Origin of the sequence: Reyranella sp. CPCC 100927 (assembly GCF_007859315.1) — a bacterium.
In the GTDB taxonomy this organism is placed as follows: Bacteria; Pseudomonadota; Alphaproteobacteria; order Reyranellales; family Reyranellaceae; genus Vineibacter.
The window spans coordinates 1-56020 of sequence record NZ_VOHA01000025.1 but is presented as its reverse complement, the minus strand read 5'-3'; the positions used below and the strand labels follow the sequence as shown (position 1 = coordinate 56020).

Sequence of the window (56020 nt, the reverse complement as noted above, 5' to 3'; positions counted from 1 at the left end):
GCGCGTTTCCTCGCCCTGCTGCGTCAGGCCGGCGTGGCGCCGGCGCTGCCGCGCGGACCGGGTGATCCCGCGTCACTCGCCATCGCACTGGGCGGAGTCGGGCTGTCGCCGCTCGATCTCGCAACGCTGTATACCGGCCTGGCGCGCGACGGCACCGTGCGGCCACTGCGCCTGCGGGCCGAGCAGCCGCTGGCCGACGGCTTCCGGCTGATGGGACCGGGTGCGGCCTGGCAAGTGCGCGACGTGCTGGCCAACAGCCCGCTGCCCGACGGCTGGACGGCGCCGATGCGTGCCATCGATGGCCGGCGCGGTGGCGATCGCGTCATCGCCTTCAAGACCGGCACCTCCTACGGCTTCCGTGATGCCTGGGCCGCCGGTGTCTCGGGTGCCTATACGGTCGTGATCTGGACCGGTCGCGCCGACGGCGCGCCCCTGCCCGGCCGTATCGGCCGCGATACGGCGCTGCCCATCCTGTTGAAGCTGTTCGAGCGCCTGCCCGGCGAAGACGCCGTCCATACACCGCCGCCACCCGACGCACTGATCGTCGCGCGCAACAGCGACCTGCCGCCGGCGATGCGGGTGCTGATCCCGCAGGCGGCACGCCTGCACGCGGCGACAGCGACACTGGACCGCCGGCCAGCATCCTCCGCTGCGACCGCGCTGCCACCAAAGCCGCCGCGCATTCTCTACCCGGTGGCGAACAGCACCCTGGAAGTCGCGAGCGGCGACAACGTCGTGCCACTGAAGGCCGAGGGCGGCACTGGCGCCCTGCGCTGGCTGATCGACGGCAAGCCCCTGGCCGACGATCGCTTCCGGGCCGACCCGCTGTGGCGCCCGGATGGCAACGGCCGCGCCCGCCTCACGGTCATCGATACCACTGGCCGCAGCGCCACGATCGAGGTGCAGATCAGGCTGGCCTCGCGGTAGTTGGGCGCGGGCGCTGCCTCTTCACGCCACCAGACTGGCCACAAATCGCGCCGCGATCAGCAACAGGAACAAGCCGAAGGCGATTTCGAGGCGGCGCTTGGGAAGGCGGTGCGTCAACCGCGCGCCCCAGGAGGCGACCAAGCTCGACACCGGCGCCATGATCACAAAGCCGATCAGCGAGACGAAACCGATCGAGAATGGCGGCAGCACGCTCTGGTGCGGCAAGCCGGCGAGCGCGTAACCCACGGCTCCGGCAATGGTGATCGGCACGCCGACTCCCGACGACGTGGCGACCGCGTTGTGGATCGGCTTGCCGTACAGGGTCAGGATCGCGGTCGAGATCGAGCCACCGGCGACGCCCATCAGCGAAGAGCACAGCCCGACGATAAAGCCGTAGCTGGCCATCGCCGCGCCGCCCGGCAGGTCCGGTGCCAGCCGCCAGCTGTCACGGCCGAAGAGCAACTTGGCGGCAATGAAGGCCGCGATGACCACGAAGGCGATCTTGAAGACGGCAGCCGGCGCGAACGCCGCCGCGACAGCACCGACGGCGACACCAGCGATGGCCGGTATCGCCCATTGTCGCACGACACCGCCGATCACCGCTCCCTTGGCACGATGGGCGCGATAAGATCGCACGCTTGTGGGCACGATGATGGCCAGTGACGTGCCGATGCACAGCTGCATGCGGATGTCTTCCGGTACGCCCAGCACGCGAAAAAATTCGTAAAGCACCGGTACGATCACGGCGCCGCCGCCGATGCCGAACAATCCAGCCAGGATGCCGGTAACGATCCCGGCAGCCAGAATGCCGGCCACGAGCCACGCGAGCTCCGCGGCCGGAACGCCCATGATCATGATCACTCCGAACGCACCGACGGCACGTCAACAGACGCGCGCCAAACGGGTGCATCCAATCACGTTCGCAGCAGAAACACACCTGCGCCGGCCGGAATTGACGCGTTTGTGGCTATCTCTCAGCACGTCCTGCCAACGGTCATCGTCGTTCGAAATGCGTCGTCACTGTCGATGAACGTTGCCTCGGGGCCGGCGCCCACGGCATCGAAGAACCGGCTGACGAAGCAGCGGAAGGCGGCGCACAACGCAATGTCACAGATCTGCCGGTCCGTGAACCCGACGACGCGTAGCTGGTCGATGTCCGCCGGCGACACCTGCGATGCGTCCCGGGTCACCTTCTCGGCATAGGCCAGCATCGCGACGTCCTTGTCGGGCAGCCCCGCGGCGCGAAAGTCCCGCTGAACGGCGATCACGGCCTCTTTCGATCCCAGGTCGGCAATCAGTTGCTTGCCATAGACGTATGAGCAATAGGTGGAGGGTACATGCTTGGCGGCGATCAAGGTGATCAGGCGCCATTCCCGCACGCCCAGTGAAAAGCCGGCGCGGATCTTCTCGGAGAACTCCGTGTAGATCGGCAGCAGGTCGGGACGCGCGGTGAAACACTGCGCCGCCGCCATGATGAAACCGAGTTGCGATTTCTGCGCCTGGTATATTTCCGCTACCCGGCCTGTCGCGTCCTGCTCCGCAATCGTTTCCAAGAACATGTCGCCCCCGCCGTGCATTGAACAGATCAGCCATATCAGACCCTGGCATCACCCGATATCCTCCAGGTGTCTGTTGCGCCGAGGAGTCCGAGTCACATGTCACTAGTATCCCCTGAGGCACCACGGCGGGCTTTGTCCCGTCGTTGCATCCTGGCAGCGGCAACAGCGGCGCCCTGCCTGCTCGCTGTCAGCCGGACATGGGCTCAGACCGTGCAGATGCCGGCGCCCGAGGATCGCGACTACCCCCTCATCGTCGAGGCCGCGCAGGCGGCCGCGACGATGGATGTCGGCAAACCCGTGAAGCTGACCGTCAGCAACCTGCAAACCGCCGGCAACTGGGCGTTCATCCGGTCACAGATGAAATCGCCAAGCGGGACACAATTCGACTATGGCGGCACGCGCTATGCCGAGGCGGCAGCCAATGGCGGCAAGTCGTACAGCCACGTTGCCCTTCTGCGGCGACGCGATCAGGGGTGGCAGATCGTCGTCCAAGCCGTCGGTCCCACCGACGTGGCGTGGGCGCCATGGGCGGCCACTTATGGCGCCCCGCCTGCCCTGTTCAACCTGCCGTGACTCTTAGGCGTCGCCGCCGATTCGGCCCAGGCTCGCCGTGATATCCAGAACCTGCACACCGGCCGGCAGCTCGATCAGGAACTCGGCATCGCGCTCCAGGTGATGGATGCGCCGCGGGTCCTTGCCGGCGAAGCGCGACATGGCTTCGACGCTCTCCCAGTAGGAGATGGTGACGAACTCCGTCTCGTCGGCGCGATCTTCGCGCAGCAACTGAACCCCCAGCGCCTTTTCCGCCAGTGGCGCGATGCCGTGATCATAGAGGTAGCGCGCGTAGGTGTCGGCGTTGGCCGGCGTCGTGCGACCACGCCAGATGCGCGCAATGGTGGGACGCAATGCCTTGCGGGACTGTTCCATGGCTCATGCTTCCTTGTGTTGATCCGTGCCTGCCGACGCTTGCCCGGCAGGCTCATAACCACTATTTAGTATTTTGATGGTTATTCTTCAATAACCGTCTATCATGTTTTTGGAGGTTTCCATGGAGTCACGCGCAGGCAGCCTCTCCCTGAGAGGCGGGGTTCTGGCGCTCGACTTCGCCAACACAGCGGGCGCGCGCGACACCACCGCGCCCATCGAGCATCTGCTGGCGGCAACCGATGTGGTGGCATGGGGAACCCATGCCGGCAGCCTGGACACCGAAGGCGCGAAGCGGGCATCCGCAGCCATCGGCACCGATCGTGAAGCGGCGCGGCGGGTGTTGCGGCACGCCGTCCAGTTGCGCGATGCGATTTACGCTGCCGGTGCCGCCATCGCGCACGGAAACCCACCGCCGGCGGTCGACCTGAAAACGCTCAAGGACGTCGCACAACGGGCCATGGGCACGGCTGAATTGGTGCCTCGGGCAGCCGGCGGCTACGGTCTCGACTTTTCACAGGCGCCCATCGAGGCCGCCCTGCTCGGCCCCATCGCCTGGTCGGCGATCGAACTGCTGGCGACAACGCCGTTCGAGCGCATCAAGCAGTGTCCCGCGCACGACTGCGGCTGGCTTTTCCTCGATACCAGCAAGAACAACACGCGCCGATGGTGCGATATGGCGACCTGCGGCAATCGCTCGAAGGCCACGCGGTTCAGGGATCGGCATTGAGGCACGATGATCGTGACCGTCGTGTCTAGAGGCCAGGCTGTGCCAGGCTTTCGATCATCGGCTCCAGCCAGGACTCGCGTTTGACGATGCCAAGGTGCGTCGTACCCGGTAGCACCACAAGGCGGGCATTGGGAATCAGGCGCGTGACGTCGGCCGCATGGTCGATCCTCACATAGTCGTTGTCGCCGATCGCCACGAGCGTGGGCGCCTGGATGGACCGCAGTTCGCCATCGGTCCAACCGCGCCAGGTGGCCAGCATGGTGTTCAGCCGCTCGAGGATGGCATCGAACGCCCCCGGATCCGGCGCAACGCGTTGGAAGCTGGCGCGCCACGCGGCGAAATCCGCTTCCGTGGGCAGGAGCTTGGCCAGCGCCGGCGATGGCGTGGCGTCGATGCCGCGTTGCAGGCGCACGAGATCTGGCCGAAAGCCCTCCAGCTGGTAAGGAGCGCCGAGCGTCGTGACCGTGCGGACGAGATCGGGGTAACGGATCGACATGCCGGTTGCGATCATGCCCCCCAGACTGTGGCCGAGAAGATCGGCTTTCCTGACCCTGAGATGCATCAGGACGGCGGCCGTATCCTTGACCATCTGATCGATCGTGAAGGGCATTGCGGGCCGGTCGGCGGTGTGGCCATGACCTTGCTGCTCGATCGCGATCACTGGCCGGCGGCGCGCAAAGCGCATGATCAGTTCCGGGCTGAAACCGGTTTCGATCGTCAATGCACCGCCATGCAGCAGCACGAGCGGTAACGCTGTGCCATCGAGCGCACTGCCGTGCACTTCATAGTAGACATCGACGCCGTCCACCTGAACCGCACCGCTGCGCTCGCTATCTTGCCTGCTCCACGCGGCGTCGCCCGCAAGCAGGGCTGCAGTCAGGAGTCCGGCACCGCCGAGGACCTGACGACGATGGCAACCGGCGCCGATGCTCATCGCCCAGCTCCTGTCACCGCGCGTGCTTCGACGAGCGCTGCCAGTTGCGCGGCGACCGTGCCCCAGCCATCGTGAAAGCCCATTTCCTCGTGCTTCTGCCGATCAGCGCCACTCTTGTGCATGGCGAGGGCTGTGTATTCGGTTCCCTGAGGGTGATCGGCGAAGGTGATCACGGCCGTCATGAATCCGTGTTCCGCCGGCCTCCAGCCGCCGGTCAGCGCATTGGTGAAAACGATTCGCTCGGCCTCGGCAACGTCGAGAAAGCAAGCCGTGACGTGGGGCACGAACGGGCCACCGGCTTCGCTCATCTGCGTCACGAAGGATCCGCCGGGGCACAGATCCATGGCGACGACCTTGCATTTCGTTGGCGCCGGGATCCACCACTGCGCGAAGCTCACCGGGTCGCTCCAGGCGCTCCAGACGAGCGCGCGGGGCGCCTTGATAATGCGCGATGTGGTCAGATCGAGCGTAGGGTTCGGCGTATTGGTCACTTGGACTTCCCTTTCGTCTGAATGGCCGTGACGAACTGTTCGAGGCGATCGGCACGGCCTTCCCACAAGGCGCGCTGTTCCGAGAGCCAGGCTTCGGCCGCCGCGAACTGTTTTCTCTTGATCTCACACGTCCTCACGCGCCCCTCCTTGTGTGTTCGGATGAGACCGCTGCCTTCAAGGAAACGGATGTGTTTCATGAAGGACGGCAAAGCCATCTCGAACGGCTTTGCCAGATCACTGACGGTTGCAGGTCCCTCGCCGAGCCGCCTGATGACGGCGCGTCGCGTGGGATCGGCGAGCGCTTGGAAGATACCGCTCAAGCTGTCTTGATACTGTTCCATAAGGCTAAGTATCACCGCGCAATACTTAGCGCAACAGCTAACTTTCTAACCCACTGAACGCTGCCCTAACGCCCGATCGATTGCCACCACCGTGCCGCCTGCCAGCAGGCAATCGCCCAGGCAGCGCCCAGGCTCCAGCCCGCGAGCACGTCGGTGGGCCAGTGCACACCGAGATAGACGCGGCTCGCGCCGACCAGCAGCGTGAGCACCACGCCTACCGCCAGCACATAGGCCTTGAGGCGCCGGTTCGGCTGCACGCGCGCGATCAGTGCCCCGAGCGTGAGGTATGTGATGGCCGAGAGCATGGCATGGCCGCTGGGGAAGCTCAGCGTGTGCACATCCACGAGATGGGCAACGAGATCCGGGCGCGGCCGGTCAAACCAGTATTTCAGCGCGTTGTTGAGGGCCGCGCCGCCGGCGAGCGACACCACGATCAGGGCAACCGATGACCATTGGCGGACGATGGCAAGATATCCAACGGCAGCCGCGGACATGATGAGGATGACCGTATAACCACCCAATGCCGTGACATCCCGCATGGCGCGTTCGACCCACGCCGGGCCGACCGGGTCCGCCGGATCGGCCTGGCGCAGCCACAGCAGCAATGTCTCGTCAAAAGCGTGACGCTTGTCCTCCAGAATGTGCTCGGCAAGCTCCATGAATGCCCACAGCCCGCCGGCGCACAGTGCCAGCGCGAACAGGGCGGAAAGCTCGCTCGCTACCAGCGGGCGCAGTCGTTGCAGGATCCGCCGGAGCGATTGCGCGGTCGACGTCGCCCAGCGTCCTTCCAACCCTCGTCTCCCGTTGCGTACGCTCATGTCCAGCCGGTCAGCCTAATCTTGATCTGGCCACCATCATGGCCCAGATCTGCGGCCAAGCGCCGCGCGAAACCATAACTCGCGTCCGGCGTAAAAATAACGGGTGACGAAAACGAATGATGCGCGTTCACGCTCTCATCAATCCCGGTGCCGGAACCGCCGAGCGGTCGAACGATCTGCAGCAGCGCCTGGAGGCGCTGTTCGCGGCTCATGATCTGAAGGCCGAGTTGAAATTCGTTGCCGGTCCGGCGTTGGCAGCGGCGGCATTGGCGGCACGTCAGTGCGCCGAGCGCGGCGAGATCGATGCCGTGATCGGCGGCGGCGGCGACGGCAGTCTCAATGCCGTGGCAGCCGCCCTTGCCGGCACCGACATCCCCATGGGCGTGTTGCCGCTGGGCACGCGCAACCATTTTGCCAAAGATCTCGGCCTGCCGCTGGAGCTTGAGCGTGCAGTGGCTGTCATCGCACAGGCGAACGCCACGGCTGTCGACGTGGCCGAGGTCAACGGCCAGGTGTTCATCAACAACTCGTCGATCGGCGCCTATCCGTTCATGGTTCTCGACCGCGACAGGCGTCGCAATGCCCATGGCCTTGCCAAGTGGAGCGCGATGGTGCTGGCGGCCATCCGCACGCTATGGAAATTTCCGCGGCGGCGGCTCCTGACCGTCGTGGAGGGGCGCAGCGATTCGCACCGGACCCCGTGCGTCTTCATCGGCAACAACGAATACAGCCTCAGTTTGCCGGCCCTGGGCGGGCGGCCCCGGCTGGACTGCGGTGAACTGTGGATCTCCGTGGTGAAGCCGAAGAGCCGGCTGGCGCTGGTGTGGCTCGGCTTCTGTGCGGTGATCGGCCGGACCGACCTGGCCGATGATCTGGTGACGGAGCGCGCCGCGGCCGTGGAAATCCGCTCCCGCGCCAGCCGGCTTCCGGTGGCGCTCGATGGCGAAGTCACGGTCATGCGCCCACCGCTGCAGTACCACTCGCGGCCCAAAGCGCTGCTGGTGTTCCGCGACGCCGCGCAACTCGCGGCAGCGGCGGAGCAAGGCCCGGTCCCGCCAGACGCCGGACGCTAGATCTATTGACGGCGCAGGACCTGCCCTGCCCGTGCCGGCGTCCGCACGCCGTCGCGCACGGCGGCTTCGCCGTTGACGAAGACGTGCAGCAGGCCCGCCGGGGTAACGTTCATGTCCTGCAATGTCGAGCGATCGGCGATCGTACCGGCATCGAACACGACCAGATCGGCGTGGTATCCGGTCTTGATCTGGCCGCGGCGCTTCAACCCCATGCGCTCGGCCGGCAATGTCGTGAGCCGGCGGATGCCCTCGGCGAGCGACAGCAACTTTTCATCGCGGGCATAGTGGCCGAGGAAGCGCGCGGTCCAGCCGAAGCCGGTGGGCGTGAACCGCAGGTCGCCGAGCGGGCCGGTGGTGTTGAGGGTCATGGCGTCGGAGATAACGCCGCAGTTCGGCTCGCGCAGCATCGCCTTGATGTCGCTGTCACGCGAGATCCGACCGACCCACATGAGATTGGCCATGTTCTCGCCCTCCTCCAGCAGCAGGTCGAGGGTCGCATCGTGCGGATCCTTGCCGCGGATACGGCCGATCTCGGCGAAGTCCAGGCCGACGAGCGACGGGTTCGCCGCCGACTGCGTCAGCACCATGTCGTGCCAGCGCTTCTCGGCCACCATCTTCCACTGCGGGAACGGGTTGTGCTTGAGCCGGGGACGCAGCGCAGGATCACGCAGTCGCTTGATGATCTGTGACACGCCGCCTTCGTAAGCCCACTTCGGCAGCACGCTATAGACAAAGGTCGGGCCCCACTCGTGAGGGATGATGTCGAAGCCGACGTCGGCATCCGAGCGCCGGGTCCAGTCCACCATTTCCATGATGTGCTCGGCCGCATGGACGGGTGCGCCATATTTCGGCACCAGGTGCGACAGCTGCAGGCGAGCGCCGGCGAGACGGGCCGTGGCCAAGGCTTCGCCGACGCCCATCTCGTAATTCCAGTCACGATTGCGTACGTGGCTGGCGTAGACCGCATTGAATTCGCCGGCGACCTTCGCCACGGCCACCAGTTCATTAAGATCGGAATGGAAGCCGGGATTGTATTCCAACCCCGAGCTCACGCCGATCGCACCCTGCTCCAGCGACTCGCGCAGCAGGGTGATCATGTCGTGCAATTCCTGCTCCTGCGCGCCACGCGGCTCGGTGCCGATGACGTTCAGCCGCACATTGTTGTGGCCGACATAGGCCGCGACGTTCAGCCCCGGACGCCGCGCCTGAAGCACATCCAGGTAGTCGGCGAAGCTGCGCCAGGTGAACGCGACGTCCGGCTGGCGGCCGACCATGAACCCCTCGATCAGGCCGCGATTGCAGCAGGGGGCGCAGGAGAAGCCGCAGTTGCCGATCACCTCGGTCGTCACGCCCTGCATCAAGAGACTGAAGCCGTCCGGATCGCTGAGCAGCGTCGCATCGGAATGCGTGTGGATGTCGATGAACCCCGGCGCCACGACCAGACCGCGACAATCGATGTCCGCGCCGGTGCTGCCATCGAGCGTGCCCACCGCCTGGATCAAACCATCCTTGATGCCGATATCGACCTGCTGCGGTTCGGCGCCGGTGCCATCGTAAACCAGGCCTCGGCGCAGGATGGTATCGAACATCTGTGCAGTCTCCTCGATTATGCCGAGCCGCGCTTGATCAGCTCGCCCTTCAGCAGGCGCAGGGACGGCGACGCCATGTCGCCGTTCAGCAGCACGTCGAGCGCGTTCTCGATCATCTCGTCGACGGGCTGGCGGATCGTGGTCAACTGATAGGCGGCATTCGACGCCACGGGATGGTCGTCGAAGCCGATCACCTTCACCTCGCCGGGGATCGACTTGTTCAGCCGATAGCGCAGCGCATCGACGGCGCCTGATCCGATCTCGTCATCGGCGCAGAACAAGCCGTCGATCTGCGGGTGCTTCTCGAACAGCTTCAGCGTTGCCTCGAAGCCCCAGTCATAGGTGAATTCCTTATCGATCGCGGCGACCAGGTCGATGCCCCACTCCGCCAGCTGCGAGACGAAACCGCGCTGCCGGTCGGCGCTGGTCGAGGCTTCCTGCAGGCCGCCGATGTAGCCCAGCTTGCGGGCGCCGGCCCGCACCAGCGTGTCCGCCGCCATCCGGCCGCCGTCGGCATTGTCGCACGACACCGAGTGAACCCCACCGGCCCGCGTGCTGCGGTTGAACAGCACCACCGGCACGCCCTGCTCGGCACACATCAGGGCCGCCTTGGAGGACAGCGACGCCGTGGTGATCAGGACGCCCTTGACGCGATAGCGCAGCACGCTGGGCAGAACATCATCGACCGATTGCGGCGGCGCGGCGTTGAACAGCAGCACCTGCAGCCGCATGGCCTGCAACACATGGGTGATGCGGTTCAAGACGATCGGATACCAGGGATTGGTGATGCTCGACAGTACGATGGCGATGATGTCGGACTGGCCGCTGCTGAGCCCGCGCGCCAGGGGATGCGGTTCGTAGTTCAGCTCGGCGACGGCTTTCAGTATCCGCTCGCGGACGTCGCTCGCGACATAGCCGCGCCCCGATATCCAGCGCGAGACCGCCGCCTGTGAGACACCGGCGACACGCGCCACATCCCGCTGCGTCGGCGCCTTGTGCTTGTTGGTCATCGATCGCCCGGCTTGCAGCGTTGCGCCATCAGTGGACGACCAGATGCTTCTCGACACGCCCCGGATCGGCCAGCGCCGCCGCCTGCGTCAACGAATCGACGGCAACGCCGTCTTCCAGGATAACGACCCGGTCGGCAACGTCGAGGGCCATGCGCAAGTTCTGCTCGACCAGGATCACCGTCAGGCGCTCCCGCTTCAGGGCCGAGAGCACGTCGGCGACGGCATTCACCATGATGGGCGCCAGGCCCTGTGACGGTTCGTCCAGCAGCAGCAGCCTGGGTCCCATCGCCAGGCCACGTGCCATGACCATGAGCTGCTGCTGACCACCCGACAGCTCGCCGCCTTTCTTGCTGCGGAACTCGCGGATGATCGGGAACATCTCGAGCAGCCGCTCCAGCGTGTAGGGTGAACCCTTGCGGTAGCCGAGCTGGATGTTCTCCTCGACGCTCAACAGCGAGAACGCATCGCGGGTTTCGGGCACCAGCGTTACCCCGATTCGCGCCACCTTGTGCGCCGGCAGCCCGGAGATCACGCGGCCGTCAAACCGCACGGCGCCGCGCGCCACGCGGTTCAGCCCCATGATGGCGCGCAGAGTCGTGGTCTTGCCGGCACCGTTGCGGCCCAGCAAAGCCAGGATCTCGCCCTGCGCCACGTCGAAAGAGACGCCGTGCAGCGCCTGGCTCTGGCCGTAGAAGGTGTCGATGGCGTCGATGCTGAGCATGGTCACAGCCCGAAGTAGGCGCTGCGCACGGCCGCGTCGGCGGCGACGTGCTGCGGCGAGCCCGAAGCGATGACCTTGCCGCGGTTCATCACCGTGACGTCATCGGAGATGTCCATCACCACGTTCATCTTGTGCTCGATCATAACGATCGTGAACTTGCCCTTGATCGACAGGATGAATTGCTTGACCCGCTCGCTCTCGCGCTGCGAGAGGCCCGATGTCGGCTCGTCGAGCAAAAGGACCTGGGGTGCCGTCGCCAGGGTGACGGCGATCTCCAGCAGCCGTTGATCGCCGTACGATACGTCGGCTGCCTTGCGGTCGCTGAACGGCTGCAACCCGAATTCCGCCAGTACCTGCCGGGACTTTTCCGCCGTCGTCCGGTACGCGCGAATATCGCGCCACAGGCCGACCGTGCCGCCCCGCTCCGCCCGGTAGGCCGCCAGCCAGACGTTCTCGAAGAACGTTCGCTCCCGCAGCACGCTGGTGATCTGATATGAGCGTCCCACGCCGCGGCGGGAAATCTGGTCCGGACGCAGCCGTGTCACGCGCTCGCCACGCAGCAGGATCTCGCCGCCATCGACCGGATAGTCCTTGGTCAGCAGATTGAACAGCGTCGTCTTGCCGGCGCCGTTGGGTCCCAGGATAGTGTGGAGCCTGCCCTCCGCAAATTTCAGCGACACGCCGTCAACGACGGTGTTCTTGCCGAAGCGCTTGGTCAGGTCGACGGCTTCGAGCAGCACGGCCGGCTCAGCCATGGCTTGCCTCCCGGACCCGGCGCAGGCGTGCGAGCCGTTCGAACAGTTCGATCAGGCCACCGCGCAGCGTGAAGACGACAAAGATGATGAACAGGCCGAACAGCAGCGCCCATTGCGCCCACAGCAAGCTGAAGAGCCCTTGCAGCCACACGAAGACCGCAGCCCCCATGATCGGGCCGAACATCGACGACGTGCCGCCGATGACCACCATGAAGACGACGTTGCCCGACATCACCCAGCTGATCGCATCGATGGGTACGAAGCGATAGAGCAGCACGTAAAGCGCGCCAGCCAGCCCGGCGAAAGCGCCAGCAATCATGAAGGCGGTCAACTGGGCCGCCGGCACCGAATATCCCAGCGAAGTGGTGCGGCGGGGATTCTCCTTCGCCGCTTCCAGGACCAGCCCCAGCGGGCTGTTCTTGATCTGCCGCAGCACGATGTAGCTGGCGACGAACAGCACGGCGCAGACGGCGTAGAACGTGCCCCGGTCATCGAGGTTGAAACCCGCGATCGCCGGGCGTTTGATGCCGGCCATGCCGTCCTCGCCGCCGGTAACGCCACTCCATACCAGCACGACGTAGAACGCCATCTGGTTGAACGCGAACGTCAGCATCATGAAGTAGAAGCCGGTGCGCCGGATGATCAGGGCACCGATGATGCCGGCCAGCGCCGCGCCGCCGGCGATCGCGATCAGCATGCTGGGAACCAGGCCCAGCCCGCCGGCCGTCAGGCTGTAGCCGGCCAGGTAGGCGCCGGCACCGAAGAACATCGCCTGTCCAAACGAGTACAGGCCCGCGACACCGATCACCAGGTTGGTCGCCATCGCGAAGATCGCAATCACGATGATCTCGTTGGCGATGCTGATTGGCATCACCAGCGGCGCCGCGACGGCGACCAGGACGACCGCAGCCAGCGCCAGGAGGTTCTTGTTGATCGATGCCACTAGCGTTCCCCGAACAGGCCCTTGGAACCGACCAGCAGGACGGCCGTCATGATGACGTAGATCAGCAGCGTGCTCGCCGCCGGCGCCACCAGCGTCGCCAGGCTCTGGGCGACGCCGATCAGGATCCCGGCGACGACGGCGCCATAGAGCGAGCCCAGTCCGCCCAGCACCAGCACGACGAAGGCGATCGCCATCATGTCGTTGCCGGAGGTGGCGTTGGCGCCCAGCAGCGGCAGGGCGATGCCGCCGGCCAGCCCGGCCATGCCAGCGCCCAGCGCGAAGCCCAGCGTGAGCAACATGCCGATGTCGATGCCCAGGCACTGCACCATCTCGCGCCGCTCGATGCCGGCCCGGATCCTGGAGCCGATCTTGGTCTTTTCGATCAGCAGCCAAACGGCGACGATCGCCAGCGCCCCGACCAGCGCGCAGAACATGAGATAGCGCGGCAGGAACATGAAGCCGAGGTTGGCAGCGCCGCTCAGCAGCGCCGGCGGCACCAGGCTGACGCCCGTGGTGCCGTAGATCAGCACCAGCGACTGCTCGATCACCAGCGCCGTGCCGAACAGGAACAGCACCTGCAGCAGGTAGGAGCTGCCGGCCAGGTTGGCGATACCCAACCGTTCGATGAGCAGGCCCACGATCGCCGACGCAGCGAACGCACCCAGCAGCGCAACGGCAAACGGCGCGCCGATGGTGCTCAACGTATAGCAGACGTAGGCACCCACCGCGAACAATGCGCCATGCGCGAAGTTGGGAACGTTGAGCAGCCCCTTGATGATGGAAAGGCCCAACGCCATCACGGCGTACAGCATGCCGATGGCCAGGCCATTGACGATCTGGGCGGCGACCAGGGTCATGCCGATGACCTTACGCGCGCGTGCACTGGTTGAGCGCGGCGGGTTGCAGCTTGCTGCCCTGGAACACCAGGTCGGCAATGTCGGCACCCTCCTTCAGCGCTGCCGGCTGCTTGCAGACGCACACGTAATACGGCCGGTTGGTCTGGTGCGTCTTGGCATCGATCGAGGTCGGACCGTGCACGCTGTCGAACTGCATGCCTTCCATCGTTTTGGCGACGGCAGTTGGATCGACGCTGTTGGCTTTCTCCATCGCCATGAAGATCGTGCGGAACGCGTCGTAGGCGTAGGCCATGGCGTAGGTGGGCAGCGACTGGTAGCGCTTGGTCACCGCCGCCACGAAGGCCTTGTTCACCGGATTGTCGATCGAGGAGTGATAGTTGAGACCCAGGATCAGGCCGGCGCGCATCTCCGGCGTCAATTCCTTCAGCTCATCCAGCTCGGCAGCCCACGGTGCAGCGATCACCGCATCCTTCAGGCCGTAGCTGCTGAGCTGGCGCACGGCGGCCAGGAAGTCGCTGCCCGCCGTCAGCAGCAGGATCACATCCGGCTTCACGGCCAGTGCCTTGTTGAAATACTGAGTGTATTGGCGCTCGCCCAGCGGATGCATGTCGTTGCCGACCAGCTCGAAACCCAGCTCCGGCGCCGCCGCCTTGGTGTACTTCAGCAGCGAATGGCCGAAGGCATAGTCGACCGTCAGCGTGTAGACCCGCTTGGCGTTGGGGAAGGCCTTGCGGACATACTCCAGCGTGGCACTGCAGCCCGTGTACGGTGACGCCGACCACTGGAACGTATAGGGATTGCAGCGCGCGCCGGTGAACTCGTCCGAACCGCCACCGGCGTACTGCACGATCTTCTCGCGCGCCGCGATCTCCGACTCGGCAAGGCCGACAGCGCTCGAGGCATTGCCGGTGAAGAACTTGACCTGGCTGGTCTCGACCAGTTCCGTAAGACGGCGGACGCCGATCGCCGGCTTGCCCTCATCATCGCGACGCAGCAGGTTGATCTTGCGACCGAGGATCTTGTGGCCGCGTTCCTCCAGCGCCAGGGTCGCACCCTTGAACACAACCTCGCCGTACATCGCGAAGTTGCCGCTGTTCTGCGACAGCAGCGCGATGTTGAGATCGCCGCCGGCGCCCTGTGCCCAACTCAACGCCGGTGTGGCACAGCCCGTCGCCACCAGCGTTTGCAGGAACATGCGGCGTGAGAATCCGTGAGATGTCATGGTCATGCCTTTCAGTGAGCGATGGATGGTGCAGCACTGGCGATGCGCGCCGTGAACCGGCGAAGGCCGGCCGCCAGGCGCCGCAGGAGGTCATCCAGGTCCGCCTCGGTGATCGTGAGCGGCGGCGCGAGGATGGCGGCGCAGTCACGCGGCGCCACCCCGCCCGGATAGACGATGAGGCCTTCGGTAAAACAGTCGGCCACAAACGGCACATTGGCACCGGCGATTGCCGTGCCGTCGGGTTGGCCGAGGTCGAAGCCCCACAACAGGCCGCGGCCGCGGATCCTGTGCAGTACGGCGTGGACCTTCTGCAGGTCGTGCAAGCCCGCCTCGAGCTGCAGTGCCCGCCGCTGGACATTGGCCAAGACGTTGTTGTCGCGGATGTAGCGCAGCACCGCCAGCGACGTCGCGGCGCTCAGCGGATTGCCGCTGAACGTATGGCCGAACGGCGCCATGCCGGAGCCCTGGCGCATCGCCGTCACGATCCGGTCGTGAAACAGCACGGCGCCCATCGGCGTGTAGCCCGAGGTCATGCCCTTGCCGACCGCGATCATGTCGGGCACGGCAGCGTCATGCTCACTGGCGAACCAGGTTCCGGTACGCCCGATGCCGGTGATCACTTCGTCGGTGATCAGCAGAATGTCGTGTCGATCACAGAGGTCGCGCAGCAGGCGCAGGTGGCCGATCGGCGGCACCAGCACGCCACCCGACGCGCCGATGATGGGCTCGACGATCAGCGCCGCGATCGTGTCGGCGCCGGCCTGCGCGATCACCGCCTCCCAGGCATCGTCGCTCTCGACGCTGTTGGGACGCGCCAGCGTGGTCCACGCCTCCGACACAGGGCCCACCGCCAGCGGATGCAGCAGGTCGCCATAGTCCTTGCGCCGTGCCGGATGTCCCGACATCGACAGCGCGCCCATGGTCATGCCGTGATAGCTGATCTGGCGGCCGAGGATCCGCGTCTTGCCGGGCCTGCCGACCTCGCGCCAGTACTGGATCGCGGCGCGCATCGCGAGCTCAGTGGCCTCCGAGCCGCTGCTGACAAAGAACGCGTGGCCGATGCCCGCCGGCGCCAGGGACGTCAGCTCCGTCGCCAGCTGTTCAGCCGCGTCGGTCGTGAACTGCGTGCGATAGGTGAAGCAGACGTCATCCGCCTGGCGCCGCATGGCGTCCAGCACATCGGGAACCCCATGCCCGATCGAGACCGTCATGGCACCGCCGGCGCCATCGATGTAGTCACGGCCGTCGGCCCCGAAGATGCGGACCCCGGCGGCCCGCGTTGCTGTCGCTGGCCCCGAATCGAAGCGCTGCTTCAAAAGAGCTGACATATCAATCGACTAGCGTCGGGGACTAACGGCGATAAGGATCTTTGCCGCACCTGACTTCGTTTCCATCTTATTTTGATCCTGATATGAATGCGCATTCCTATTTATTTCAAAAAATAGACACTAAAACAACAAAATTCAGCATCAAGACGAATATATGTTCGTTATTAATGACTTATCTGCCGCTCATATATGAGTTCGCATTCTTATCCACGCCGACGTCATGCCGAAGCGACCATCTCAGATAGGCCTTCAGAACATTGGTTCGGGCATGCGCTTCCTGCGTTTGGGGCGCTCCCAGACCACGCCCGGAAAGCCCTTGAGCGGCACCAGCGGCTGGCCGGTATAGGTCCAGTCACGCAACTCCTGGATGCCGATATGATAGAGCGGCTCGCGGCCCGTGCGGTTCTGAAACAGGGCCCGCGGGACGTTCACCATGTGCGGCGAGCGCGCCCGCTCGTAGAACAGCGGTGTGCCGCACTGGCTGCAGAAACCGCGCGTCGCGCCGCTCGCTCTGTCCTCGTAGCGCGTGACCTCTTCTTCCCCGGCCGTGATCCGGAAGCGTTTGCGCCAGCTGCCGACGTAGGTGGCGTAGGCAGCCCCGTGCGCCAGCCGGCTGGCCTGCGTGTGATCATGCCACGCCCAGCGCGCGGGAAAATCGATCTCGATCGTCACGGCCCCGCACCCGCATTGCCCCGCGACGGGCTCCGGCGTGGCCAGCGTCTTCTTTTTCATCGACAGCAGCGTCCCGGCGAACAAGAAACGGAATTGACGAGCAATCGTCCCGCCCGCAGCTCCCTACACTAACGCAACGAACGATCGTGTCGATGGCCCGGTCCGTCACGTGCCGAGATAGGCGCCGGTGACGCGTGGATCCTGCAGCAGTTCGCCCGTGGTACTGGCGACGACGGTCCGGCCAAGTTCCAGGATCACCGCGCGCGACGCCAGGTGCAGGGCCCAGTGGGCGTTCTGCTCGGCCAGGATGACGGCGAGGTTTTCCTGCTGGCGGATGTCTTCCAGGATATCGCCGATCCGCTCGACAATGATCGGCGCCAGCCCGAGGGACGGTTCGTCCAGCAGAAACAGCTTGGGCCGCGACATCAGGGCACGGCCGATTGCCAGCATCTGCTGCTCGCCGCCGCTGAGGCTGCTGGCCCGCTGTCGCGCGCGCTCGCGCAGCCGCGGAAAGTAGCCGTAGATCTGCTCCATCCGCTCGGCTGTTTCAGCCACGGGGCGCGTGTGTGCGCCGACCCGCAGATTCTCCGCCACGCTCAGTTGCGGAAAGACCCGCCGGCCTTCGGGCGAAAAGCCGATGCCGCGGCGCACGATCTGCGACGCCTTGAGACCGCGGAGGTCGGCGCCCAAGAAAGTGATGGTGCCGCCGGCGACCGGCACCAGGCCGAGGATCGCCTTGAGCGTGCTGCTCTTGCCGGCCCCGTTGCTGCCGACCAGGGCCAGGATCTCGCCCGGCTCGATGGCCAGGGAAATGCCCTGGGTACCCTGGATGTGGCCGTAGCGCACATGGAGATCATCAACGGTGAGCAGCGGCATGGCCCCGTCCGAGATAGGCTTCAATCACCGCCGGATTGGCAAGGACGTCCAGGGGTTTGCCGATGGCAAGCTCGTGTCCCTGGTGAATGACCAGCACACGATCGCACAGCCCCTTGATGAAGCGCATGTTGTGATCGATCACCACCACGGTGATCCCGCTGTCGCGAACCCGCAGGATGGTTTCGCGGACCTGGTCCGCCTCTTCCGCGCTCAGGCCGGCCACCGGTTCGTCCAGCATGATGAGACGCGGCCGCGACGCCAGCGCGATGACCAGCCCCAGCGTCTTCTGGTAACCGTAGGGCAGGTTGCCGGCCGTCAGATGCGCGACATCGGTCAGACCGAGCCACTCAAGCAGCTCGTCGATGCGTTGTTCCGTTTCGCGGCGCATGCGCCGCGCCCGCGCCGTGCCGAAGAAAGTGTGCAGCGCGCCGGGATAGACGCTGAGGAACGCGCCCCGCAGCGCATTTTCGTACACCGTGCGGTCGGTGAAGACCGTCGTCGACTGGAACGTGCGCACCAGTCCGGACCGAACCAACCGGTGCGGCGATTGCCCGGTGATGACCTGCCCGGCGAACATGACCGTTCCGGCGGTCGGCCGGATGACGCCGCTCATCAGGTTGACGGCCGTCGTCTTGCCGGCGCCGTTCGGACCGATGATGCCGAGGATCTCCTGTTGTGTGACCGTGAAACTCAGGTCGCGAACAGCCGTCAGGCCGCCGAACTGGCGTGTGAGGTTCGATACCTCCAGGAAGGCCGTCATGGGCCAACCTTTCTCTTGCCCCGCAGCGCATCCGCGCGCCGTTGCGCGATTTCGACCAGCCCGCCCGGGAAGAACGCGATGACAACGATGATGATGATGCCGAAGATGACGCGCTGAAGCTCGACGTAGTCGCGCAGCAGCTCCGGCGTGATCATGAAGAACGCGGTCCCGATGATGGGGCCGACCAGGGCGTACATGCCGCCGATGACGTTGACGACGACGAGATTGAGCGACTGGACCATCGAGAACGAGGTCGGATCGATATAGCGGATGAAGTGCCCTTGCAGTGCGCCCGCGATTCCGACGATCCCGCACGAGAGGGCGAAGATGCACACTTTCACGCGCAACACCGGCACGCCGGAGCATTCGGCGAGGTTCTCCCCTTCACGGATCGCATCGATGGACCGCCCGATCTCGGATGACAGCAGCCGCGCGATGAAGCCGATCAGGACGATCGCAAAGCCCAACGCAAAATAATAATAGGCTTGCGGATCGAGAAGCCGTGGATGCGGCGGCGGCACTCCGGGAATGCCGTTGGCGCCGCCGGTGAGGGTCGTCCATTCGACGAACACCATCCGCACGATTTCACCGAACAGGAAGGTGACCAGCACGAAATATTTACCGGCCAGGCGTAACACCAGGGGGCCGATCAGCAGGGCCAGGATCGCCGGCGCCACGAAGGCCGCGACCAGGCCCGCAGCAAAAGGCAGCTGGAGTTTCATTGTCACCAAAACGGAGGCGTACGCGCCGATACCCATGAAGGCGGCATGCCCCATGGACACGTGCCCGGTCCTGATCAGCAGGTGCAGGGACGCCGCGGCAATGGCGGTGATGAACGCCGTCGTGCCGATGCTGAGCACGAAGCTGCCGACAGGCAGCAGCGGCAGGATCACGAGGGCCAGGATGCCGGCGATCGCAATGCGCGCCGGCCATCCTGTCGCCAGCGCGCGGCCGTCGCGGGGAGCGGCCAGACCGCTCACGGTGGTCGTATTCATGCTCACTTCTCCGGCGTTCCCAGCAGCCCCCAGGGCCGGAAAACGAGCAGCAGGATCACCGCGCCAAAGGACACGAAGACGGAGACCGAACTGCCGTAGAACGTCGACAGAAAGCTCTCGCCGAGCCCCAGCAGCAGGCCACCCAGGGCAACGCCCGGAATGCTGCCCATGCCGCCCAGGATCACGACGATGAAGGCCATCATGAGTGGCCTCTCGCCCATGAACGGCGATAGTGCGTAGGTCTGTCCATAGAAGCCGCCGGCAAGCGCTGCCATGAAGATCGCGATGAAGAACGAGAGCTGGTAGGTCACCCGTGTGTCGATGCCCTGCGCCTCGGCCGTCTCGACATCCTGCGCTGCCGCCCGCATCGCGAGACCGGCTCGCGTGAAGTGGGTGAACAGATAGAATGCCGCCAGCGCGATGGCTGCGACCGCGACGATGACCAGCTTGTCGGCCGGCACGATGATGCCGCCCAATTGCAGGATGTCACTGACCGCGGGCTTGATCGACCTCTCGTGAGAATCCCAGATGATCAAGGCCGTGGACGCGATGGCCATGTCGAGGCCCAGAAGCGCGATCATGCTCTGGAACATCTTCTGATAGAAGCGCCGGTAGACGAACCGCTCCAGGACGAGCGCCGCTGCCGCCACGAACAGGGCGGCCACCGGCGCGGCCACGAGGTAAGGCACGTCGTAGATGGAATAGAGATAGTACAGCGCGTAGCCGCCGAGCATGGCGAAGGCCCCATGCGCGAAGTTCACCACGCGCATGATGCCGAACAGCAAGGTGAATCCGAGTGCGACGAGGATGTAGATCGCGGCGAGACCGACGCCATTCACAACGATCTGCACAAGGACTATGGGTGAGAGCATGGTCTTTCCGGTAACACACGTGAGATCAACATGACGGCGGTGCCCGAGGCACCGCCGTCCTCATCGCCTTAAGGCGCGATTTACGGGCTTGAGACCACGTCCCTGACGACGCCCTTGCCCTGCTTCACTTCCTTGATGATGAAGGCGTGGAACAGCTGGTGGTCGTTGCCGTACTCCTGCTTGCCGGTCCAGATCACCCTGCCGAAGATCGGCGCATTGTAGCCGCCCAGCTTCTCGAGCTCGTCGCGTACCTTGGTGGTGTCCAAGGAGTCGGCGCGGCGGATCGCTTCCAGCAGGATGTGCGCCGCGTTGTAGTAGATCGGCGACGTCCCGTTGAAGACCCCGCTGTACTTCTTGTTGTACGCCTTCAACAGCGTGCTCACGGCCGGCAGGCTGTTGTCGATCACGTCGTACTTCAGGAAGCCTTCGGCAAGCGGCCCGGCAACCTCGATGATCTCGTCCACGCCCGAGCCACCCGACTGCAGGATGGGTCCCTTGAACCCGACCTGGCGCGCCTGCTTCAGGAGCAGTCCGGCTTCTCCCGGCGCATTGCTGTTGAGTTCGAACAGGTCGACGTTCTGCGCCAGCATGCGCACCAGCAGCGGCGTGAATTCCTTCGAGCCGCGCTCGTAGTAGTCCACCCAGACCTCGTAGCCTTGCTTCTTGTAGGCCTCGACGAGGATCGGGACCGCCGCCTGCCCCGTCGCATCATTGGGGGCGATCATGCCGATCTTCTTGACGGTCGGCATCTTGGCCTTGACCCACTTCACGATCGGTTCCGCGAACTCCCGATTGCTGTTGCTGATGCGGAAGACATACGCCGCATTCCACTCGTTCTTGAGAATGGCGGGCGCGTAGCCTTCGACGAACTGCAACACCTTGGCGGGCTGCGTGACGGGCAACGAGCCGAGTGCGCCGGGCGAGCCGACCGGGCCGAAGATGAAGCCCGCCTTCTCCTGGGTCACCAGCCGGTCGGCGACCACTTTCGCCTGCGCCGCGTTGTACTGGTCGTCGAAGACCACCAGCTTCAGCTTGTAGGTCTTGCCGCCGATCTTGAGCCCGCCTGCCTCGTTGGCCTCGTCAAGGGCGAGTTGTACGCCGCGCTGAAGGCCCAAGCCCCACGCCGTGCCGCCGCCCGACAAGGCAGCGATCGCGCCGATCTTCAACTCTTCCTGCGCCACAGCGGGAGCCGTGGCCAGCGCCAGCCCCGCGCCGGTTAGCGACACCGCCAGCAGGGATCGCATCGCCCTGAAGCCGAAATTCCCAAACCGAAGATCCATCGCGTGCCCTCCTTCGCGATCTTTGACATATATTTTACCTGAAACTATCGATGTGCAATATCACATGTCAATTAGCATTTTTCGGATTTAATTCTAATTTTGACAATAGACAGGTAAAATATATTATATAAAATTACAATCAATCACGGACACTGATACTGGCGGTGCGCACTGTTGCGGCCACCACAGAGGAGAACTGTCTTGAATGTGCTGAAGCTCGGGGATGTCGAAATCCACAGGGTGGTTGAGATCGACCGGCTACCCGTGACCCTCGATCTGCTGTTCACGAACGCGACGCCGGAGATCGTCGCTGCCAACCGCGACTGGCTGGGCGATGGCCTCGTCGAGCCCGACGGCGACCGGCTGTTCGTCAGCCATCACAGCTTCGTCGTGCGTACACCGGCGCTCAACATCCTCGTCGACACCTGCATCGGCAATCACAAGCCGCGCGCCTCGATGCCCGCCTGGCACATGCTCGACCAGCCCTATCTCGAGCGGCTGTCGGCCATCGGGCTTCAACCGGAAGACATTGACGTGGTCATGTGCACCCACCTCCATGCCGACCACGTCGGATGGAACACGCGCCTGGTGAATGGCCAATGGGTGCCGACGTTCCCCAACGCCCGCTACATCATCTCGCGCGCGGAACTGGCGCACTTCGAAGGGCTGCACCGCGCCAACCCGACGCTTCCCGTCGCGCGCGGCGCCTACCAGGACAGCGTCCTGCCGGTCATCGAGCGTGGATTGGTCGAACTGGTGGACCCGGATAAAGCCCTCGAGGGCGAACTCGCCCGCCATGTCTCCTTGGAAAATGCCGCCGGCCACACGCCAGGCAGCATGAACGTGCATGTCCGCGCCAGCGGCGCTCACGCCTGCCTGTGCGGTGACATCCTGCATCACGCCATCCAATGCGCGGAGCCGGGCCTGGCGAGCACCGGCGACTTCGATCTCGAGCGGGCCTACGCGAGCCGGCTGGGCCTGCTGCAACGCTGCGCCGATACCAACATCGACGTCTTGGCGGCGCATTTCCCCAGCCCCACCGTCGGCCGCGTCGTGAGCCACGGATCGGCGTTTCGTTTCGTGTTCGGGGCGTGAGGACGGCATGTCGACAAGTGGAAACTTCATCGATGGTACCTGGGTCGAGACCGCCAGGACGTTCGCCGTGCACGACAAGTTCACGGGTGACGTCATCCGCGAGGTGGGGCTTGCCGACGCCGCGCTGACCCGCGAGGCCGTCGGTGCCGCAGCAGCCGCTTTTGCCCGCGAGTCACTTACGCCCTACCGCCGCTATGAGATCCTCTCCCGGGCGGCCCACCTGATGGAACAACGGCGCGACGCGGTGGTCGCCACCATGCGCGCCGAAACCGGTTTTACCCTCAGCGACTGCCGCAACGAGTTCACCCGCTCGCTGCAAACATTCGCTCTGTCGGCCGAGGAGGCCAAGCGCATCGTCGGCGAACTGGTCCCCATCCAGGGAGCACCCCAACAGCGTGATGAGCGCCTTGCCTTCACCATCCGCATGCCGTTGGGCGTCGTGTGCGCCATCACGCCGTTCAATGCGCCGCTGAACACGGTATTGCACAAGATCGGGCCAGCACTGGCGGCCGGCAACACCGTCGTACTCAAGCCTTCCGCCTACACGCCGCTCACTGCCATCGCAGTCTGCGAGGTACTGGCCGAGGCCGGTCTGCCCGCCGGTTTCCTCAATCTGATTCAGGGCGGCGGCGACGACGTCGGCCAGCAGCTCCTGGAAGACCAGCGTATCGAGTACTACACCTTCACCGGCTCCACGCGGGTCGGTCGCATCATCCAGCAGCATGCCGGGCTGCGCCGCACGCAACTCGAACTGGGCAGCATCTCTTCGACCATCGTTTGCCATGATGCAACTTTGGCACCCGCGGCGGACAAGTGCGTGGCGGCCTCGTTCCGCAAGGCCGGCCAGGTCTGCACCTCCATCCAGCGCATCCTCGTGCATGCGAGCGCCCTGGACGCGTTTGCCGACCTGCTGGCCGCACGGACCCGCGCCCTGAAGGTCGGCGATCCGCGTGATCCCGACACCGTCGTTGGCCCCATGATCCACGAAAAGGAAGCCATCCGCGCCGAGACCTGGATCAAGACAGCGGTTGCCGACGGCGCCCAGGTGGTGGTCGGCGGCCAGCGCGACGGCGCCGTGCTTCAGCCGACGATCCTGCGCAATGTGCGGCCCGAAATGCGCGTCGTCTGCGAGGAGATCTTCGCGCCGGTCATTTCGCTGATTCCCTTCACCGACGACGAAGAGGCGTATGCGCTTGCCAACGCCACGCCGTTCGGGCTGTCGGTCGGCCTCTTCACCAACGACGTGACGCGGGCCCTCATGTCGATCCGCCGCTTGCGCATGGGTAGTGTCCACATCAACGACACATCCAGCAGCCGGGTCGATCTGATGCCCTATGGTGGCGTCAAGGCGAGCGGCTTCGGCCATGAGGGTCCGCGTTACGCTATCCGCGACATGACCGAAGAGCGGCTGGTCACGCTCAACCCGATCTGAAAACCGCTGAACCATGCCGAGATATCATCCATGCCCAACCTGACCTTTGCCGAACTGCAATCGCTGGACACGACGGCGATGCTGGCGGCCTACCGCTCGGGCACGTTGTCGCCGGTCGATGTGACGAACGCGGCGCTGGCGGCGGTGGAAACGATCAATCCGAAGATCAACGCGATATTCCATGTCGACCGCGACGGCGCCCTGGCCAACGCGAAGGCGTCGGAGGCGCGCTGGCGTCAGCAGGATCCGCGCGGCCGGCTCGACGGCGTGCCGACCGTGATCAAGGATGGTCTGCAGTGGCGTGGCGTTCCCGGCTACCGCGGGTCGATCGCGCTCAAGGGCCACGCCAAGGCACCGGACACCGACAGTCCGTGCGTTGCCCGCCTGCGCGAGAACGGCGCCGTGCTGCTTGGCAAAACCATCATGTGCGACTTCGGCATGCTGAGCTCAGGCTATAGCTCCATGTTCGGGCCGGTGCGCAACCCATGGGACCTGTCGCGCACCAGCGGCGGCTCCAGCGCCGGCACCGGCGCCGCATTGGCGGCCGGTATCGTGCCGGTTGCCCCGGGCACCGACATCCTGGGTTCGGTTCGCGTACCGGCCTCGTTTTGCGGCCTGACCGGGCTGAAGCCGAGCTTTGGCCGCGTGCCGCATTTCCCCCAGACAAGCCCTGCGGCCGTCAGTGGGCCGATGGCGCGCAACGTCGCCGACATGGCGCGGCTGATGAGCGTGATGGCGGCACCGGACGACCGGGACTTCTCGGCCCTCGCCCATCAGCCGATCGACTACGAACAGGCGCTCGAGCGGTCGTTCAAGGGACGCCGCGTGGGGTTCCTCTCGACGATGGGGTTCGGCACCGCGCCCGACGAAGAGACCGTCACGATCGTCAAGCGGTCCCTTGCGGTCTTGTCGGCGATCGGCTGTGAGATCGAGGAGGTCCTGTCACCCTTCAAGCCCGGCGATGAGCGTGTGGCCGAGGATTTCTATCGCCTGAGGCCGCTCAACGAGCTCGAGTCACTGCCGCCAGAGAGTCGCGATGCTGCCGACATCATCACCCAATGGGCCGATCCCGCGCGCCGCTACACGGCGCTCGACCATTTCCGCCATTATCTGGGTACCTTGCAGTTGCGCGCCCGGGCGCTCGCCATGATCGGTACTTTCGATTTTCTCATACTGCCCACCACGCCCGTACCGGCATTCGCCGCCGAGCAACCCGCACCCGACCCGAACGCGCTCTTCGCCCCGTTCTGCAATACGTTTCTGTTCAACCTCACGGAACAGCCGGCCCTCACCTTGCCCTGCGGCCTCACTGCCGGTGGCCTGCCGGTGGGACTGCAGTTGGTGGGGCGCCGCTTCGATGATCTCGGCGTGATCCAGCTCGCCTACGCCATCGAGCAGGCGCAGGACCGGCGCGTCGCGTGGCCGACGCTGGCATGAAACTCCTCCCCTGCAGCAGATCATGCTATGGAGGCATCAATGGAGGCGGCGTGCTTGGTTCACCGTGGGAGCGATAGTCACCCCGATCCGCAGATGGCGTGAGTCTTGATGTCGTTCGCATCAAAACAGGACCGGGTCGCGGAAATCATCCGAGAGAAAATCATCGTCGGAACCTATACGCGCGGCCAGAGATTGAAGCAGGCCGATCTCGCCGAGGAGATCGGGGTGTCCATCACCCCGATCCGCGAAGCGCTGCTGATCCTGGAGGCGGAAGGCTACATCCGGCGGCTGTCGCACAAGGGCGTCCTGGTCCCGGAGCTCGTCCCCAGCCAAGCGCGCGAGACCTACGAGTTGCGCGTGATGCTCGAGCGCGAACTGACGTCGATTGCCTTGTCCAAGATGACGTCGGGCAAGCTGAAGGAATTGCGGGATCTACAGAAGAACTTCGTACGGCTCATCGGCACGGATTATTTCCCGACGATCCGGGCGGCCAACTACCGGTTCCACTTCAAACTCTACGAGATGGCCGAACGGCCGCAGACCCTTCATTTCGTCCGCGTTCTGTGGGCGCGCTACCCCTTCACCGCCATGGATGGCGGCCGGCCCGAGCGGCATGACGAAATCAGCGCCGAGCATGAACTCTTCCTGCAAAGGGCAGAGGAAGACGATCACGCCGGCGCCGTCGATGCCATGGTCGAGCACATCAAGGCCGGCTGGCGCCAATACGCCGAACGGCAGAACACCTAGGCTACATCGCTCAGGGTCCGTGCCCGCGGCACTGTTTTTTATTGTATTCTCAAAGAGAACATAACAGAGTCGACTGGCATTCGTGTGGAGCTAGCGTCGCCGCGGTCGCGTGTTGCCTTGCCATGAGCAATAGACGTGCGTCACGGTGCCGGCGGCGCGCAGCGAATCGCCGGTGGCCTGAAACGACGTCGGGTTGAACGTCGCGACGCCAGCGCCCGGCTGGGAGTCGATGCCGCCGCGGACCAGAAGGTCGCGGATACGCTCGACCGGCGCCGTCGTGACACGGCCCCGCCGTGACGACTCCAAGATCGTGACGCCCACCACGCGGCCGCTGCTATCGAAGGCAGGACCACCACTCAGCCCACCCAGCGAGCCCTCGAAATCGGGCGCGCGCGACACCTCGACCCAGACCTGCCCGGGCTCGGGCGGCATGCCGCGTTCGGGCCGCTCGATGCGGGCGCGACCGATGTAGCGCGTATGGACCTGCGCCGGGCGCGACTGCGGGTAGCCGACATGATAGGCATCGGTGCCCAATCGGGGCGCGCCGGCGGCGGCGAACGTGATGGTTGGCCCGGTGTTGACGGCACGAATCAGCGCGATGTCGGCGCTGGGGTGAATGCGCACGGCGGTGGCGGCCCGCCAGTCGCGGCCCCGCAGCACGTAGACGGCCTTGCAGTCGTCGACAACATGCGCGGCGGTGAGCCAGACACCGGTGCTATCGAGCGCGAAGGCGGTACCCAATCCGTCGGCGGACCGTGGCCCATCCGAGTTGACCGTCAGCACGAAATCCTGGCCGCGCAGCGGCGGCTGCGGTGCCGCGGTTGGTGGGGCCGAGGGCGGCTGTGGCGATGGCGTGGAGGGCCCCGGCCCGGACGGCGACGGCGGTGTCCCCGGTCCCGGCCGCGCCCACTCCGGTGGCAGCGGCTTGGTGACCTCCGGCGGTAGCGGCCGGCGGCCCTGTTCGCGGGTACTGTTGGGGATGACGGCATAGATGGCCGCCAGGACGCCGACGATCGCCAGCCAAATCAGGAAGGCGCGCATGGTTGCGAGGCCCCGGATATCCGTTTCAGCCAGCGATGGCGGCGGCGTTGATCGCGGCAACCCCCAGCTTGGTCGAACCCAGCGCGACGGCAGCAGCCATGTCGCCGCTCTCGATCCGCCGCGACAGATCCTTGAAGACGAAGTTCATGATGAAAAACGTCGCCAGTTGCACGACCAGCGCCACGACGCCCCAGATCACGATATCGGCGACATTGACGCTGCGCGCCATGCAGATCGCCAGCGGCAGAGCCAGCCCCACCACGGCAGCACCGAAGGACGAGGCTGCTGCGACGTTGCCCTCACGGATCAGCCGGGCCTCATGATGCGGGGTGAACCAGATGTAGATCAACACCCCCAGAACCAGGATCGCGAGGGCCGTGCCCACGTGCAACAGGAAGACCGGCAGCGCATTGATGGCGCTGGCGAAAATCACTTCGAACATGGACACCCCTCACCTGACGCACGCCGCAAGGCTCCCTTGCGCCCAGCAGCATGACACTGCCGTTTCGCCTCGTTACAGTCCAGCCCTGCCGGCACGGCGGTCATACCTCGCCCTGGGCGCGGACCGACAGGTGCAAGTCCTGGGGGCTTTTCGTGGAATTGTGGATTCCGATCACGGTGGTCGCGGCATTTCTCCAATGCACGCGCACTGCCCTGCAACAAAAATTGAAAGCACTGCTCACGACCAATGGCGCCAATTTCGTGCGCTATTTCTACGGGGCGCCGGTATCGATCCTGATGCTGGTCCTGCTGGTGACAGTGGGCGGCCGGTCGCTGCCCGACTGGGATTGGACATTCGTCGCCTGGTCGGCGCTGGGCGGCGTCGCCCAGATCATCGCCACGTCGCTGCTGATCTACGCCTTCGAGCTGCGCAATTTCGCAGTCGGCACCGCTTATTCCAAGAGCGAGACAGTGCAGCTGGCGCTGGTTTCGGTGCTGATCCTGGGCGAGCCGTTGGGCGCCTGGGCCTGGCTCGGCATCCTCGTCAGCCTGTTCGGTGTGATCGTGCTGTCAGTGAAGGGCGATACCCGCAGCCTGCGCGAGATCGCCCTGGGCTGGACGCACAAGGCGGCGCTGGTCGGCATCGGCGCCGGCAGCCTGTTCGGCGTGGCTGCCCTGTCGATCCGGCAAGGGGCGCTGCACCTGCCCAGCGGCGACTTCATGATCCGCGCCATCTTCACATTGGCGGTGATGAACACGCTGCAGACCGTGATCATGGGCGCCTGGCTGCTGGTGCGCGAGCCGCAGCAGATCGTCAAGGTGGCCACCACCTGGCGCTCGTCGTCCGTGGTAGGCGTCCTGAGCGTGCTGGGTTCCGCCTGCTGGGCGATGGGTTTCGCCTTGCAGAGCACCGCCTACATCCGCGCGCTGGGGCAGATCGAACTGGTATTCACCTTCATCGCCAGCCGTTACATGCTGCACGAACGACCGACCGTGGGCGAGTTGATCGGCAGCGTGCTCGTGGTCGGCGGCGTGGTTCTTGTCTTGCTGGGACGGTAGTACTCATGACGGATGCACTTGCCGGGATTCGGGTCGTCGATTTCACCACCACCATCGCGGGCCCCCATTGCACGCGGATGATGGCCGATCTCGGCGCCGACGTGATCAAGATCGAGTCGCCCGAGGGCGACCTCATGCGCAGCCGGCCGCCGCTGCGCAACGGCGCCAGCGCGCTCTTTGCCCACCTCAATGCCGGCAAGAAGAGCGTCGTGCTTGACCTCAAGAAGCCGGCCGCCAGCGATGCTGCCCGTCGTTTGGCCGCCACGGCCGACATCGTAGTGGAAAACTACCGCCCCGGCGTGACGCGTCGGCTGGGCATCGACTATGGGACACTTAAGGCCCTGAAGCCGGACCTCATCTACTGCGCCATCTCAGGCTATGGCCAGGACGGTCCGGGCGCGGACCGGCCAGCCTATGCACCGGTGGTGCACGCGGCGACCGGCTACGATCTCGCCCACCTCACCTACCAGCAGGACAAACGGGAGAAGCCGGATTTCAACGGCATCTTCGTCGCCGATTTCATGGCCGGCGCCTACGCCTTCGGCGGCATCATGGCGGCACTGGCCCAAAAGCGTGCCACCGGCGTGGGCCAGATGGTCGACCTCGCGATGTACGACGCCATGCTGGGCCTGCTGATGTCGGAGTTCCAGCGCGCGCAGTTTCCCATCGAGCTGCCGTCGCGACCGATGTACGGCCCGGTCAAGGCCAAGGGCGGTTACATCATCATTGCCACCGCCAGCGAGCGCACGTTCGGCGACCTCGCCCGTGCCGCCGGCCACCCCGAATGGCTCGAGGATCCACGCTTTGCGAAATACTCTGACCGTCGCGAGAACTGGGGCCAGTTCATGGACCTCTTCGAGGGATGGTCGGGCACGGTGCCCATCAACGAGCTGATTTCGATCCTGGAGAAGCACAGCGTACCCTGCTCGCCGTACCGCACCGTGAAGGAGGCGCTGGAGGATCCTCAGGCCAAACACCGCGGCATTATGGAAATGGTACGCGACAAAGGCGGCCTGTGCGGCGTGCCTAACCCGCCGTTCCGGTTGTCGGCGTCGGATACCCGCGCACGCGATTTCACGGCGGCGCTGGGCGAACATACGCAGGCCGTGCTGCGGGCCGTCGGCCTGAGCGATGCGGAGATTGCAGCGGTGGGTTGACGCGCACTGGCGCGCCAAACGTGGCACAGTCCAGCGCAAGATACCCAACAGGAGGGAACCATGAACGTCCAGGCGCGGATCAACGTCTCCCTGCAGGAGGCACTGCGCGAGACCGAGGAGCGCTACGTCGCCGCCAACCCCAAGAGCCGCGCACGCCAGGACGAGGCGGCGAAGTCGATGCCCGGCGGCAACACGCGCTCGGTGCTCTACTACAGCCCCTTCCCGGTGGCGATCGCGCGCGCCCAGGCCCAGACGCTGACCGACATCGACGGCCACAGCTACGTCGACTTTCTCGGCGAGTACACCGCCGGCCTTTACGGCCACTCGCATCCGGTGATCATGGATGCGATCGCGCGGGCCTCGCAGGACGGCATCGTGTTCGGCGGCCCCAACCGCGAGGAAGCCGAGCTGGCGCGCCTCATGTGTGCGCGCTTCCCGTCACTGGACCTGGTGCGCTTCACCAATTCCGGCACCGAGTCCAACCTGATGGCACTGGTCACGGCGCGGGCCCATACCGGCCGCAGCCATGTCATGGTGATGGAGGGCGGCTATCACGGTGGCGTGCTGACGTTCTATTACGGCCCCGATTTTCCGATCAACGCGCCCTTCCCCTTCATCATGGCGCACATCAATGACGTCGAGGGCACGCGCGCCATCATCCGCGGCAACGCCGACAAGCTCGCCGCCATCCTGATCGAGCCCATGATGGGATCCGGTGGCGGAATCCCCGCCACGATGGCCTATCTCCAGATGCTGCGCGACGAGGCGACGCGACACGGCATCGTACTGATCTTCGACGAGGTCATGACCTCGCGCATGTCCTCGGGCGGTCTGCAGAAGAAGCTCGGCATCACGCCCGACCTCACCACGTTCGGCAAGTATCTCGGCGGCGGCATGACGTTCGGCGCCTTCGGCGGCAAGCACGACCTGATGCGCCGTTACGATCCGGCGCAGCCCGATGCTTGGCCGCATGCCGGTACCTTCAACAACAACGTGCTGACCATGGCTGCCGGCGTCGCCGGGCTCACCAAGGTGTTCACGCCGGAAGCGGCCGACAAGCTCTACGACGACGGCGAGCGGCTGCGCGGCCGGCTCAATGAGATCGGCCGCAAGCACGGCGTGCCGCTGCAGGCAACCGGCGTCGGCTCGATCGTCGTGGTGCACTGGCAGTCGACACCGGTGAAGCAGCCGCACGACACCCAGAAGACGCCGATCGAGGCACGGGCGCTGTTCCACCTCAACATGCTGCAGCGCGGCTACTACGTCGCCCGCCGCGGCTTCATGGCATTGTCGCTGGTGCTGACCGATGCCAACCATGACGGGTTCGTCGCCGCCGTCGACGATTTCTGCGGCGCCTACCGCAACGTGCTGAAGGACCTTTGATGCCTGCTTTCGGACCGCGCGCAGCCTGCCCTGAGCTTGTCGAAGGGTCCACGCGCGCACTCGCCCGCAGCAGCAGCGGAGGGCGACTTTACGGGTGGTCGGCGCTGCACGCCGATGCGCGCGTGGACGCGCGCGGTCCAAAATGACCCGCCTCACCCGCGATGACCTGCGCGGCAAGGCGCAGACGGTTCTGGGCCCGGTCAATCCCACGGTCCTGGGCCGCACCCTGATGCATGAGCACGTGCTGTGCGACATCCGCCCGCCCAGCACCCGCACCGAAAACGATCTCGGGCCGGAGATCACGCTGGAGAATGTCTGGCAGCTGAACTACGGCCACGGCATCGCCCGCGCCGGCCGCAAGTACATGCTCGACCTCGAGGAGGTCGCGGTCCGTGAGCTCGACCTGATGAAGCAGGAAGGCGGCGACACCGTCGTCGAGCTGACCTGCGGCGGCCTGTCGCCCGACCCGGCCGGCCTGAAGCGCATCTCCGAAGGTACCGGCGTGCAGCTGGTGATGGGCTGCGGCTACTACGTCAATGACTACCAGGACCCGCGCAACCACGAGCGCACGGTGCACGACTTCGCCGCCGAGATCATCGACCAGGTGCAGGTCGGCGCCTGGGGTACCGACGTGCGCGCCGGCATGATCGGCGAGATCGGCTGCCAGGCGCCATGGACCGACCTGGAGAAGCGCGTGATGCGTGCCGCGCTGCTGGCAATGAAGGAAACCGGCGCGGCGCTCAACGTGCATCCCGGCCGCCATGAGGATCAGCCGCAGGAGGTCGCCGACTTCATCCAGGCTGCGGGCTATCCCACCGAGCGCGTCGTCATCAGTCACATCGATCGCACTGTTTTCGACGTCGATCGCCTGCTGCGGCTAGCCGACACCGGCGTCACGCTCGAGTTCGACCTGTTCGGGCAGGAGAGCGCCTACTACGGACTCTCCGACATCGACATGCCCAACGATGCGACCCGGCTGAAGCTCATTCGAGCGCTGATCGATCACGGCCACCTCGAGCGCGTCGTGATCAGCCATGACATCTGCTACCGCACACGGCTGTCGGTGTTCGGTGGCCATGGCTACGGCCACATCTTCCGCAACGTCGTGCCCATGATGCGCCGCCGCGGCTACAGCGAAGACGAGCTCGACGCCATCCTGGTGCACAACCCTCGCCGCCTGCTGACCTTCATCTGAGGTGCCCTCGCTGTTGGCATGCATCTTGCGCCGGTTGCGCTGTCGTTCGGTTTCAAGCTACGGTCCGCCCTAAGCTGTCACTACGTACGGCGCATCCGGAGGGAGCAGATGAGGAAGCTTGCTTGCATGGCGGCCGCGCTGGCGGTCTTCGCACTGGGACAGGCGGAGGCCCAGACGCCGCGAAAAGGCGGGACCATTCGCTTTTCGGCGCCCTACGCCGCCAGTCTGAACAGTCTCGACATCCACACGACGCCACGCGCCCAGGACGACATCATCGGTAAGGCGCTCAACCGCTCGCTCTACAGCTGGGATTCAGCGGCGGGCAAGGTGGTGCTGGAGTTGGCCAAAGACGTCGCCATCTCCGAGGATGGCCTCGTCTACGTCTACAAGCTGCGCGACGATGTCTACTTCCACAACGGCCGCAAGATGACGGCAGACGACGTCATCTGGTCCTACACCCGCATCATGGACGGCAGCCGGGGCTTTCCCGGTGCGCGCTACATCCGGGTGATCAAGGGTGCCGTTGACGTCGAGAAGAACCAGGCCAAGACGATCAGCGGCCTGCGCAAGATCGACGACTTCACCCTGGAGATGACGCTCACCGACAAGATCGAGCCGGGCTACTACCTGTTCCACGGCACGACCGCCATCCTGCCGAAGGAGGAGGAAAGCCGCCTCACCAGCCACCCTGTCGGCCTGGGGCCATTCAAGTTCGTCGAGCATATCCCGGGCGCGCGCGTCGTGGCTGAGCGCTGGGAGAAATTCTACAAGCCGGGCAAACCCTATGCCGATCGCTTCGTGCTGCTGATGATGCCCGAAGCGGCAGCTCGTGACCTGGCCTTCCGCTCCAAGGAAATCGACACCTCGGTGCTGGGTCCGGCACAATATGTGGTCTATCGCAACGATCCGGAGCTTTCCAAGGGCATCCTCGAAGTCGCCGAGATGTTCACCCGCTCCATGCAGTTCAACCCGGCGTACAAACCGTTCAGCGACAAGCGCGTGCGGCAGGCAATCAACTATGCCGTCGACACCGACCTGATCATCAAGCGGCTGGTCAAGGACAAGGCCTACCGCGCCACCAGCTGGCTGCCGTCGGCGTCGTCGGCCTTCGACAAGTCGACGAAGCCCTACCCCTACGATCCGGAGAAGGCCAAGAAGCTGCTGGCCGAGGCCGGCTATCCCAATGGCTTCGAGTTCGAGATCAGCACCAGTGCCAACGAAAGCTGGGGTTTGCCGATCGTCGAGGCGATGATCCCGATGCTGGCCAAGGTCGGCATCAAGATGAAGCCCAAGATGGTCGAGGTCACGGTGCTGACCGAGGTCGCCATGAAAGGCGAGCACCAGGCCTTCATCGGCTCGAGCCTGACCGGCCCCGATTCGCTGGCGACCCTGTTGTGCTACTACTCCAAGACACCGCGCACAGCCTGCAACTACACCAGCTTCAACGATCCGGCGTACGACAAACTGATCGACGAGGCGAAGCAAGCCGTTGACCCGGCCAAGCGCAACGACTTGCTGCGCCAGGCCAACAACCTCCTCTTCGAAGCCGCACCGGTCTGGTTCTTCAACTACAACAAGGCGGTCATGGCCTACCAGCCGTGGATCCACGGGCTGCAGGCCAACGCGACGGAACTGGCGCACCAGTACGTCGAGGACGTCTGGATCGACGAGCGGTCGCCGGCCAAGTAGTCCTGCTGCACCGGGTCGCGCTCGATGCTGGCCGTCCTCCTGCGCCGACTGTTGAACATCATCCCGACAGTCGGCGCGGTCATCCTCGTCATCTTCGTCCTCTTCAGCGTCATCCCCGGCAGCTTCACGTCGACCGGCGCCGAAGACGGCCGCATGCTCGATCCGCAGGTGATGGAGCGCATGCGCAAGGAGATGGGGCTGGATGATCCCCTTCTCGAGCGTTTTGGCCGCTACGTCGGCCATACGCTGGTCGGCGATCTCGGCAAGTCGTTCCGCACCCGCGAACCTGTCACCAAACTGATCGCCGACCGCCTCTGGCCGTCGCTGAAGCTGGCGATCGCCGCTATGTGCTTCGCCATCCTGGTCGGCGTGCCGCTGGGGTTCATCGCCGCCCTCAAGCCGGGCAGTGTCGTCGATTCGGTATCGATGATCGGTGCCGTCTCGGGCCTGTCGCTGCCGCAGTTCTGGCTCGGCCTGATGCTGATGTACCTGTTCGGCCTGCTGCTGGGCTGGCTGCCCAGTTTCGGCTATGGCGACGGCGGCCCGCGCTACCTGATCCTGCCGGCGCTGGCGCTGGGCTTCAATCCGATGGCCCTGCTGGCGCGCACCACGCGGGCCGCGGTGCTCGACGTGCTCAACGCCGATTTCGTGCGCACCGCCCGCTCCAAGGGCATGGCCGAGACGCGGGTTGTCACCTGGCACGTGATGCGCAACGCGCTGGTGCTGGTGATCACCACCATCGGCCTGCAGTTCGGCTCGCTGATGGGCGCCGCGGTCGTGGTCGAGAAGCTGTTCTCCTGGCCCGGCCTGGGCTCGCTGCTGGTCGACTCGGTGTTCCAGCGCGACATCCCCGCCGTCCAGGGCTGCATCCTGGTGATCGTGCTCTTCTTCCTCGTCATCAACACGCTGGTCGATCTCGCCTATGCCGTGATCGATCCGCGCATCCGCTACGCGTGATGTCATGAAGTTCCGGGCCAACCTCTATATCGGCGGCGCCTTCTTCGCGACCGCGGTCATCGTCGGCGTGCTGGCGCCGGTGATCGCCACGCATGATCCTGTCTTCGACGCCAACCTGATGAACGCCGAGCTCCCGCCGAGCTGGGAGTATCCGTTCGGCACTGACGCGCAGGGTCGTGACATCTACTCGCGCGTCGTGCATGGCGCGCGCATCTCGCTCACCGTCGGCCTGGTCGCGCAGTGCATCAACAGCATCATCGGCGTCACCCTGGGCCTGACCGCCGGCTACTGGGGCGGCTGGTGGGATGACCTGGTGAGCGGCCTCACCAACCTGATGCTGGCGATCCCGTCCTTGATCTTCGCGCTCGCCATCATGGCAATCCTCGGTCCCGGCCTGGTCAGCCTGCTGATCGCGCTGGGCCTGACCAGCTGGTCCTATTCCTGTCGCCTGGCCCGCGCCCAGGTGCTGTCGCTGAAATCGCAGGGCTACATCCAGGCCGCGCGCATCCTGGGCTATAGCGACCTGCGCATCATGTTCACGCAGTTGCTGCCCAACATCCTGGGGCCGCTGATCGTGATCGCAACCCTGGGCGCCGGCGGCTCGATCCTGGCCGAAGCGGCGCTGTCGTTCCTTGGGCTGGGCATCCGCCCGCCCTATCCAAGCTGGGGCAGCATGCTCTCGGATGCGCGCGAGCAGATCACGACGGCACCGTGGCTGTCGATCTTCCCGGGCCTCGCCATCTTCATCAGCGTGCTGGGCCTGAACCTGCTGGGTGATGGCCTGCGCGACATCCTCGACCCGCAATCGCGCGAGCGCACGTCATGAGCGCGCCGCTGCTGGATGTCGAGAACCTGCGCATCTCGCTCAGCCAGGGCGGCAAGTCCTATGGCGCCGTCGAGGACGTCTCCTTCTCCATTGCGTCGGGCGAGACGCTGGGGTTGGTGGGCGAATCCGGTTGTGGCAAGAGCATCACGGCGCTGGCGGTGATGGGCCTGCTGCGCCCGCCCTTGTCGCTGGGCGGCGGGCGCATCACGCTCGATGGCGGCGACATCCACAACCTGCCGCCGGCCAAGCTGCGGCAGCTGCGCGGCAAGCGCATCGCGATGATCTTCCAGGAGCCGATGACGGCGCTCAATCCGCTGTCGACGGTGGGCCGCCAGATCGCCGAGATGTTCGTGCTGCACACCGGTGCCAACTGGAGCGAGGCTACCGACCGCGCCGTGGAGGCCCTGCGCCAGGTGCAGGTGCCGTCGCCCGAGCGCCGCGTGAAGGACTTTCCGCACCAGCTGTCGGGCGGCATGCGCCAGCGCGTGATGATCGCGATCGCGCTCGCCTGCAGTCCCGACCTGCTGATCGCCGACGAGCCGACGACGGCGCTCGACGTCACCGTGCAGGCCGAAATCGTCGATCTGATGCAGGAGCTGTGCGCCGCCAAGGGCACGGCGATCCTGATGATCTCGCACGACCTGGGGTTGGTCGCCAACATGTGCCGCCGCGTGGCGGTGATGTATGCCGGCCGCATCGTCGAGCAGCAGGCGGCCGCCGACATCTTCGAACGCCCGCAGCATCCCTACACCCGTGGACTGATCGCGTCGCTGCCCCGCCTGGGCGCGCGCATCGTGCACGGCCGCCAGCGGTTGCAGGAGATCAGCGGCGTGGTGCCGGCGATCACCGCCTTCCCGACCGGCTGCCGTTTCAGCCCGCGCTGCCAGCGCGCCACCGGCGTCTGCCAGTCCGACGATCCACAGCCCACGCCGCTGCCCGAGAACGGCCTCGTCCGGTGCCATCACCATGGCTGAGACCGACAAGACGCCCCTGCTGGCGATCGACGACCTTGCCGTGCACTACCCGCTCGGCGGCGGCTTCTCGGGCCCCAAGCGCGTGCTGAAGGCCGTCGACGGCGTGGCGCTCACCGTCAATCCCGGCGAGTGCCTGGGGCTGGTTGGCGAATCGGGCTGCGGCAAATCCACCCTGGCGATGACGATCATGGGCCTCGTCACGCCGACCCGTGGCCACATCCGCATCGCCGACCAGGAGATCAGCGCCACCAACAAGGCCAACCACATGCACCTGGCCCAGACGGTGCAGATGGTGTTCCAGGATCCCTACGCCTCGCTCAACCCGCGCCAGACCGTGCGCCGTACCCTGACCGACCCGCTGCGGCTGCACGGCATCGGCAACAGGACCGAGATCGAGCATCGCGTCGCCGACATCATGGCCAAGGTCGGCCTGCGTCCCGAACAGGCCGACCGCTACCCGCACGAATTCTCCGGCGGCCAGCGCCAGCGCATCGGCATCGCCCGCGCGCTGATCCTGCGCCCGCGCCTGGTGCTGTGCGACGAGCCGGTATCGGCGCTCGACGTCTCGATCCGGGCCCAGATCATCAACCTGCTGCTGGAACTCAAGGACGATCTCGGCCTGTCCTACATCATGATCTCGCATGACCTGGGCGTGGTCGAGCACGTCAGCGACCGCGTCGCGGTGATGTACCTGGGCCGCATCGTCGAAAGCGGCGGCTGGCGCGAGATCTTCGAGGATCCGCGCCACCCCTACACGCGCGCGCTGATCGCGGCGATCCCCGATGCCTTCCGCCGCCGCGCCGTGGCCGGCCAGAAGGCCCGCGGCGAAATCCCGAGCGCGCTGGCCCCGCCGCCGGGTTGCCACTTCCACACCCGTTGCCCGCTGGTGGCCGACCAGTGCCGCTCGGACGCGCCGGTGCTGGAAGACGTCACCACCGGCCACCGCGCCGCCTGCCACTTCCGCAACCGCGCGGCGTAGGTGTCTGCCGAAGGTGAGTCGCAGCTGTCATCCCGAGCGCAGCGAGGGATCTTGTACGAACGGCACACCCTGCCTCACTCATAGAAGATCCCTCGCTACGCTCGGGATGACAGTCTAGCTCACCAGGAGGCTTATTCCGCGGCCTCGAATTCGACGAGGTCGGCGCCGTCCGGGACTTGGTCGCCCGGGGCGTAGAGCAGGCGCTTGACCGTGCCGTCCGACGGCGCCACCAGCGTGTGCTCCATCTTCATCGCTTCCAGCACGACCACCGGCTGGCCGCGGCTCACGCTTTCGCCGGCTTTGACCTTGAAGTCGATGATCTTGCCCGGCATCGGCGCCTTGAGCCCGCCGCCGGGCGCACCAGCCGCTTCCGCAGCCGACACGTCGCGCGGGTCGACCAGCCGCAAGGTGCGACCGCCGACGCTGCCGTCGGCGAACACGACGTAGTCGACACCGCCATCGTTGGCGACGTTGCGCACCACGCGCGCCGACGTCACGGCTTCGCCCAGGGTGGCGCGGAAGCTGCCGTCGCGCGCCAGGGTGGCGCCGGCATCCAGGACGGCATTGCCGATCTCGATGCGGCAGTCGACGGCATAGGCGCCGGCCGCCGAACCGGCGGCGCCGCGACGGTAGTGCACCATCACCGGCACGTCGCGCTCGGCATCCTTCCAGCGCACCTCGTCACGACCGGCTCCGTTGAGCCGCCAGCCGTCGACGCTGTGCCAGGGCGACGTCGGCTCGGCGGATGCCGCGGCGCGGTCGGCCGCGTCGCGGCGCCACTCCAGCAGGCGTGCGAGAGTGGCCAGCGCCAGCACGCGCGTATCGGCAGCCTCGGCCTTGGGAAGCACCACGGCCTTGTGACGCTCGATGAAACCAGTGTCGACCTCGCCCGCGGCGAAAGCCGGATGCGCCGCGATGCGCGCCAGCAACGCGGTGTTGGTGCGCACGCCCACCACCTCGGTCTCGGCCAGCGCCCGCTGCAGGCGGCGCAGCGCCGCAGCGCGGTCGGGGCCGTGCACGATGATCTTGGCGATCATCGGATCGTAGTATGGCGTCACCGCATCGCCCTGGCGCACGCCGGTATCGACGCGCGCGCCACTGCCGCGGCGCGGCAGCGCCAGGTGCTTGAGCGTGCCCACCGACGGCAGGAAGTTGCGCGACGGATCCTCGGCGTAGAGCCGCACCTCGAAGGCATGGCCATCGATGGCGAGCTGGTCCTGGGTGAGCGGCATCGCCTCACCGCACGCCACCCGCAGCTGCCACTCCACCAGATCCTGGCCGGTGATCATCTCGGTGACGGGATGCTCGACCTGCAGGCGGGTGTTCATCTCCATGAAGTAGAAATCGCCCGACTCGTCGGCGATGAACTCCACGGTGCCGGCGCCGACATAGCCGATGGCGCGGGCCGCCGCGACCGCCGCCTCACCCATCGCCTTGCGCCGCTCGACGGTCATGCCCGGCGCCGGCGCTTCCTCGATCACCTTCTGGTGGCGGCGCTGGATCGAGCAGTCGCGCTCGAAGAGGTAGAGGCAGTGGCCGTGGGTGTCGCCGAAGACCTGCACCTCGATATGGCGCGGCCGGGTCAGGTACTTCTCGACCAGCACATGGTCGTCGGCGAAGGCGGCCTTGGCCTCGCGCTTGGCGCCGGCCAGCGCCTCGGCGAACTTGGCGGCGCTCTCGACCACGCGCATGCCCTTGCCACCGCCGCCCGCCGACGCCTTGATCAGCACCGGATAGCCGATGCGATCGGCCTCGCGCGCCAGCAGCTCGGGCGACTGGTCATCGCCGTGGTAGCCCGGCACCAGCGGCACCTTGGCCGCTTCCATCAGCTTCTTGGCCTCGCTCTTGGAGCCCATGGCACGGATCGCCGACGGCGGCGGGCCGATGAAGACGATGCCGGCCGCGGCGCAGGCGTCGGCGAAGCCGGCGTTCTCCGACAGGAAGCCGTAGCCCGGGTGGATGCCCTCGGCGCCGGTCGCCTGGGCGGCCGCGATCAGCCGGTCGGCGACCAGGTAGCTCTCGCGCGCCGGCGACGGCCCGATATGCACCGCCTCGTCGGCCATCGCGACATGACGCGCGTCGCGGTCGGCGTCGGAATAGACCGCCACCGTGCGCACGCCCAGCCGCCGCGCCGTCTTGATCACGCGACAGGCGATTTCACCACGGTTGGCGATGAGGATCTTGCTGAACATGCGCCCCTTCCCGACTTCGATCTTGCCTGACCCTTGTCACGGACACGGCCGCTTGGCAATCGGTGCCGAAGCCGCCGACGTCGCGTAGCGTTCGCCATCGGCCACGACCTCCCGGCCATAGGCCGACAGCGTCTTGCCGTCGCTCTCGTACAGCCGTCCGCACACCGCGTCCTTGCCGTTCTTGTTAACAAGATCCAGCAACAGGGCGCGCCTGCCCTCGAAATGCGTGGTGATGTCGGCGGCCCATGTCGCGGCCTTGGAATCGGCCCTGAAACAGTCGGCGACCTTGCGTGTCGCCGCATCGCGCAGCACCAGGGCGGCGGCCACGTTGCCGGTGCCGCACAGGCTGGCATAGACCGAGAGATCCACGGCCCGATCGACGGCGCTCGATACGTCCTGGCCGAAGAGCGACAGGGGATCAAGATCGGAGGCGGGAACCGGGGAGGTCTGGGCCTGGGCGCCCGTGACCACCAGCGCTGCCAGCGCGCCGTAGATCGCTTTCATCACCTCAATCCTTCGCCGGACATGGCAGGCGGCTGATCCGCTCGCGGCCGGCATCGGTGGCGAGCTGGGTGCCCATCTGCAGCGCCGTGGCCACCTCGACCTGCAGATCGGGGCTGCGATAGAGCGCACACACCGTTTCCTTGCCGCGGCGCTCGGCCGTCACCGCGGCGTTCGTCAGCATGCTGTCAAAGGCGGCATCCATCTGCTCTGCAATCTCCTTCAGCCGCGAGTCCGTCGCGAGGCACTGGCGCACCCGGTCGCCGATCAGCTTGCGGATGTCATGGCCGATCTTTTCATCGCCGCCGCAGACGCGTGCCTGGATCACCATCTGGCCGGCAGCAAAGGCGACGGCACCAACACTTTCGGCGAACTCCTCGACGGCCGGGCTGGGCGCGGTTTGCGCGACCGCAAGACCAAGCGTCGCCCCGGTCCCGAGCAACCCGACCGCAAGAGCGATCGCCAGGACACCTCTCATCGCACCCACCGCGGCTTGCGCTTGGCGAGGAACGCGGACATGCCCTCGCGCGCTTCGTCGGTGACGCACTGGGCCGCAACGTTGTCCGCCACCAGGTCGACCACGGCGGCGGCCGCCGGCATCGCGTCGATGGATGTGACCAGGCGCTTGATCAGGGCCTGCACATCGGGCGCGCCCAGGGTCAGCTCGCGGGCCAGCGCCGCCACCTCGGCGTCGAGCTGCTCGGGCGCCACGACACGATCGACCAGCCCGATCGCCAGCGCCTCGCGCGCGGGAAAGACGCCGCCATGCATTAGCAGCTGCCGCGCGCGGCGCGGCCCCACCGCCTGGATCAGCACCGCAATCGCGATGCCTGCCAGCAGGCCGTTGCGCACCGAGGTCAGGCCGAAGCGCGCGGCCTCGGCAGCAACGGCATAGTCGCAGGCCAGCATGACGCCGATGCCGCCGCCCACCGCGGCGCCCTGCACCCGCGCGATCGTCGGCTTGGGCAGGTCATAGATCGCCTGCACCACCTCGGTCATCACCCGGGCACCCTGCTGGCGCTCGGCCGCGCTGAGGCCGGGCCAGGTCAGCACCCAGTTGAAGTCGCCACCGGCCGAGAAGGCCGGGCCGTCGGCGGCGAACACCACCACGCGCACCGCGGGGTCGCGGGCGACGGCGGCCACGGCGTCGAGGATGGCCTGGGCGGTCGCGCCGTCGAAAGCGTTCATCGCCCGGGGACGGTTCAACGTGATGGTCGCGATCCCGTCAGCGACCGACTGCAGGACCGGCGCGGTGTTGTCGTTCATCGTTCTGGTCCGCGCCCTCTTGTCCCTGGATCGTCATCCTAGGGTGTAGCAGCGGCCAAAGCGAGATGTCATGGCAGAATGGGCAGATACGGCCAGAAATTCACTTTCTGCTTTCATTCCAAGGGACTATCGGACGGCACGCAGGGCGGCAGATGATGGCCAGCTGCGGCCAGTTAAGGCCAGAAAGTCCGGCCGCCGATCACGCCGCCTCCGCCCCGCGGCGGCATGTTCCCGGATGCAAGGTGCCGCCAGGCAGAAGCGCCCACGCTCGCCCCATATATCCGACGGGACCGCCACAGTCAATAGAATTGTAGTTATGTCTTTCTACCCAAGGTATAAAACCAGACCGACGTGTCGCACCCTGGATGGAAGGAAACGCGACGCTGCTTCCCCTCACCGCTCAATTGGGGGCGCGGGCGTCTCACCCGCATCAAGGCGCGCACTTTGCTTTCGGCCCGGCATGAGCGGGCCGGAGGGCCCGCGCTCCCAGGACTCAGAGGATGAGGCCGCCGCCGCAGACGACGACCTGGCCGCTGATGTAATTGGATTCCGGGCTGCAGAACAGGTAGACCGAATCCGCCGCTTCCTCGGGCGTGCCGCCGCGGCCGAGCGGAATCATCCGTCCCATGGCCTCGAGCATCTGCGGCTGTACGCCCACCTTGATGTCGCGGCCGGCAACGTCGATGGTCTTCTGCTGCTTTTCGATCGGCTGGGTCAGGCGGGTGTTGATCAGGCCGAACGCGACGCAGTTGACGTTGACCTTGTAGCGGCCCCACTCCTTGCACAGGGTGCGGGTGAGGCCGATCAGAGAGGCCTTCGCCGCCGAATAGCTCGCCTGACCGGCATTGCCGTACAGCCCGGCGATGGACGAGATGTTGACCACCTTGCGGAAGACCTCGCGACCCTCTTCCGCCTCCTTCTTCGCCATGATCCGGATCGGCTCGGCCGCGGCGCGCAGGATGCGGAACGGCGCCACCAGATGCACGTCCAGCATCGCCTGGAACTGCTCGTCGGTCATCTTCTGGATGGTGGCGTCCCAGGTGTAGCCGGCATTGTTGACCACGATATCGAGGCCGCCGAACCGCTCCATCGCCGCGCCGACGAAACGATCGGGAAAGCCAGCCTCCGACACGCTGCCGTTGACGGCGACCGCCTGGCCGCCGGCGGCCACGATCTCCGCCGCCACCGCATCGCCCGGCGCAGCGTCAAGGTCGTTGACCACGACCTTGGCGCCCTCGCTGGCGAGCTTGAGTGCGATGGCGCGGCCGATGCCGCGTCCCGAACCGGTGACGAGCGCGACTTTTCCAGTAAGCTTGGTCATGATGTTCCCCTCGTTCCAAGTTTCGATTGTTCCTGGGAGCGCGGGCGTCTCGCCCGCATCACGGCGAGGGCACGCTTTCGCCTGACATGAGCGGGCGGGACGCCCGCGCTCCCAGGTGCTCTAGATCGCCACCACCGCCTCGCCGGCGAGCTTGACCTGGCCGGTCTCGTCGCGCGCGGTGAGCGTCAGGCGGGCGCGGCGCTCGCCGTCATGCTCGCTCAGTTCGGCGACATGGCCCTCGCAGGTCAGCTGGGCGCCGAGCTGGGTGATGGCGGCGAAGCGGGTCGAGAAGGCGCGGATCTGCGACGGCGGCACCGCGTCCGTCAGTGCCTGGCCGAGATAGCCCATGACCAGCATGCCGTGGCTGAACACATCCGGAAATCCAGCCTTGCGGGCGAAATCGCTGTCGACATGGATCGGGTTGTGATCACCCGACGCGCCGCAATAGAGCGCCAGCCGGTGTCGGCTGATCGGCGGGAAGCTCTTGTGCACGACACGGTCGCCCACCGCGGCATTGGCGAGTACGCTCATGCGGCGCCTCCGTTGCGCACCACGATCGTGCGGGTGGTGTCGGCGACATGCACGCCGTGCTGGTTGACGACCGCGGTCTCGACCTCGATCAAGGTCATGGCGCCGCCCTTTTTGTCCGTGACGCTCTTCACCTGCGGCCGGAAGGTCAACGTGTCGCCGACCACAACGGGCGCGTGGTAGGTAAAGCTCTGCTCGCCGTGCAACACGCGGGCGATATCGATGTCGAGCGCGGTCAGAAACTCGAACGGCGTGTCCGCGTCCATCATCTCCAGGCAGAACAGGTAGGTCGGCGGCACCGGTACGCCGGCATAGCCGCCGGCCCGGGCCGCCGCGGGGTCGCGATAGACCGGATTGGTCTCGCCCAACGTGTTGAAGAAGTAACGCAGGCGTCCCGGCTCAACATGGGCCGTGACCGGGGTGAAGCGGCGTCCGACGACGGATTGATCGACCACGGCGGACCTCAGGCGTGCTCGTAGAGCGTGACGACGCAGGCGCCGCCCAGGCCGAGATTGTGCTGAAGCGCCAGCCGCACACCTTCGACCTGGGTCCCCTCCGCAGCCCCGCGCAGCTGCCGTGTGAGTTCGTAGCATTGCGCCAGGCCGGTGGCGCCCAGCGGATGGCCCTTCGACAGCAACCCGCCGGACGGATTGGTGACAATGCGGCCGCCGTAGGTGTTGTCGCCCGCGTCGATGAATTGCGCCGCGCCGCCCTCGGGACAGAGCCCGAGCGCCTCGTAGGTGATCAGCTCGTTCTGGGCGAAACAGTCGTGCAGCTCGACCACATCGATGTCGTCGGGCCCGACGCCGGCGGCCTCGTAGACCTTGCTGGCCGCGGCGCGGGTCATGTCGTAGCCGACCAGCTGCATCATATCGCCGGTGCCGAAGGTCGACGGCGTGTCGGTGGTCATCGCCTGGGCTGCGATGCGGACGTCGCGACGCAGGCCATGCTTGGCGGCAAATGTCTCCGACACCAGGATCGCGGCCGCGCCGCCGCAGGTCGGCGGGCAGGCCATCAGGCGGGTCATCACGCCCGGCCAGATCACCTGGTCGTTCATGACGTCGTCGGCCGTCACCTCCTTGCGGAACAGCGCCAGCGGATTGTTCTTGGCGTGTCGGCTGGCCTTGGCGCGCACCTTGGCGAAGGCGGTCAGCGGCGTGCCGTGCTTCTGCATGTGGCTGAGGCCGGCGCCGCCGAAATAGCGCAGCGCCAGCGGGATCCCGGCGGCATCCACCAGCTTGTCGGCGGCGGCATCGAAGTCGTCGAAGGCGCTCGGACGGTCGGTATAGACCGATCCCAAAGCGCCGGGCTTCATCTGTTCGAAGCCGAGTGCCAGCACGCAGTCCGCCGCGCCCGAGGCGATCGCCTGACGCGCCATGTAGAGCGCGGTCGAGCCGGTGGAACAGTTGTTGTTGACGTTGATGATCGGGATGCCGGTCATCCCCACCGGATAGAGCGCGCGCTGGCCGCAGGTGGAGTCGCCGTAGACATAGCCGACATAGGCCTGCTGGATCGCCGTGTAGTCGAGGCCGGCGTCGGCCAGCGCGCGCCGCGCCGCCTCCGCTCCCATCTCGTGGTACGGCGCGCTGGCACCGGGCTTGGCGAACGGGATCATGCCGACCCCGGCGACGTGGACATGCGCTGACATCCGACACCTCCCAAAAATGACCCACTGGACTTTATCTTACCAGTCGGTAATATATTGGCCGACATCGGGAGTCAATGCATCGCCACGTTGGGTTGCTGCGGAGGTGGAGATTGGTTTCAAGGGCAATTGCACTTGATCCAAGGCGGTACGATCAAACGCTGGGCGCGCGCCCAGCGTGGGTTGCTCCGGCTTGAGCCAACACCCGCGGGCCAGATGTGATAGCCCCGCCCCCAAACGCCAAGCAAAGATCACCGAGATGGATGCCCGCTCTACTGAAACCTCGCCTTGGCTGCCGTTCGAAAGCCGCCGCCGGGCCCGCGACGAGAAGCGCGAGGCGGTACTGCGCACGGCGGTCCAGCTGTTTTTGGAACTCGGTTACCACCGGGCCACGCTGAACGAGGTGGCCGAGCGGCTGAACATCACAAAACCCGCGCTCTACAACTATTTCCGGGGCAAGGACGAGATCCTGTTCGAATGCTGGGCGCTGGGCCAGGAGCGCGTCGATGAGGTCATCGCCGCGATCAACGCCGGGGGCGGCAGCGGGCTCGACAAGCTGCGCCATCTGATCCGTGCCTATGCCGCGCAGATGGCCACGGATTTCGGTGCCAGCCTGGTGCGCTTCGACGTCCGCGACCTCAATGCCGAGCACCGCGCGATCGTCCTGGCGGCCAAGCGGTCCATCGACCGCACGTTTCGCCGCTATATCGCCGACGGCATCGCCGACAGCTCGATCACACCTTGCGATCCGAAAATGACGGCCTTCGCCATTGCCGGCGCACTGAACTGGATCGGCCACTGGTACGAGCGCGGCGGCGCCCTGTCGCCCCAGGCCATCGCGGATGAATTCTCGATTCGGTTGACCGAAGGCATCGTCGGCACCGCGGCCAGGAAGCGGCGCGCCAGGCGCGCGCCGACGACAACAGGAGGAAAACAACGATGAACATCACGCACGGCCTCAGGCGCGCATTGCAGATCAATCCCCACGGCCTGGCCGTCGTCTGCGGCGAGCGGCGGCGCACCTGGGGCGAGATCGGCGAGCGCGTGGCGCGGCTGGCCGGCGCATTGCAGGCGCTGGGCATCTCAGGCGGCGATCGCGTCGCGATCCTGTCGATGAACTCCGACCGCTATCTCGAGCTGTACCTCGCCGCCGGCTGGGCCGGCGGCGTGATCGTGCCCCTCAACATCCGCTGGAGCGCGGTCGAGAACGAGGATGCCCTGCGCGATTGCCGCGCCACGGTGCTGTTCGTCGACAAGGCGTTTGCCGCGGTCGGCGCGACGCTGGCACAGGCGATCCCTACCCTGCGGCTGGTCCATGCCGATGACAGCGAGGCGCCCGCCGGCATGGATGACTACGAGGCGCTGATCGCCCGCAGCGCAGCGGTCCCCGACGCGATGCGCGATGGCGCCGACCTTGCCGGCATCTTCTATACCGGCGGCACCACCGGCCGGTCCAAGGGCGTGATGCTCAGCCATACCAACCTGATGGCCAATGCGCTGAACGCCTTGGGCGAAGGGCTGTTTCCCGGCACCGCGACCTATCTGCACGCCGCGCCGATGTTCCACCTCGCCAATGGTGCGGCGATGTACTCGCTGCTGCTCAGCGGCGGCAGCAACGTCATCATCCAGGGCTTCACGCCCGAGGGCGTGATGGCGGCCATGCAGCGCGACCGGGTCACCGACGTCCTGCTGGTGCCGACCATGATCCAGATGCTGATCGATCATCCGGCGCTTCCCAACTATGACCTGTCCTCGCTGAAGACCATCGCCTACGGCGCCTCGCCGATCAGCGAGGCGATGCTGGATCGCGCCATGCAGGCGCTGCCGCATGTGCACTTCATCCAGGCCTACGGCATGACCGAGCTGGCGCCGATCGCGACGCTGTTGCATTGGAACGAGCATATCGGCGAGGGCCGCGCCAAGGGGCGGCATCGCGGCGCCGGCCGCGCCACGCTGGGCTGCGAGGTGCGCATCGTCGACGCCGACGACAAGCCCGTCCCGCGCGGCACCGTCGGCGAGATCGTGGTGCGCGGCGACAACGTGATGATGGGCTACTGGGAGCGACCGGAAGAAACCGCGCGCGCCGTCATCGACGGCTGGATGCACACCGGCGACGGCGGCTACATGGATGATGACGGCTTCATCTATGTGGTCGACCGGGTCAAGGACATGATCATCACCGGCGGCGAGAACGTCTATTCGGTCGAGGTCGAGAACGCGATCGCCCAGCACCCGGCGGTGGCGCAATGCGCGGTGATCGGCATTCCGAGTGACCGCTGGGGCGAGCAGGTCCACGCCGTGGTAGTGACCAAGAGCGGCGCCACCGTCACCGAGGCCGAGCTGATCGCGTTCTGCAAGCCGCTCATCGCCGGCTACAAGTGCCCGCGCAGCGCCGACATCAGCTACAAACCGCTGCCGCTGTCCGGCGCCGGCAAGATCCTGAAGCGCGAACTGCGCCTTCCCTTCTGGGACAACCGCGAGCGGCGGGTGAGGTAGTCCGGGCGGCGCGAACGGGTGCTCGCGCTCCCAGAGCGTCGGTTCGCGCACTGCAGAGCGTTGGAGTGATTGATCGCGGGAGCGGCCGCCGGGGACTCTTCCGGCGCAGGACGACACGCATGCGCCAGCCGAAATGCGTTTCGACAATCCGCCAAGGCCGCTGACGTTTGGTCTTGCGGAAGCGATACCAGGATTCGAGGGACACTTTCCGCACTTGCGCATGGTTCCTCGAAAACCGAAGCCGCAATGCCGGCCATGGTGGCCCCGACACACATTGGTAAGTTCCGCTTGAGCTCGAGACCGTTCTCGGTGCTGGTTCTTGCGCCGTGAGTCAGCAACTGCCGCTCGGTGGGCAGGCCTATTGCACACGACCAAGTGATGAACGAGGACAGCGCGCAGCCGTGTCCATCCCCTGATGCTGCGTACCTGACCGAACCGGTTCGGCCTCTGCGCGCGGGAGATGAACGATGAGAACAACGATCGACGCGCGTTGCGCCCGAAGAGTCGTACTCTGTCTGTCAATCATCATTGGGCTGGCGTTGGCATCGTCCGGTCATGCCGAAGACAACAATCTGCCACCCAAGACCTTCTATCGATTCTCGACTGTCGCCGGGCACAAGGTCTTCTATCGCGAAGCAGGTGATCCGAAACAGCCGACGATCGTGCTGTTACACGGCTATCCTTCGTCTTCCCACACCTATCGAGAACTGATCCCTCTGCTTTCAGCACGCTACCACATCGTCGCACCAGACTACCTTGGTTCCGGCTACAGCGACCGGCCTGACCCCGATCAATTCATGTATTCGTTCGATAAGCTGACGGATTACGTCGAAGGTCTTCTCGCCAACCTGATGATCGGCCGTTACACGCTATACATGCAGGATTTCGGCGCGCCCGTGGGCTTCCGGCTTCTGACCCGGCAGCCGCGGCGCGTTGACGCCATCATTGCTCAGAACGCCAACGCCTATCTGGATGGGTTGACGCAGAACCGACAGGCGTTCTTTCGCAGCGCGCATGACGATCGCAGCCCGGCGCGGATCGCAGCCCTTCATGAGTTTGTCAGCAAGGATGCGATCATCAACAGACAGTACCTGCGCGACGTTCCCACGGACAAACGCGACATCATGAGCCCCGACGCCTGGACGCACGACCTCGCCTTTCTCGATTCGGACAAGGCACGCAAGGTTCAGGTCCAGCTGTTTCAGGATTACCAGACCAACATCGACCTGTATCCTACGTGGCAGGCGACCATGCGCATGCATCGCTTCCCGGCCTTGATCGTGTGGGGCGAACGGGATCCCGCCTTCATCGCCGCTGGCGCCAGGGCCTACCTGAGAGACCTGCCGGATGCAGAGCTCCATCTCCTGGACGCTGGACATTTCGCCGTCGAGGAGCGTGCGAGTGAGATCGCACGCTTGATCTTGCAGTTCAAGGCGCGGCATCGGCGGTAGGTGCCGCAGCTCTCGAATTCGGCAGCCGTCCGCCAATCACCACACGCGCTATCGCCCCAGCTCCATCACGAGCGCGGTGAGTTCCCCACCGGCTACGCCGGTCACAAGGAACGAAACGGCATATGTCTTCGCTGGGAGCGCGCCACTCCAGTGGCGCACTGGCCCGAAGGGCCAGCTCATGATTTGGCGCTGCGCGCACAGGCGAAAGCTAGCTTCGCCGGAAATGCGCCACTGGAATGGCGTGCTCCCAGCGAAGACGTACCGTTTCCTTTCAGTTCCCACCGACTACGCCAACCACAGGATCGTGCACTGTCGTGCGGACAGACGCCGGTGGCGCGCGACTCCGTCACACGTCTTCGTCCGGATCGACACAGGAAGCGCCATAGAGTGGCGCGCCGCCAGCGTGTGATCGAACCACCGTCGCCAGTTTCCTTTCACGTCAGCCTGCATCGTCACAGTCCATCCTTGTCATTCCCCGCCCACCCACCGGGTATCAGACCGCCCAATCGCGGTGGCTTGTAATACGTGGAGGGATATCGGCGTTGCCAACAGATCTTGCCCGTTGGATCGTATTTCAGCGTCAGCCCTTCGTAGGAGTCGATCTTGCCATAGGGAAGACGGTCACCCTTCGGCCCTGCTTGAAGCTCTGTCGAGACGATGACGAAACAGCCGGCCTGTTTCGCCATCTCTGAGCAAAAAATATTGCCGTCACGATACCACGTAACGCTGATGCCGCCTACGGAAGAGGTCCTTTCGTCGATCTTTGCTGCCTCGCATGCTGTGATCCAAATATTGTCGACAAGGCCGCGCCACTTGGAGAACAATGCTCCAGTGCCTCCACCGAATCCCTGGCCGATCAGAAGGACCCCGGGTTCGCCATGGCAATTGATCACAATGTTTTTCAATTTTCCACCAGGTGCGGTGCGCGCGACCTGTGCAACCCATCCTACAATGTGCTCCGACGGCGCGCCCTCCTTCACATCCCACGTGTTCCACATCCGCACTCTGCCAGGTGCGCCATGACCGTTGAGGGCCATCGCGGGTTGTTCAATGTCGATCATGCGTTCGCATTTCCCTTCGGATGCCAATGAAGCGGTCAACGCCGCACGCCTCGGGCTATTCCGGGTGCTTGATCAAAGTCACCGTGACGTTGTCGTGATTGCCTTCGCGTATGATGGTGGAATAATCGCCGGGGGTCGGCGTCTCCCGGCGTCACGATCAAAACCCGCGAGACGTTCCGTGAAAAAAGCAGCCTTTGCCTCAGCGTGCGCCGTCGCCGCCCTTCTCGTGGCCAGCCCGGCTTTCGCCGGTCCGACCGCCGACAAGGCGAACGCCCGCACCCATCCGATCGCCAAGGGTGATATCGGCGCGATCATGGCGGCCTACACCACGACGGTAGCGTCGCGCTGGGTCGGCGGCCCGCTGGATGGCACGTATGGGTCATGCTAACGATCTCGCTCCTCGGCGACATGCAAATCCTGCGCGACGGGGCGCCGATTGAACTTCCGCGGTCGCGCAAGACCCGGGCCCTTGTGGCTTTTCTTGCTGCCACAGGGCGGGCGCACCGCCGCGAGCAGCTATGCGCACTGCTATGGGATGACGCCGACGATCCCCGCGCCTCGCTGCGCTGGAGCTTGAGCCAGATCCGTGGCTTGACGGCCGGGAGCGAACGGCCCTTGGCCGTCACCGAACACGACAGTGTTGCCTTCGATTCGCAGAGCGCCGCGGTCGATCTGACATTGGTGCGTCGCCTCCAGATTGCCGGCCTGGAATCGGCGTCGATCGGCCAGCTGCAACAAGCGGCGGCGTTTTTCCGTGGGCCATTCCTGGACGGTCTCGATCTGCCGGAAAATCCCGCCTTTCAGTCATGGCGTGTAGCCGAACGCGAAGATGCGCGACGGCTACACGTGAAGCTGCGCGCCATGCTGGCGGATCGCCTGGTAACGGCTTCCGACGAGGCCCTGTCGAACGCGCGCGAGCTGGTGAAAATCGATCCTCAGAGCGAGGATGCCTGGAGCCGGCTGATCACGCTGTTGCTGGCGATGGGCCGTCGCCAAGAAGCGCAGCAGCAATACGAGACGGCCAATCGGTCGTTGCATGTGGTCGGTGGACCCGTCGGACCACTGGTCGAGGCCTGGGGCGCGGCCACGGCACCGGTGGCTGCTAAACCTCCTGTTGCCGAGGACATCGCCCTGGCGCCGCCGTCGCCGCAGGCGCAGGCGACCCGATTCTGCGTCGCGTCCGATGGCGTGGCGATTGCCTATGGCAGAACAGGCAGCGGCCCGCCCCTGGTGTGGGTCGCCAACTGGATCATGCATCTGCAGAACGACGAGCTGAGCCCCGTGTGGAGACATTGGGTGCGCGCCCTGGCGCGGGACAATCGCCTGGTGCGCTACGACCAACGCGGCAACGGTATGTCGGACTGGAATGCCGGCGATTTCTCCTTCGATACCCTCGTGACCGATCTGGAAGCCGTCATCGACGCGGCCGGCGAGCGACGGTTTGCCATGCTGGCGGTCTCGCAGGGCTGCGCCGCGGCGGTTACCTACGCTGCCCTGTATCCAGAACGCGTCAGCCGCCTCGTTCTGCTGGGCGGCTTTACCCGCGGTTGGATGCTGCGGGCGGCCGATGACGCCGAACGCCGTCGCGCGATGGGAGTCCTGTTGGAACACGATTGGGACCGGGACAATCCGGCCGTGCGCCAGATGTTCACGACGCTTCTGGTGCCGGACGCGACGCCGGCGCAAAAGCAGCGCCTGAACGACCTGCTGCGCCTGGCCATCTCGGCCGACAATATCGCGCGCATCCACCGCGTCTTTGGCCGGGTCGACATCCGCAGCCAGCTGGCGGCTGTGCGTTGTCCCACGCTGGTTCTGCATGCCCGCAACGACGCCATCGTTCCGTTCGACGAGGGCCGGAGCCTTGCTGCCGGCATCGCTGATGCGCGCTTCGTCGCACTCGATAGCCGCAACCATATCCTGCTGGAAAACGAACCGGCTTGGCCACGCTTCCTGAACGAGGTCCGTGCGTTCCTGGCTAGCGACCGACTCTGATCCGATGGCTGCGCGGCCGATCAAGGACGTCGCGCGTTCGGTGCAGGCTTGCTGACTGACGACCAGTGCGACAACGTCTTCTCCATCAGCCGTACCGCCAGCGGTTGCGGTCCGATGAGGGCAGGCCTGAGCATCAGCGCGGCAGAAGGCCGCGCCCGGGGGCATGACAACTTCCCGTCAGGAATGGCTCCCACATGCCGGTCAGGTCGCTGACAGGAGTCGTTTGCCGATGAAGCTTGCCGATGTCAGGCGCAAGGCGTTCACCATGCCGCTCAACAACCCGGCGTACCCGCGGGGACCGTATCGCTTCTACAATCGGGAATTCATCGTCATCAGCTATCGGACCGACCCGGACCTCTTGCGCGCGGCGGTACCGGAGCCGTTGGAGGTCGTGGGCGATAGCGTCAACTACGAGTTCATCCGCATGCCCGACTCCACGGGCTTCGGCGACTACACCGAGAGCGGCCAGGTGATCCCGGTCCGCTTCAAGGGCGCCGACGGCGTGGTGCAGGATGGCGGCTATGTGCACGCCATGTACCTGGACGATGACGCGCCGATCGCCGGCGGCCGCGAGATCTGGGGCTTCCCCAAGAAGCTTGCCACGCCGAAGGTCACGCATGAGAGCGAGGCGCTGGTGTGCACCCTGCACTACGGGTCCGTTCTCTGCGCCAGCGCCACCATGGGCTACAAGCACCGCGCGCTGGATCCGGCGCCGGTGCTGAAGAGCCTGGCCAAGCCCAATTTCATGATCAAGATCGTGCCGCACGTGGACTGCACGCCGCGCATCTGCGAGCTGGTGCGCTATTACACCGAGGACGTGACCGTCAAGGGTGCCTGGACCGGCCCGGCGGCGCTGCAGCTGTTCGATCATGCCCTGTGCGACGTGGCGCGCCTGCCCGTGCGCGAGGTCGTCTCGGCCAGCCACTTCGTCACCGACCTGACATTAGGCCTGGGTACGGTGGTGTTCGACTACCTCGCCGCGACCTGACGCCCGCGCTCCCAGGACCCCTCTCCACCCCGCAGACTGAAAGGAATCCCGCATGTCCCGCTTCGACGGAAAGGTCGCCATCATCACCGGAGCCGCCAGCGGCATCGGCAAGGAGATCGCCCTGCGCTTCGCCGCCGAGGGCGGCATCCCCGTGATCGCCGACCTCAACCTCGAGGCCGCCACCGCGACGGCGAGCGAGATCAAGGGCAAAGGCAGCGACGCCCTGGCCATCGCCATGAACGTGGTCGACGAGGACGCGGTGAACAAAGGCGTCGCCGACGTAATGGCGAAATACGGCCGCATCGACGTGCTGGTCAGCAACGCCGGCATCCAGATCGTGAAGCCGGTGGTGGATTTCGCCTTCGCCGACTGGAAGAAGATGCTGGCGATCCACCTCGATGGCGCCTTCCTCACCACCAAAGCCTGCCTGAAGCCCATGTATGCCGCCAAATCGGGCAGCATCGTCTACATGGGATCGGTCCATTCCAAGGAAGCCTCGAAGTTGAAAGCGCCCTACGTGACGGCCAAGCACGGCCTGATCGGGCTGTGCAAGGTGGTGGCTAAGGAAGGCGCCGAGTTCAACGTGCGGGCCAACGTGGTCTGCCCCGGTTTCGTGCGTACGCCGCTGGTCGACAAGCAGATCCCCGAGCAGGCCAAGGAGCTTGGCATCAGCGAGGCCGACGTCATCAAGAACGTGATGCTGAAGGAAACGGTGGACGGGCAGTTCACCACCACCGACGACGTCGCCGACGCCGTGCTGTTCTTCGCCGGCGCCCGCAGCAATGCGCTGACCGGCCAATCCATGGTGGTGAGCCACGGCTGGTTCATGCAGTAGGCGATCCCACCGAGCGACAGAATACACGCTGGGGGCGCGCCACTCTGTGGCGCGTCATGCTCAAGAGCATTTCACGCTTTGGTCGACGCGTGTTTGGGGTTGCAGGCCACTGTCGTCCTGAGCGCAGCGAAGGACCTTGCGGCGGACGGTCCAAAGAAATTGCGGCGCTGGTGATCATCAGCGTCGCCTATGCCGATATCAGCACCGCAAGGTCCTTCGCTGCGCTCAGAGGCTGTGATCTTATTGCCTCGCGCTGTCATTCCGAGCGTAGCGAGGAATCTTTCAGCAGTTTTCCGCGCCGTTCGCGGCCGAAAAGATCCCTCGCTACGCTCGGGATGACAGGCGTGGGCTCAAAAAATCACAGGCTGTCAGGACGACGGCAGCGGCGATTCCATCGAACGATGAAACGCTCCCGTGCACGACTTCGGTACCTTGCCGCGCGCCGCACGCATGACGCGCCACGGAGTGGCGCGCCCCCAGCGTGTGATCATACCGCCGGGGCCATATAAGATGGCCCGGCCCCTCCGGGGGCTCGAGCCAAGCACCCGCGGAGAGCCCTATCCTAGCGTCTTGATGTAGGCCTCGAGTGCCGTGCGGGCAGCGTCGACGGCTTTCTCCGCCTCGGCGCGCTCCTTGGCGATCGTTTCCAGTTCGGTCTCCTGCTTGTCGAGCGTGGCGAGGTACCGGCGGCTCAGATCGGAATTGCCCGGCACACTCCTGAGGTTCTCACGGATGCGCTGCTGCTCCTGCACGATCGCGTCGCGCCGACCCTCGCGCTGGCGCAGGTCCTGCTGGGCTTTCGCGACGGCGGCCTGAAGCTCGATGATGCGGGCAAGCGCGGCGCGGGTCTTCTCGTCGAACTCCTGGGCCCGGGCATAGAACGCAATGCGCTCGGGATCGATCTTGAGAAGCTGCACCGACTCGAGCGCCGTGTGCTCCTGCACGACCTCGAAGGTCTGCGTCTCGCCGCCCTTCAGCTCGAACGGCACGCGGTACTTGCCCTCGATCTGGCCGACATCCTTGCCCTCGACCTTCATCAGCTTCCAGCCCGACAGACGCGGCGTCTCGACCAGCAGCTGACGGCTCTCGCGCGCCGGGGACTTGACCCTGTAGGTCACGGTCTGGCGTTGCAGCACCTCGGTGCGCAGCACGCCCTGCAGGATGCTGCCTTTGAGCAGACTGCCCTTGCGGTCGGTTTCGGTCTCGATCGTGATCTTCTGATCGAGCGCATAGCTGAGCAGCCGGTTTTCGCCCGGCGGCAGGGCCGACAGCCGCGCGTCGCCGACATAGGCCACCATGCCGGCGCCGTCGCGCTCGTAGAGGGTGATGACGCCGGGCGGCAGGCCGGTGTTGCCGTCGTTCTGCAGGCGCACCGAGGCCAGCGGATGGCGCGGATGGGTCTCGGGCTGGTAGAGGGCCTGGCGCTTCACCGGCACCTCGCCGTTGATGATCGGCACCGACAGGGTACGGCCGTTGGCGACGCTGACGGCGTTGGGGAACCGGAACAGCACCTGGGTCAGCGACTCCTGAGCGGCCACCTGCTCGGCCGGCGCCGCCACCGCGGGCGGCGCGGCGTAGCTCTCGGCCATCTGCGGCCCGGCGCGCGAATCAGCGCGTGGCGCCGGCCGCCGCAACTGGTCCGCCGGCGCCGGGGC

56 protein-coding genes and 1 pseudogene (1 of these 57 cut by a window edge) are annotated in these 56020 nt (G+C 65.7%); 24 read left to right on the top strand and 33 right to left on the bottom strand.

What is annotated here, in order from left to right; all coding sequences use genetic code 11:
• Positions 1–927, top strand: partial view of a penicillin-binding protein 1C gene (gene pbpC, locus FQU96_RS35900; protein WP_255468760.1) — the 3' end only. The gene continues 1236 nt to the left of window position 1, outside the view; the window shows 927 of its 2163 coding nt (coding positions 1237–2163); its start codon lies off the left edge, out of view; it ends in the stop codon at positions 925–927.
• 21 nt (positions 928–948) lie between these two features.
• On the opposite strand, the gene FQU96_RS35895 is transcribed toward pbpC, so the two are convergent.
• Positions 949–1782 carry a sulfite exporter TauE/SafE family protein gene (locus tag FQU96_RS35895; RefSeq protein WP_146546227.1) on the bottom strand — a complete coding sequence of 278 codons (834 nt, stop codon included), beginning with the start codon at positions 1780–1782 and terminating at the stop codon, positions 949–951.
• Between the two features lie 119 nt (positions 1783–1901).
• Complete coding sequence (locus FQU96_RS35890; protein ID WP_146546226.1) at positions 1902–2486, bottom strand: carboxymuconolactone decarboxylase family protein; 585 nt, start codon at positions 2484–2486, stop codon at positions 1902–1904.
• A gap of 96 nt (positions 2487–2582) precedes the next feature.
• Between FQU96_RS35890 and FQU96_RS35885 the strand changes: the two genes are divergently transcribed.
• On the top strand, positions 2583–3059 hold the full coding sequence (locus FQU96_RS35885; protein WP_146546225.1) for a hypothetical protein: 477 nt from the start codon (positions 2583–2585) through the stop codon (positions 3057–3059).
• Between the two features lie 3 nt (positions 3060–3062).
• Here FQU96_RS35885 and FQU96_RS35880 read toward each other — a convergent pair whose 3' ends face one another.
• Positions 3063–3413, bottom strand: coding sequence for an antibiotic biosynthesis monooxygenase (locus tag FQU96_RS35880; RefSeq protein ID WP_146546224.1), 351 nt, complete (start codon positions 3411–3413; stop codon positions 3063–3065).
• Positions 3414–3534: 121 nt separating this feature from the next.
• Here FQU96_RS35880 and FQU96_RS35875 point away from each other — a divergent pair, with 121 nt between their 5' ends.
• Positions 3535–4140: an ABATE domain-containing protein gene (locus FQU96_RS35875; protein ID WP_178130972.1), complete on the top strand. Its 606-nt coding sequence runs from the start codon at positions 3535–3537 to the stop codon at positions 4138–4140.
• Positions 4141–4165: 25 nt separating this feature from the next.
• On the opposite strand, the gene FQU96_RS35870 is transcribed toward FQU96_RS35875, so the two are convergent.
• The 4 genes from FQU96_RS35870 to FQU96_RS35855 all read right to left on the bottom strand — a co-directional run bounded on the left by FQU96_RS35870 (position 4166) and on the right by FQU96_RS35855 (position 6697).
• Positions 4166–5074 carry an alpha/beta fold hydrolase gene (locus tag FQU96_RS35870; RefSeq protein WP_146546222.1) on the bottom strand — a complete coding sequence of 303 codons (909 nt, stop codon included), beginning with the start codon at positions 5072–5074 and terminating at the stop codon, positions 4166–4168.
• Entirely contained in the window at positions 5071–5565 is a 495-nt protein-coding gene (locus FQU96_RS35865) for an SRPBCC family protein (RefSeq protein WP_146546221.1), read from the bottom strand. Before FQU96_RS35865 ends, FQU96_RS35870 begins: the two co-directional genes overlap by 4 nt.
• Positions 5562–5906: a helix-turn-helix transcriptional regulator gene (locus tag FQU96_RS35860; protein ID WP_146546220.1), complete on the bottom strand. Its 345-nt coding sequence runs from the start codon at positions 5904–5906 to the stop codon at positions 5562–5564. Before FQU96_RS35860 ends, FQU96_RS35865 begins: the two co-directional genes overlap by 4 nt.
• A 65-nt stretch (positions 5907–5971) precedes the next feature.
• A complete protein-coding gene (locus FQU96_RS35855; protein WP_255468759.1) occupies positions 5972–6697 on the bottom strand; it encodes a phosphatase PAP2 family protein in 726 nt (241 codons plus the stop codon).
• 146 nt (positions 6698–6843) lie between these two features.
• On the opposite strand from FQU96_RS35855, the gene FQU96_RS35850 reads away from it, so the two are divergent.
• A complete protein-coding gene (locus FQU96_RS35850) occupies positions 6844–7797 on the top strand; it encodes a diacylglycerol kinase family protein (RefSeq protein ID WP_218575007.1) in 954 nt (317 codons plus the stop codon).
• A 2-nt stretch (positions 7798–7799) separates the two neighbouring features.
• Here FQU96_RS35850 and FQU96_RS35845 read toward each other — a convergent pair whose 3' ends face one another.
• From FQU96_RS35845 to FQU96_RS35780, 14 genes are all read right to left on the bottom strand, one after another.
• The gene (locus FQU96_RS35845) at positions 7800–9386 is read right to left on the bottom strand and encodes an amidohydrolase family protein (RefSeq protein WP_146546217.1); all 1587 of its coding nucleotides are present in this window, start codon (positions 9384–9386) and stop codon (positions 7800–7802) included.
• Between the two features lie 17 nt (positions 9387–9403).
• Complete coding sequence (locus FQU96_RS35840; protein WP_146546216.1) at positions 9404–10396, bottom strand: LacI family DNA-binding transcriptional regulator; 993 nt, start codon at positions 10394–10396, stop codon at positions 9404–9406.
• A gap of 28 nt (positions 10397–10424) precedes the next feature.
• On the bottom strand, positions 10425–11117 hold the full coding sequence (locus FQU96_RS35835; RefSeq protein ID WP_146546215.1) for an ABC transporter ATP-binding protein: 693 nt from the start codon (positions 11115–11117) through the stop codon (positions 10425–10427).
• Positions 11118–11119: 2 nt separating this feature from the next.
• Entirely contained in the window at positions 11120–11872 is a 753-nt protein-coding gene (locus FQU96_RS35830) for an ABC transporter ATP-binding protein (RefSeq protein WP_146546214.1), read from the bottom strand.
• Entirely contained in the window at positions 11865–12815 is a 951-nt protein-coding gene (locus tag FQU96_RS35825; RefSeq protein WP_146546213.1) for a branched-chain amino acid ABC transporter permease, read from the bottom strand. Before FQU96_RS35825 ends, FQU96_RS35830 begins: the two co-directional genes overlap by 8 nt.
• Positions 12815–13672 (bottom strand): branched-chain amino acid ABC transporter permease, encoded by an 858-nt coding sequence (locus FQU96_RS35820; protein ID WP_146546212.1) that lies wholly within the window; start codon positions 13670–13672, stop codon positions 12815–12817. Before FQU96_RS35820 ends, FQU96_RS35825 begins: the two co-directional genes overlap by 1 nt.
• 10 nt (positions 13673–13682) lie before the next feature.
• A complete protein-coding gene (locus FQU96_RS35815) occupies positions 13683–14867 on the bottom strand; it encodes an ABC transporter substrate-binding protein (RefSeq protein WP_178130970.1) in 1185 nt (394 codons plus the stop codon).
• Between the two features lie 38 nt (positions 14868–14905).
• Complete coding sequence (locus FQU96_RS35810; protein WP_146546210.1) at positions 14906–16222, bottom strand: aspartate aminotransferase family protein; 1317 nt, start codon at positions 16220–16222, stop codon at positions 14906–14908.
• Between the two features lie 249 nt (positions 16223–16471).
• Positions 16472–16954: a GFA family protein gene (locus FQU96_RS35805; protein ID WP_146546209.1), complete on the bottom strand. Its 483-nt coding sequence runs from the start codon at positions 16952–16954 to the stop codon at positions 16472–16474.
• A 105-nt stretch (positions 16955–17059) separates the two neighbouring features.
• Positions 17060–17764: an ABC transporter ATP-binding protein gene (locus tag FQU96_RS35800; protein ID WP_218575008.1), complete on the bottom strand. Its 705-nt coding sequence runs from the start codon at positions 17762–17764 to the stop codon at positions 17060–17062.
• Positions 17751–18530 carry an ABC transporter ATP-binding protein gene (locus FQU96_RS35795; protein ID WP_146546207.1) on the bottom strand — a complete coding sequence of 260 codons (780 nt, stop codon included), beginning with the start codon at positions 18528–18530 and terminating at the stop codon, positions 17751–17753. The genes FQU96_RS35800 and FQU96_RS35795 overlap by 14 nt, the downstream gene beginning before the upstream one ends.
• Positions 18527–19525 carry a branched-chain amino acid ABC transporter permease gene (locus FQU96_RS35790; RefSeq protein ID WP_146546206.1) on the bottom strand — a complete coding sequence of 333 codons (999 nt, stop codon included), beginning with the start codon at positions 19523–19525 and terminating at the stop codon, positions 18527–18529. Before FQU96_RS35790 ends, FQU96_RS35795 begins: the two co-directional genes overlap by 4 nt.
• 2 nt (positions 19526–19527) lie before the next feature.
• Positions 19528–20397, bottom strand: a complete 870-nt coding sequence (locus FQU96_RS35785; protein WP_146546205.1) for a branched-chain amino acid ABC transporter permease — start codon at positions 20395–20397, stop codon at positions 19528–19530.
• Between the two features lie 80 nt (positions 20398–20477).
• A complete protein-coding gene (locus FQU96_RS35780; RefSeq protein ID WP_146546204.1) occupies positions 20478–21677 on the bottom strand; it encodes an ABC transporter substrate-binding protein in 1200 nt (399 codons plus the stop codon).
• 207 nt (positions 21678–21884) lie between these two features.
• On the opposite strand from FQU96_RS35780, the gene FQU96_RS35775 reads away from it, so the two are divergent.
• From FQU96_RS35775 to FQU96_RS35760, 4 genes are all read left to right on the top strand, one after another.
• Positions 21885–22772 (top strand): MBL fold metallo-hydrolase, encoded by an 888-nt coding sequence (locus tag FQU96_RS35775; protein ID WP_255468761.1) that lies wholly within the window; start codon positions 21885–21887, stop codon positions 22770–22772.
• A gap of 7 nt (positions 22773–22779) precedes the next feature.
• Complete coding sequence (locus FQU96_RS35770; RefSeq protein WP_146546202.1) at positions 22780–24204, top strand: aldehyde dehydrogenase family protein; 1425 nt, start codon at positions 22780–22782, stop codon at positions 24202–24204.
• A gap of 30 nt (positions 24205–24234) precedes the next feature.
• The gene (locus tag FQU96_RS35765; RefSeq protein ID WP_146546201.1) at positions 24235–25641 is read left to right on the top strand and encodes an amidase family protein; all 1407 of its coding nucleotides are present in this window, start codon (positions 24235–24237) and stop codon (positions 25639–25641) included.
• Between the two features lie 108 nt (positions 25642–25749).
• Positions 25750–26388, top strand: a complete 639-nt coding sequence (locus tag FQU96_RS35760; protein WP_146546200.1) for a GntR family transcriptional regulator — start codon at positions 25750–25752, stop codon at positions 26386–26388.
• A 90-nt stretch (positions 26389–26478) separates the two neighbouring features.
• On the opposite strand, the gene FQU96_RS35755 is transcribed toward FQU96_RS35760, so the two are convergent.
• The gene (locus FQU96_RS35755; RefSeq protein WP_146546199.1) at positions 26479–27429 is read right to left on the bottom strand and encodes a serine protease; all 951 of its coding nucleotides are present in this window, start codon (positions 27427–27429) and stop codon (positions 26479–26481) included.
• 25 nt (positions 27430–27454) lie between these two features.
• A complete protein-coding gene (locus FQU96_RS35750) occupies positions 27455–27871 on the bottom strand; it encodes a DUF350 domain-containing protein (protein WP_146546198.1) in 417 nt (138 codons plus the stop codon).
• A gap of 152 nt (positions 27872–28023) precedes the next feature.
• On the opposite strand from FQU96_RS35750, the gene FQU96_RS35745 reads away from it, so the two are divergent.
• The 9 genes from FQU96_RS35745 to FQU96_RS35705 all read left to right on the top strand — a co-directional run bounded on the left by FQU96_RS35745 (position 28024) and on the right by FQU96_RS35705 (position 38089).
• Complete coding sequence (locus tag FQU96_RS35745; RefSeq protein ID WP_178130968.1) at positions 28024–28929, top strand: EamA family transporter; 906 nt, start codon at positions 28024–28026, stop codon at positions 28927–28929.
• A gap of 5 nt (positions 28930–28934) precedes the next feature.
• A complete protein-coding gene (locus FQU96_RS35740; protein ID WP_146546196.1) occupies positions 28935–30086 on the top strand; it encodes a CaiB/BaiF CoA-transferase family protein in 1152 nt (383 codons plus the stop codon).
• Between the two features lie 60 nt (positions 30087–30146).
• Positions 30147–31469: an aspartate aminotransferase family protein gene (locus FQU96_RS35735; RefSeq protein WP_146546195.1), complete on the top strand. Its 1323-nt coding sequence runs from the start codon at positions 30147–30149 to the stop codon at positions 31467–31469.
• Positions 31470–31611: 142 nt separating this feature from the next.
• The gene (locus tag FQU96_RS35730; RefSeq protein WP_146546194.1) at positions 31612–32664 is read left to right on the top strand and encodes a phosphotriesterase; all 1053 of its coding nucleotides are present in this window, start codon (positions 31612–31614) and stop codon (positions 32662–32664) included.
• 108 nt (positions 32665–32772) lie between these two features.
• Entirely contained in the window at positions 32773–34353 is a 1581-nt protein-coding gene (locus tag FQU96_RS35725) for an ABC transporter substrate-binding protein (RefSeq protein ID WP_146546193.1), read from the top strand.
• Positions 34354–34377: 24 nt separating this feature from the next.
• Positions 34378–35310, top strand: a complete 933-nt coding sequence (locus FQU96_RS35720) for an ABC transporter permease (RefSeq protein WP_146546192.1) — start codon at positions 34378–34380, stop codon at positions 35308–35310.
• Positions 35311–35314: 4 nt separating this feature from the next.
• On the top strand, positions 35315–36136 hold the full coding sequence (locus FQU96_RS35715) for an ABC transporter permease (RefSeq protein ID WP_146546191.1): 822 nt from the start codon (positions 35315–35317) through the stop codon (positions 36134–36136).
• Positions 36133–37110: an ABC transporter ATP-binding protein gene (locus FQU96_RS35710; RefSeq protein WP_146546190.1), complete on the top strand. Its 978-nt coding sequence runs from the start codon at positions 36133–36135 to the stop codon at positions 37108–37110. Before FQU96_RS35715 ends, FQU96_RS35710 begins: the two co-directional genes overlap by 4 nt.
• Positions 37103–38089, top strand: a complete 987-nt coding sequence (locus FQU96_RS35705) for an ABC transporter ATP-binding protein (protein WP_146546189.1) — start codon at positions 37103–37105, stop codon at positions 38087–38089. The genes FQU96_RS35710 and FQU96_RS35705 overlap by 8 nt, the downstream gene beginning before the upstream one ends.
• 131 nt (positions 38090–38220) lie before the next feature.
• Here the strand turns inward: FQU96_RS35705 and FQU96_RS35700 are convergent, their stop codons facing one another.
• The 8 genes from FQU96_RS35700 to FQU96_RS35665 all read right to left on the bottom strand — a co-directional run bounded on the left by FQU96_RS35700 (position 38221) and on the right by FQU96_RS35665 (position 45545).
• A complete protein-coding gene (locus FQU96_RS35700; protein WP_146546188.1) occupies positions 38221–40281 on the bottom strand; it encodes an acetyl/propionyl/methylcrotonyl-CoA carboxylase subunit alpha in 2061 nt (686 codons plus the stop codon).
• 36 nt (positions 40282–40317) lie between these two features.
• Positions 40318–40785: a hypothetical protein gene (locus FQU96_RS35695; protein ID WP_146546187.1), complete on the bottom strand. Its 468-nt coding sequence runs from the start codon at positions 40783–40785 to the stop codon at positions 40318–40320.
• 4 nt (positions 40786–40789) lie between these two features.
• Entirely contained in the window at positions 40790–41260 is a 471-nt protein-coding gene (locus FQU96_RS35690) for a hypothetical protein (protein ID WP_146546186.1), read from the bottom strand.
• A complete protein-coding gene (locus FQU96_RS35685) occupies positions 41257–42048 on the bottom strand; it encodes an enoyl-CoA hydratase/isomerase family protein (RefSeq protein WP_146546185.1) in 792 nt (263 codons plus the stop codon). Before FQU96_RS35685 ends, FQU96_RS35690 begins: the two co-directional genes overlap by 4 nt.
• A 493-nt stretch (positions 42049–42541) precedes the next feature.
• Positions 42542–43369 carry an SDR family NAD(P)-dependent oxidoreductase gene (locus tag FQU96_RS35680; protein WP_146546184.1) on the bottom strand — a complete coding sequence of 276 codons (828 nt, stop codon included), beginning with the start codon at positions 43367–43369 and terminating at the stop codon, positions 42542–42544.
• 120 nt (positions 43370–43489) lie between these two features.
• Positions 43490–43900 carry a MaoC family dehydratase gene (locus FQU96_RS35675; RefSeq protein WP_146546183.1) on the bottom strand — a complete coding sequence of 137 codons (411 nt, stop codon included), beginning with the start codon at positions 43898–43900 and terminating at the stop codon, positions 43490–43492.
• Positions 43897–44352, bottom strand: a complete 456-nt coding sequence (locus FQU96_RS35670) for a MaoC family dehydratase N-terminal domain-containing protein (RefSeq protein ID WP_146546182.1) — start codon at positions 44350–44352, stop codon at positions 43897–43899. Before FQU96_RS35670 ends, FQU96_RS35675 begins: the two co-directional genes overlap by 4 nt.
• Positions 44353–44360: 8 nt before the next feature.
• Positions 44361–45545 (bottom strand): lipid-transfer protein, encoded by a 1185-nt coding sequence (locus FQU96_RS35665; protein ID WP_146546181.1) that lies wholly within the window; start codon positions 45543–45545, stop codon positions 44361–44363.
• A 256-nt stretch (positions 45546–45801) separates the two neighbouring features.
• Here FQU96_RS35665 and FQU96_RS35660 point away from each other — a divergent pair, with 256 nt between their 5' ends.
• From FQU96_RS35660 to FQU96_RS35650, 3 genes are all read left to right on the top strand, one after another.
• Positions 45802–46485, top strand: a complete 684-nt coding sequence (locus FQU96_RS35660; protein ID WP_146546266.1) for a TetR/AcrR family transcriptional regulator — start codon at positions 45802–45804, stop codon at positions 46483–46485.
• On the top strand, positions 46482–48038 hold the full coding sequence (locus FQU96_RS35655) for a long-chain fatty acid--CoA ligase (protein ID WP_146546180.1): 1557 nt from the start codon (positions 46482–46484) through the stop codon (positions 48036–48038). Before FQU96_RS35660 ends, FQU96_RS35655 begins: the two co-directional genes overlap by 4 nt.
• A gap of 467 nt (positions 48039–48505) precedes the next feature.
• Positions 48506–49489: an alpha/beta fold hydrolase gene (locus FQU96_RS35650; protein WP_146546179.1), complete on the top strand. Its 984-nt coding sequence runs from the start codon at positions 48506–48508 to the stop codon at positions 49487–49489.
• A 452-nt stretch (positions 49490–49941) separates the two neighbouring features.
• Here the strand turns inward: FQU96_RS35650 and FQU96_RS35645 are convergent, their stop codons facing one another.
• Positions 49942–50550, bottom strand: a complete 609-nt coding sequence (locus FQU96_RS35645; RefSeq protein ID WP_146546178.1) for a hypothetical protein — start codon at positions 50548–50550, stop codon at positions 49942–49944.
• Between the two features lie 178 nt (positions 50551–50728).
• Here FQU96_RS35645 and FQU96_RS35640 point away from each other — a divergent pair, with 178 nt between their 5' ends.
• The 4 genes from FQU96_RS35640 (at position 50729) to FQU96_RS35625 (ending at position 54365) form a co-directional block, all read left to right on the top strand.
• Positions 50729–50938 (top strand): hypothetical protein, encoded by a 210-nt coding sequence (locus FQU96_RS35640; RefSeq protein ID WP_146546177.1) that lies wholly within the window; start codon positions 50729–50731, stop codon positions 50936–50938.
• A gap of 227 nt (positions 50939–51165) precedes the next feature.
• Entirely contained in the window at positions 51166–52542 is a 1377-nt protein-coding gene (locus FQU96_RS35635) for an alpha/beta fold hydrolase (protein WP_178130966.1), read from the top strand.
• 229 nt (positions 52543–52771) lie between these two features.
• A complete protein-coding gene (locus FQU96_RS35630; RefSeq protein ID WP_146546175.1) occupies positions 52772–53530 on the top strand; it encodes an acetoacetate decarboxylase in 759 nt (252 codons plus the stop codon).
• A gap of 52 nt (positions 53531–53582) precedes the next feature.
• Entirely contained in the window at positions 53583–54365 is a 783-nt protein-coding gene (locus FQU96_RS35625) for a 3-hydroxybutyrate dehydrogenase (protein WP_146546174.1), read from the top strand.
• Between the two features lie 557 nt (positions 54366–54922).
• Here the strand turns inward: FQU96_RS35625 and FQU96_RS42365 are convergent.
• Positions 54923–56020, bottom strand: a pseudogene (locus FQU96_RS42365) (DUF4139 domain-containing protein); the annotation flags it as partial.

What these genes read in the sequence shown, in the direction of transcription:
- FQU96_RS35720 (WP_146546192.1), top strand. Translation starts at nt 34,378, where the DNA reads ATGCTGGCCGTCCTCCTGCGCCGACTGTTGAACATCATCCCGACAGTC.
- FQU96_RS35840 (WP_146546216.1), bottom strand. Translation starts at nt 10,396, where the DNA reads ATGACCAACAAGCACAAGGCGCCGACGCAGCGGGATGTGGCGCGTGTC.
- FQU96_RS35890 (WP_146546226.1), bottom strand. Translation starts at nt 2,486, where the DNA reads ATGTTCTTGGAAACGATTGCGGAGCAGGACGCGACAGGCCGGGTAGCG.
- FQU96_RS35830 (WP_146546214.1), bottom strand. Translation starts at nt 11,872, where the DNA reads ATGGCTGAGCCGGCCGTGCTGCTCGAAGCCGTCGACCTGACCAAGCGC.
- FQU96_RS35710 (WP_146546190.1), top strand. Translation starts at nt 36,133, where the DNA reads ATGAGCGCGCCGCTGCTGGATGTCGAGAACCTGCGCATCTCGCTCAGC.
- FQU96_RS35765 (WP_146546201.1), top strand. Translation starts at nt 24,235, where the DNA reads ATGCCCAACCTGACCTTTGCCGAACTGCAATCGCTGGACACGACGGCG.
- FQU96_RS35875 (WP_178130972.1), top strand. Translation starts at nt 3,535, where the DNA reads ATGGAGTCACGCGCAGGCAGCCTCTCCCTGAGAGGCGGGGTTCTGGCG.
- FQU96_RS35690 (WP_146546186.1), bottom strand. Translation starts at nt 41,260, where the DNA reads ATGAGAGGTGTCCTGGCGATCGCTCTTGCGGTCGGGTTGCTCGGGACC.
- FQU96_RS35685 (WP_146546185.1), bottom strand. Translation starts at nt 42,048, where the DNA reads ATGAACGACAACACCGCGCCGGTCCTGCAGTCGGTCGCTGACGGGATC.
- FQU96_RS35655 (WP_146546180.1), top strand. Translation starts at nt 46,482, where the DNA reads ATGAACATCACGCACGGCCTCAGGCGCGCATTGCAGATCAATCCCCAC.
- FQU96_RS35755 (WP_146546199.1), bottom strand. Translation starts at nt 27,429, where the DNA reads ATGCGCGCCTTCCTGATTTGGCTGGCGATCGTCGGCGTCCTGGCGGCC.
- FQU96_RS35725 (WP_146546193.1), top strand. Translation starts at nt 32,773, where the DNA reads ATGAGGAAGCTTGCTTGCATGGCGGCCGCGCTGGCGGTCTTCGCACTG.
- FQU96_RS35675 (WP_146546183.1), bottom strand. Translation starts at nt 43,900, where the DNA reads ATGAGCGTACTCGCCAATGCCGCGGTGGGCGACCGTGTCGTGCACAAG.
- FQU96_RS35645 (WP_146546178.1), bottom strand. Translation starts at nt 50,550, where the DNA reads ATGATCGACATTGAACAACCCGCGATGGCCCTCAACGGTCATGGCGCA.
- FQU96_RS35795 (WP_146546207.1), bottom strand. Translation starts at nt 18,530, where the DNA reads ATGACGGCCTTCCTGGAGGTATCGAACCTCACACGCCAGTTCGGCGGC.
- FQU96_RS35880 (WP_146546224.1), bottom strand. Translation starts at nt 3,413, where the DNA reads ATGGAACAGTCCCGCAAGGCATTGCGTCCCACCATTGCGCGCATCTGG.
- FQU96_RS35860 (WP_146546220.1), bottom strand. Translation starts at nt 5,906, where the DNA reads ATGGAACAGTATCAAGACAGCTTGAGCGGTATCTTCCAAGCGCTCGCC.
- FQU96_RS35810 (WP_146546210.1), bottom strand. Translation starts at nt 16,222, where the DNA reads ATGTCAGCTCTTTTGAAGCAGCGCTTCGATTCGGGGCCAGCGACAGCA.
- FQU96_RS35760 (WP_146546200.1), top strand. Translation starts at nt 25,750, where the DNA reads ATGTCGTTCGCATCAAAACAGGACCGGGTCGCGGAAATCATCCGAGAG.
- FQU96_RS35630 (WP_146546175.1), top strand. Translation starts at nt 52,772, where the DNA reads ATGAAGCTTGCCGATGTCAGGCGCAAGGCGTTCACCATGCCGCTCAAC.
- FQU96_RS35705 (WP_146546189.1), top strand. Translation starts at nt 37,103, where the DNA reads ATGGCTGAGACCGACAAGACGCCCCTGCTGGCGATCGACGACCTTGCC.
- FQU96_RS35665 (WP_146546181.1), bottom strand. Translation starts at nt 45,545, where the DNA reads ATGTCAGCGCATGTCCACGTCGCCGGGGTCGGCATGATCCCGTTCGCC.
- FQU96_RS35870 (WP_146546222.1), bottom strand. Translation starts at nt 5,074, where the DNA reads ATGAGCATCGGCGCCGGTTGCCATCGTCGTCAGGTCCTCGGCGGTGCC.
- FQU96_RS35700 (WP_146546188.1), bottom strand. Translation starts at nt 40,281, where the DNA reads ATGTTCAGCAAGATCCTCATCGCCAACCGTGGTGAAATCGCCTGTCGC.
- FQU96_RS35770 (WP_146546202.1), top strand. Translation starts at nt 22,780, where the DNA reads ATGTCGACAAGTGGAAACTTCATCGATGGTACCTGGGTCGAGACCGCC.
- FQU96_RS35680 (WP_146546184.1), bottom strand. Translation starts at nt 43,369, where the DNA reads ATGACCAAGCTTACTGGAAAAGTCGCGCTCGTCACCGGTTCGGGACGC.
- FQU96_RS35650 (WP_146546179.1), top strand. Translation starts at nt 48,506, where the DNA reads ATGAGAACAACGATCGACGCGCGTTGCGCCCGAAGAGTCGTACTCTGT.
- FQU96_RS35850 (WP_218575007.1), top strand. Translation starts at nt 6,844, where the DNA reads ATGCGCGTTCACGCTCTCATCAATCCCGGTGCCGGAACCGCCGAGCGG.
- FQU96_RS35715 (WP_146546191.1), top strand. Translation starts at nt 35,315, where the DNA reads ATGAAGTTCCGGGCCAACCTCTATATCGGCGGCGCCTTCTTCGCGACC.
- FQU96_RS35740 (WP_146546196.1), top strand. Translation starts at nt 28,935, where the DNA reads ATGACGGATGCACTTGCCGGGATTCGGGTCGTCGATTTCACCACCACC.
- FQU96_RS35805 (WP_146546209.1), bottom strand. Translation starts at nt 16,954, where the DNA reads ATGAAAAAGAAGACGCTGGCCACGCCGGAGCCCGTCGCGGGGCAATGC.
- FQU96_RS35730 (WP_146546194.1), top strand. Translation starts at nt 31,612, where the DNA reads ATGACCCGCCTCACCCGCGATGACCTGCGCGGCAAGGCGCAGACGGTT.
- FQU96_RS35695 (WP_146546187.1), bottom strand. Translation starts at nt 40,785, where the DNA reads ATGAAAGCGATCTACGGCGCGCTGGCAGCGCTGGTGGTCACGGGCGCC.
- FQU96_RS35625 (WP_146546174.1), top strand. Translation starts at nt 53,583, where the DNA reads ATGTCCCGCTTCGACGGAAAGGTCGCCATCATCACCGGAGCCGCCAGC.
- FQU96_RS35845 (WP_146546217.1), bottom strand. Translation starts at nt 9,386, where the DNA reads ATGTTCGATACCATCCTGCGCCGAGGCCTGGTTTACGATGGCACCGGC.
- FQU96_RS35885 (WP_146546225.1), top strand. Translation starts at nt 2,583, where the DNA reads ATGTCACTAGTATCCCCTGAGGCACCACGGCGGGCTTTGTCCCGTCGT.
- FQU96_RS35835 (WP_146546215.1), bottom strand. Translation starts at nt 11,117, where the DNA reads ATGCTCAGCATCGACGCCATCGACACCTTCTACGGCCAGAGCCAGGCG.
- FQU96_RS35785 (WP_146546205.1), bottom strand. Translation starts at nt 20,397, where the DNA reads ATGCTCTCACCCATAGTCCTTGTGCAGATCGTTGTGAATGGCGTCGGT.
- FQU96_RS35895 (WP_146546227.1), bottom strand. Translation starts at nt 1,782, where the DNA reads ATGATCATGGGCGTTCCGGCCGCGGAGCTCGCGTGGCTCGTGGCCGGC.
- FQU96_RS35815 (WP_178130970.1), bottom strand. Translation starts at nt 14,867, where the DNA reads ATGTTCCTGCAAACGCTGGTGGCGACGGGCTGTGCCACACCGGCGTTG.
- FQU96_RS35735 (WP_146546195.1), top strand. Translation starts at nt 30,147, where the DNA reads ATGAACGTCCAGGCGCGGATCAACGTCTCCCTGCAGGAGGCACTGCGC.
- FQU96_RS35790 (WP_146546206.1), bottom strand. Translation starts at nt 19,525, where the DNA reads ATGAATACGACCACCGTGAGCGGTCTGGCCGCTCCCCGCGACGGCCGC.
- FQU96_RS35780 (WP_146546204.1), bottom strand. Translation starts at nt 21,677, where the DNA reads ATGGATCTTCGGTTTGGGAATTTCGGCTTCAGGGCGATGCGATCCCTG.
- FQU96_RS35660 (WP_146546266.1), top strand. Translation starts at nt 45,802, where the DNA reads ATGGATGCCCGCTCTACTGAAACCTCGCCTTGGCTGCCGTTCGAAAGC.
- FQU96_RS35820 (WP_146546212.1), bottom strand. Translation starts at nt 13,672, where the DNA reads ATGACCCTGGTCGCCGCCCAGATCGTCAATGGCCTGGCCATCGGCATG.
- FQU96_RS35750 (WP_146546198.1), bottom strand. Translation starts at nt 27,871, where the DNA reads ATGTTCGAAGTGATTTTCGCCAGCGCCATCAATGCGCTGCCGGTCTTC.